Source organism: Desertivibrio insolitus (assembly GCF_017355965.1).
In the GTDB taxonomy this organism is placed as follows: domain Bacteria; phylum Actinomycetota; class Actinomycetes; order Actinomycetales; family Microbacteriaceae; genus JAFIQW01.
Map to the genome: position 1 here is coordinate 279,561 of NZ_JAFIQW010000004.1, position 57,401 is coordinate 336,961.

The 57,401-nt window shown below is 70.3% G+C and carries 50 protein-coding genes and 4 tRNA genes (2 of these 54 cut by a window edge); 40 read left to right on the plus strand and 14 right to left on the minus strand.

Annotated features, from left to right (window positions below; genetic code table 11):
* On the minus strand, positions 1–969 hold the 5' portion of the coding sequence (locus JUB10_RS10890; RefSeq protein WP_207456667.1) for a leucyl aminopeptidase. 498 nt of this gene lie to the left of the window's left edge; the window shows 969 of its 1,467 coding nt (coding positions 1–969); it begins with the start codon at positions 967–969; its stop codon lies beyond the left edge, outside the window.
* Between the two features lie 89 nt (positions 970–1,058).
* Here JUB10_RS10890 and JUB10_RS10895 point away from each other — a divergent pair, with 89 nt between their 5' ends.
* The 5 genes from JUB10_RS10895 to JUB10_RS10915 all read left to right on the plus strand — a co-directional run bounded on the left by JUB10_RS10895 (position 1,059) and on the right by JUB10_RS10915 (position 6,936).
* On the plus strand, positions 1,059–1,982 hold the full coding sequence (locus JUB10_RS10895; RefSeq protein WP_207456669.1) for a proteasome assembly chaperone family protein: 924 nt from the start codon (positions 1,059–1,061) through the stop codon (positions 1,980–1,982).
* Between the two features lie 52 nt (positions 1,983–2,034).
* The gene (locus JUB10_RS10900) at positions 2,035–3,381 is read left to right on the plus strand and encodes an MFS transporter (RefSeq protein WP_207456670.1); all 1,347 of its coding nucleotides are present in this window, start codon (positions 2,035–2,037) and stop codon (positions 3,379–3,381) included.
* A gap of 179 nt (positions 3,382–3,560) precedes the next feature.
* Positions 3,561–4,922: an RNA polymerase sigma factor gene (locus tag JUB10_RS10905; RefSeq protein WP_207456671.1), complete on the plus strand. Its 1,362-nt coding sequence runs from the start codon at positions 3,561–3,563 to the stop codon at positions 4,920–4,922.
* Positions 4,923–5,005: 83 nt separating this feature from the next.
* Positions 5,006–6,214: a MurT ligase domain-containing protein gene (locus JUB10_RS10910; RefSeq protein WP_207456672.1), complete on the plus strand. Its 1,209-nt coding sequence runs from the start codon at positions 5,006–5,008 to the stop codon at positions 6,212–6,214.
* Positions 6,211–6,936, plus strand: coding sequence for a type 1 glutamine amidotransferase (locus JUB10_RS10915; RefSeq protein WP_207456674.1), 726 nt, complete (start codon positions 6,211–6,213; stop codon positions 6,934–6,936). Before JUB10_RS10910 ends, JUB10_RS10915 begins: the two co-directional genes overlap by 4 nt.
* Before the next feature lie 24 nt (positions 6,937–6,960).
* Here the strand turns inward: JUB10_RS10915 and JUB10_RS10920 are convergent, their stop codons facing one another.
* The gene (locus JUB10_RS10920; RefSeq protein WP_207456675.1) at positions 6,961–7,191 is read right to left on the minus strand and encodes a DUF7455 domain-containing protein; all 231 of its coding nucleotides are present in this window, start codon (positions 7,189–7,191) and stop codon (positions 6,961–6,963) included.
* 212 nt (positions 7,192–7,403) lie between these two features.
* Here JUB10_RS10920 and JUB10_RS10925 point away from each other — a divergent pair, with 212 nt between their 5' ends.
* Positions 7,404–9,485: a DNA gyrase/topoisomerase IV subunit B gene (locus JUB10_RS10925; protein ID WP_207456676.1), complete on the plus strand. Its 2,082-nt coding sequence runs from the start codon at positions 7,404–7,406 to the stop codon at positions 9,483–9,485.
* A 92-nt stretch (positions 9,486–9,577) separates the two neighbouring features.
* Positions 9,578–10,195 carry a flavodoxin family protein gene (locus JUB10_RS10930; RefSeq protein ID WP_207456677.1) on the plus strand — a complete coding sequence of 206 codons (618 nt, stop codon included), beginning with the start codon at positions 9,578–9,580 and terminating at the stop codon, positions 10,193–10,195.
* Between the two features lie 75 nt (positions 10,196–10,270).
* Here JUB10_RS10930 and JUB10_RS10935 read toward each other — a convergent pair whose 3' ends face one another.
* Positions 10,271–12,721, minus strand: a complete 2,451-nt coding sequence (locus tag JUB10_RS10935; RefSeq protein ID WP_207456678.1) for a DNA gyrase/topoisomerase IV subunit A — start codon at positions 12,719–12,721, stop codon at positions 10,271–10,273.
* A gap of 12 nt (positions 12,722–12,733) precedes the next feature.
* Here JUB10_RS10935 and JUB10_RS10940 point away from each other — a divergent pair, with 12 nt between their 5' ends.
* On the plus strand, positions 12,734–13,852 hold the full coding sequence (locus tag JUB10_RS10940) for an alkaline phosphatase family protein (RefSeq protein ID WP_207456679.1): 1,119 nt from the start codon (positions 12,734–12,736) through the stop codon (positions 13,850–13,852).
* 18 nt (positions 13,853–13,870) lie between these two features.
* On the opposite strand, the gene sepH is transcribed toward JUB10_RS10940, so the two are convergent.
* Positions 13,871–14,977 carry a septation protein SepH gene (sepH, locus tag JUB10_RS10945; RefSeq protein ID WP_207456680.1) on the minus strand — a complete coding sequence of 369 codons (1,107 nt, stop codon included), beginning with the start codon at positions 14,975–14,977 and terminating at the stop codon, positions 13,871–13,873.
* A 202-nt stretch (positions 14,978–15,179) separates the two neighbouring features.
* Here sepH and JUB10_RS10950 point away from each other — a divergent pair, with 202 nt between their 5' ends.
* On the plus strand, positions 15,180–15,476 hold the full coding sequence (locus JUB10_RS10950) for a DUF4193 domain-containing protein (RefSeq protein WP_207456681.1): 297 nt from the start codon (positions 15,180–15,182) through the stop codon (positions 15,474–15,476).
* 75 nt (positions 15,477–15,551) lie between these two features.
* On the opposite strand, the gene JUB10_RS10955 is transcribed toward JUB10_RS10950, so the two are convergent.
* Positions 15,552–16,001, minus strand: coding sequence for a DUF3093 domain-containing protein (locus JUB10_RS10955; protein WP_207456683.1), 450 nt, complete (start codon positions 15,999–16,001; stop codon positions 15,552–15,554).
* Between the two features lie 59 nt (positions 16,002–16,060).
* Here JUB10_RS10955 and dut point away from each other — a divergent pair, with 59 nt between their 5' ends.
* The 6 genes from dut (at position 16,061) to JUB10_RS10985 (ending at position 24,487) form a co-directional block, all read left to right on the plus strand.
* A complete protein-coding gene (gene dut / locus JUB10_RS10960) occupies positions 16,061–16,519 on the plus strand; it encodes a dUTP diphosphatase (protein WP_242682451.1) in 459 nt (152 codons plus the stop codon).
* A 17-nt stretch (positions 16,520–16,536) separates the two neighbouring features.
* On the plus strand, positions 16,537–17,205 hold the full coding sequence (locus JUB10_RS10965; protein WP_207457067.1) for a DUF3710 domain-containing protein: 669 nt from the start codon (positions 16,537–16,539) through the stop codon (positions 17,203–17,205).
* Positions 17,202–17,933, plus strand: a complete 732-nt coding sequence (locus JUB10_RS10970) for a DUF3159 domain-containing protein (RefSeq protein WP_207456685.1) — start codon at positions 17,202–17,204, stop codon at positions 17,931–17,933. Before JUB10_RS10965 ends, JUB10_RS10970 begins: the two co-directional genes overlap by 4 nt.
* 129 nt (positions 17,934–18,062) lie before the next feature.
* Complete coding sequence (locus tag JUB10_RS10975) at positions 18,063–20,909, plus strand: aconitate hydratase (RefSeq protein ID WP_207456687.1); 2,847 nt, start codon at positions 18,063–18,065, stop codon at positions 20,907–20,909.
* A gap of 220 nt (positions 20,910–21,129) precedes the next feature.
* The gene (dxs, locus tag JUB10_RS10980) at positions 21,130–23,085 is read left to right on the plus strand and encodes a 1-deoxy-D-xylulose-5-phosphate synthase (protein WP_207456688.1); all 1,956 of its coding nucleotides are present in this window, start codon (positions 21,130–21,132) and stop codon (positions 23,083–23,085) included.
* A 109-nt stretch (positions 23,086–23,194) separates the two neighbouring features.
* Positions 23,195–24,487 carry an MFS transporter gene (locus JUB10_RS10985; protein WP_207456689.1) on the plus strand — a complete coding sequence of 431 codons (1,293 nt, stop codon included), beginning with the start codon at positions 23,195–23,197 and terminating at the stop codon, positions 24,485–24,487.
* Positions 24,488–24,541: 54 nt separating this feature from the next.
* Here JUB10_RS10985 and JUB10_RS10990 read toward each other — a convergent pair whose 3' ends face one another.
* From JUB10_RS10990 to JUB10_RS11005, 4 genes are all read right to left on the minus strand, one after another.
* Complete coding sequence (locus tag JUB10_RS10990; protein ID WP_207456691.1) at positions 24,542–26,674, minus strand: 3-hydroxyacyl-CoA dehydrogenase NAD-binding domain-containing protein; 2,133 nt, start codon at positions 26,672–26,674, stop codon at positions 24,542–24,544.
* Entirely contained in the window at positions 26,671–27,879 is a 1,209-nt protein-coding gene (locus JUB10_RS10995; RefSeq protein WP_207456692.1) for a thiolase family protein, read from the minus strand. Before JUB10_RS10995 ends, JUB10_RS10990 begins: the two co-directional genes overlap by 4 nt.
* Positions 27,880–27,958: 79 nt before the next feature.
* Positions 27,959–29,197, minus strand: a complete 1,239-nt coding sequence (locus JUB10_RS11000; protein WP_374191700.1) for an HRDC domain-containing protein — start codon at positions 29,195–29,197, stop codon at positions 27,959–27,961.
* Positions 29,198–29,213: 16 nt separating this feature from the next.
* Positions 29,214–29,810, minus strand: a complete 597-nt coding sequence (locus JUB10_RS11005) for a DUF3000 domain-containing protein (protein ID WP_207456693.1) — start codon at positions 29,808–29,810, stop codon at positions 29,214–29,216.
* A gap of 22 nt (positions 29,811–29,832) precedes the next feature.
* Here JUB10_RS11005 and JUB10_RS15085 point away from each other — a divergent pair, with 22 nt between their 5' ends.
* The gene (locus JUB10_RS15085; protein WP_207456695.1) at positions 29,833–31,053 is read left to right on the plus strand and encodes an alpha/beta hydrolase family protein; all 1,221 of its coding nucleotides are present in this window, start codon (positions 29,833–29,835) and stop codon (positions 31,051–31,053) included.
* Here JUB10_RS15085 and JUB10_RS11015 read toward each other — a convergent pair.
* The 3 genes from JUB10_RS11015 to JUB10_RS11025 are packed head-to-tail and all read right to left on the minus strand — an operon-like array spanning position 31,025 to position 33,083.
* Positions 31,025–31,750, minus strand: a complete 726-nt coding sequence (locus tag JUB10_RS11015; protein ID WP_207456696.1) for a dihydrofolate reductase family protein — start codon at positions 31,748–31,750, stop codon at positions 31,025–31,027. The genes JUB10_RS15085 and JUB10_RS11015 overlap by 29 nt on opposite strands.
* On the minus strand, positions 31,747–32,184 hold the full coding sequence (locus JUB10_RS11020; protein WP_207456697.1) for a SufE family protein: 438 nt from the start codon (positions 32,182–32,184) through the stop codon (positions 31,747–31,749). Before JUB10_RS11020 ends, JUB10_RS11015 begins: the two co-directional genes overlap by 4 nt.
* On the minus strand, positions 32,181–33,083 hold the full coding sequence (locus tag JUB10_RS11025; protein WP_207456698.1) for a sulfurtransferase: 903 nt from the start codon (positions 33,081–33,083) through the stop codon (positions 32,181–32,183). Before JUB10_RS11025 ends, JUB10_RS11020 begins: the two co-directional genes overlap by 4 nt.
* 138 nt (positions 33,084–33,221) lie before the next feature.
* Between JUB10_RS11025 and zapE the strand changes: the two genes are divergently transcribed.
* Both zapE and JUB10_RS11035 read left to right on the plus strand, forming a co-directional pair.
* Positions 33,222–34,262, plus strand: a complete 1,041-nt coding sequence (gene zapE, locus JUB10_RS11030) for a cell division protein ZapE (protein WP_207456700.1) — start codon at positions 33,222–33,224, stop codon at positions 34,260–34,262.
* A 236-nt stretch (positions 34,263–34,498) separates the two neighbouring features.
* Positions 34,499–35,764 (plus strand): ammonium transporter, encoded by a 1,266-nt coding sequence (locus JUB10_RS11035; protein ID WP_207456701.1) that lies wholly within the window; start codon positions 34,499–34,501, stop codon positions 35,762–35,764.
* Positions 35,765–36,047: 283 nt separating this feature from the next.
* Here the strand turns inward: JUB10_RS11035 and JUB10_RS11040 are convergent.
* Positions 36,048–36,123, minus strand: a tRNA-Val gene (locus JUB10_RS11040).
* Between the two features lie 134 nt (positions 36,124–36,257).
* On the opposite strand from JUB10_RS11040, the gene JUB10_RS11045 reads away from it, so the two are divergent.
* From JUB10_RS11045 to JUB10_RS11075, 7 genes are all read left to right on the plus strand, one after another.
* Positions 36,258–36,329 (plus strand) — tRNA-Gly (locus JUB10_RS11045).
* Positions 36,330–36,363: 34 nt separating this feature from the next.
* Positions 36,364–36,434, plus strand: a tRNA-Cys gene (locus JUB10_RS11050).
* Positions 36,435–36,451: 17 nt separating this feature from the next.
* Positions 36,452–36,523: transfer RNA gene (locus tag JUB10_RS11055), tRNA-Val, on the plus strand.
* A gap of 231 nt (positions 36,524–36,754) precedes the next feature.
* The gene (locus JUB10_RS11060) at positions 36,755–37,072 is read left to right on the plus strand and encodes a hypothetical protein (RefSeq protein WP_207456702.1); all 318 of its coding nucleotides are present in this window, start codon (positions 36,755–36,757) and stop codon (positions 37,070–37,072) included.
* 219 nt (positions 37,073–37,291) lie between these two features.
* A complete protein-coding gene (locus tag JUB10_RS11065; protein ID WP_207456703.1) occupies positions 37,292–37,474 on the plus strand; it encodes a hypothetical protein in 183 nt (60 codons plus the stop codon).
* A 57-nt stretch (positions 37,475–37,531) separates the two neighbouring features.
* Positions 37,532–38,356 carry an aldo/keto reductase gene (locus JUB10_RS11070; protein WP_207456704.1) on the plus strand — a complete coding sequence of 275 codons (825 nt, stop codon included), beginning with the start codon at positions 37,532–37,534 and terminating at the stop codon, positions 38,354–38,356.
* Between the two features lie 43 nt (positions 38,357–38,399).
* Positions 38,400–39,920 carry a threonine/serine exporter family protein gene (locus JUB10_RS11075; protein ID WP_207456705.1) on the plus strand — a complete coding sequence of 507 codons (1,521 nt, stop codon included), beginning with the start codon at positions 38,400–38,402 and terminating at the stop codon, positions 39,918–39,920.
* 9 nt (positions 39,921–39,929) lie between these two features.
* On the opposite strand, the gene JUB10_RS14935 is transcribed toward JUB10_RS11075, so the two are convergent.
* Positions 39,930–40,052 carry a hypothetical protein gene (locus tag JUB10_RS14935; protein ID WP_278250357.1) on the minus strand — a complete coding sequence of 41 codons (123 nt, stop codon included), beginning with the start codon at positions 40,050–40,052 and terminating at the stop codon, positions 39,930–39,932.
* A gap of 250 nt (positions 40,053–40,302) precedes the next feature.
* Between JUB10_RS14935 and JUB10_RS11080 the strand changes: the two genes are divergently transcribed.
* From JUB10_RS11080 to JUB10_RS11150, 15 genes are all read left to right on the plus strand, one after another.
* Positions 40,303–42,597 carry a glycosyltransferase family 2 protein gene (locus JUB10_RS11080; RefSeq protein ID WP_207456706.1) on the plus strand — a complete coding sequence of 765 codons (2,295 nt, stop codon included), beginning with the start codon at positions 40,303–40,305 and terminating at the stop codon, positions 42,595–42,597.
* Positions 42,594–44,168 (plus strand): chitinase, encoded by a 1,575-nt coding sequence (locus tag JUB10_RS11085; RefSeq protein ID WP_207456707.1) that lies wholly within the window; start codon positions 42,594–42,596, stop codon positions 44,166–44,168. Before JUB10_RS11080 ends, JUB10_RS11085 begins: the two co-directional genes overlap by 4 nt.
* An 85-nt stretch (positions 44,169–44,253) precedes the next feature.
* On the plus strand, positions 44,254–46,104 hold the full coding sequence (locus JUB10_RS11090; RefSeq protein ID WP_207456708.1) for a glycosyltransferase: 1,851 nt from the start codon (positions 44,254–44,256) through the stop codon (positions 46,102–46,104).
* Positions 46,105–46,224: 120 nt separating this feature from the next.
* The gene (thrS, locus tag JUB10_RS11095) at positions 46,225–48,177 is read left to right on the plus strand and encodes a threonine--tRNA ligase (RefSeq protein ID WP_207456709.1); all 1,953 of its coding nucleotides are present in this window, start codon (positions 46,225–46,227) and stop codon (positions 48,175–48,177) included.
* Positions 48,177–48,740 carry an HIT family protein gene (locus JUB10_RS11100; RefSeq protein ID WP_207456710.1) on the plus strand — a complete coding sequence of 188 codons (564 nt, stop codon included), beginning with the start codon at positions 48,177–48,179 and terminating at the stop codon, positions 48,738–48,740. The genes thrS and JUB10_RS11100 overlap by 1 nt, the downstream gene beginning before the upstream one ends.
* Positions 48,741–48,845: 105 nt before the next feature.
* The gene (pdxS, locus tag JUB10_RS11105; RefSeq protein WP_207456711.1) at positions 48,846–49,748 is read left to right on the plus strand and encodes a pyridoxal 5'-phosphate synthase lyase subunit PdxS; all 903 of its coding nucleotides are present in this window, start codon (positions 48,846–48,848) and stop codon (positions 49,746–49,748) included.
* The gene (gene pdxT, locus JUB10_RS11110) at positions 49,738–50,331 is read left to right on the plus strand and encodes a pyridoxal 5'-phosphate synthase glutaminase subunit PdxT (RefSeq protein ID WP_207456713.1); all 594 of its coding nucleotides are present in this window, start codon (positions 49,738–49,740) and stop codon (positions 50,329–50,331) included. Before pdxS ends, pdxT begins: the two co-directional genes overlap by 11 nt.
* Positions 50,332–50,433: 102 nt before the next feature.
* Positions 50,434–51,195: a YebC/PmpR family DNA-binding transcriptional regulator gene (locus JUB10_RS11115; protein ID WP_207456714.1), complete on the plus strand. Its 762-nt coding sequence runs from the start codon at positions 50,434–50,436 to the stop codon at positions 51,193–51,195.
* A gap of 11 nt (positions 51,196–51,206) precedes the next feature.
* Positions 51,207–51,776, plus strand: a complete 570-nt coding sequence (gene ruvC, locus JUB10_RS11120) for a crossover junction endodeoxyribonuclease RuvC (RefSeq protein WP_207456715.1) — start codon at positions 51,207–51,209, stop codon at positions 51,774–51,776.
* Positions 51,773–52,378: a Holliday junction branch migration protein RuvA gene (gene ruvA / locus JUB10_RS11125; RefSeq protein WP_207456716.1), complete on the plus strand. Its 606-nt coding sequence runs from the start codon at positions 51,773–51,775 to the stop codon at positions 52,376–52,378. Before ruvC ends, ruvA begins: the two co-directional genes overlap by 4 nt.
* Positions 52,375–53,412 (plus strand): Holliday junction branch migration DNA helicase RuvB, encoded by a 1,038-nt coding sequence (ruvB, locus tag JUB10_RS11130; protein ID WP_207456718.1) that lies wholly within the window; start codon positions 52,375–52,377, stop codon positions 53,410–53,412. The genes ruvA and ruvB overlap by 4 nt, the downstream gene beginning before the upstream one ends.
* Positions 53,413–53,499: 87 nt before the next feature.
* Entirely contained in the window at positions 53,500–53,880 is a 381-nt protein-coding gene (locus JUB10_RS11135; RefSeq protein ID WP_207456720.1) for a preprotein translocase subunit YajC, read from the plus strand.
* 77 nt (positions 53,881–53,957) lie between these two features.
* Positions 53,958–55,760, plus strand: coding sequence for a protein translocase subunit SecD (secD, locus tag JUB10_RS11140; protein WP_207456722.1), 1,803 nt, complete (start codon positions 53,958–53,960; stop codon positions 55,758–55,760).
* The gene (secF, locus tag JUB10_RS11145; RefSeq protein ID WP_207456724.1) at positions 55,757–56,743 is read left to right on the plus strand and encodes a protein translocase subunit SecF; all 987 of its coding nucleotides are present in this window, start codon (positions 55,757–55,759) and stop codon (positions 56,741–56,743) included. The genes secD and secF overlap by 4 nt, the downstream gene beginning before the upstream one ends.
* 83 nt (positions 56,744–56,826) lie before the next feature.
* Positions 56,827–57,401 carry the 5' portion of a RelA/SpoT family protein gene (locus JUB10_RS11150; protein WP_207456726.1) on the plus strand. 1,723 nt of this gene lie beyond the right edge of the window, so only the first 575 of its 2,298 coding nucleotides appear in the window; its start codon is at positions 56,827–56,829; its stop codon lies beyond the right edge, outside the window.

Below are 57,401 nucleotides of genomic sequence, written 5' to 3' on the forward strand. Positions count from 1 at the left end.
CTCGACGGTCTTGCCGCCGCGGATGCGGAGCACGTCGTTGGGTCGGATGGCGCTGCCGGAGGGCATGTTCTCCGCGATGCAGAGCCACGCGGTGACCTTGATCGGGAGGCCGAGCCGGGCGACCGCCCGGGTGACGGCGAACACCGTCGCGGCGCCGGTCATGTCGTACTTCATGCCGACCATCGAGGCGGCGGGCTTGAGCGAGAGCCCGCCGGAGTCGAACGTGATGCCCTTGCCGACGAGCGCGAGGTGCTTCTGCGCACCCTCGGGGGAGTACACGACCTTGACCAGGCGCGGCCCGCGGGTGGAGCCCTGGCCAACACCGAGGATGCCGCCGTACCCGCCGGCCACGAGCTCGTCGTGCGCGAGCACCTCGACCTCGAGTCCGTCGGAGTTCGCCTGCACGAAGTCCGCGAGGCTCTCGGGGTACAGGTCGAGCGGCGGGGTGTTCACGAGGTCGCGCACGGTGTGCACGGCCTCGGCCACCGCGGCGGCCTGCTCCAGGGCGGCATCCGGAACGCCCTGGGCGGCGAGGACGATCCGGGACGCGGGCGACTTCGCGGCCGACGGCGCGGCGGAGCGGTAGGCGGTGAAGGCGTAGGCGCCGATCGCGGCGCCCTCGAGGACGGCGACGGCCTCGTGCTCGCCCGAGACGGGCAGTTCGAGCACCACGGTGTCGAGGCCGCGCAGCTGACGCGTCGCGCTGCCCGCGGCGTAGCGCAGCGCGTCGGCGTCGACGCTCTCGCCGACCCCGACGAACGCGACGCTGCGAGCCGCGCCGACGCCCGGCGCGCGGACGACCTCGTCCGCGGCGCCCGTCACGCCGAGAGGCTCGAGCAGGGCGGCGAGCGCCTCGTCGGGAACCAGCAGTTCGGGGGCGTCCTTCGCCTGGCGCACACCGACGACGAGGACGTCGCCGTCGATCTCGGACGCGGGGGAGGACGACAGGGAGAGCGCGGGGACGGTCATGCCGCCATGCTAGGCGCGTTCGCTCACGGCACCACGGCGCGGCGGCGGCCGCACAGGGGCGGGACAGGGGTGCGACCTAGACTTCTCGAGTGCACGATCCCGCCGGTCTCTACGAGTTCCACGACGACGTCGCCGTGCCCTCCGGGCTGCCCCTCGTCGCCGGCCTGACCGGCTTCACCGACGCCGGGGGCGCCGTGTCGCAGTTCAACGACTACCTCCGCGAGCGCCTCGACAGCCGCACCGTCGCGACCTTCGACAACGACGTGCTGCTCGACTACCGCGCCCGCCGCCCGATCATGACGTTCGACCAGGACCACCTGAGCGACTACCGGCCCGCCCGGCTGGCACTCGACCTCGTGACCGACGAGCTCGGCAAGCAGTTCCTGCTGCTGACGGGCTACGAGCCGGACTTCCAGTGGGAGCGGTTCACCGCGGCGGTGCTGCAGCTGATCGACCGCTTCGCCGTGTCGTCCACGACCTGGGTGCACGCGATCCCGATGCCCGTTCCGCACACCCGGCCGATCGGCGTGACGGTGAGCGGCAACCGCCGGGAGCTCGTCGACGCGATGTCGATCTGGAAGCCGCACACGCAGGTGCCGGCGAACGCGCTGCAGCTCATCGAGTACCGCCTGCAGGAGCTCGAGCACCCCGTCACCGGTTTCGCGCTGCTCGTGCCGCACTACCTCGGCGACACCGAGTACCCGGATGCCGCGGTCGCGGCGCTCGAGTCGGTGACCGCCGCCACCGGGCTCATCTTCCCGAGCGACGAGCTGCGCGAGCAGGGCCGCGAGTTCGTGGCCCGGATCGACGAGCAGGTGCAGGGCAACGCCGAGCTGCAGCGCCTCGTGGGGACGCTGGAGGAGCGGCACGACGCCTACACCGAGGACAACCCGGTGCGGTCGCCGCTCACCGACGAGGCCGGGGAGCTGCCCACCGCCGACGACATCGGCGCCGAGCTCGAGAAGTTCCTCGCGATCCGCCGCACGGGCGACGAGGGCGGCCAGCAGAAGTAGGCCCGCCACGGCGGGTCATCCGGACGGGGCTGCAGAACTTAGACTCGTCTGAGTGAACTCTGCGCGCTCCTGGATCGTCTGGGGCGCCGCCGTATTCGCGTATCTCATCGCGGTCACCCAGCGCTCCACGATCGGAGTCGCCGGCGTGGAGGCCGCGCAGCGCTTCCACGTGAGCGCCGCGGAACTGTCCACGCTCACCGTGCTGCAGCTCGCCGTCTACGCGGCTCTGCAGGTGCCGGTCGGAGTGCTCCTCGACCGGGCGGGCCCGAAGAGGCTGATCATGACGGGCGCCGCCCTCATGGCGGTCGGGCAGCTCGTGGTCGCGTTCGCGCCGAATCTCGGCGTCGCGGTGCTCGGCCGGATGCTCGTGGGTGCCGGCGACGCGGGCACGTTCATCAGCGTCATGCGCCTGCTGCCGGCGTGGTTCGGCGGGCGGCTGCTGCCCCAGGTCTCTCAGTGGACCGGCAACGTCGGCGCGCTCGGTCAGCTGTCCTCCGCGATCCCGTTCTCCGCACTCCTGCACGCGGCCGGCTGGACGCCCGCGTTCTCGATCCTCGCCGCCGTCTCGCTCGCGGGGCTGCTCGCCGTGCTGTTCCTCGTCGCCAACGGCGAGACGGCCTCGGCCCCGCCCGCCGTCCGCGCCGAGCGGGGCGAGACCGTCGCGAGGCTCAAGAACGCCCTCTCCAGGCCGGGCACGCAGCTCGGTTTCTGGTCTCACTTCGTCACGCAGTCGTCCGGCACCGTGTTCAGCCTGCTGTGGGGGCTGCCGTTCGTCGTCGCCGGCGCAGGCTATTCGACGACGGTGGGCTCCGGCCTGCTCGCGCTGCTCGTCGTCGCGGGCCTCGTGTCCGGGCCGGTGCTCGGCATCCTCACCGCTCGCTTCCCGACGCGACGCTCGAACCTCGTGCTCGCGATCGTGACCGCGATGGCGCTGGCTTGGGCCCTCGTGCTCGCGTGGCCGGGGCAGCCGCCGCTGTGGGCGCTCGCGATCCTCGTCGTGGTGGTCGGCGTCGGCGGACCCGGCTCGATCATCGGGTTCGACTTCGCCCGCACGTTCAACCCGCTGCGCAACCTCGGCTCGGCGAACGGCATCGTCAACGTGGGCGGCTTCGTCGCCTCTTTCACGATGATGTTCCTCATCGGCGCGATCCTCGACGTGCTCGACCGCATCCGCGTCGCGCAGGGTCTGCCGAGCGACGTCTACGCGCTCGACTCGTTCCGCCTCGCGTTCCTCGTGCAGTACCTCGTCGTCGGCATGGGCGTGCTGTTCCTCATCCGCGCACGCAGGAGGACCCGCATGCGCATGCACGAGGAAGAGGGAATAGAGGTGGCCCCGCTCTGGGTTGCAATAGGCAGGGCGTGGAGAAGGCGCCGCCGCCGGGGACCGGCAGGCGGCTGACCGCGGGCGGCGGCGACCGGGGGACGGGAGCTCGCTGTTCCGCGGGTATAATAGAAGGCACGGACCCGGTCAAGTCCCGAGTTCCGACACCGCGAGGCGGCTGTTCGCAGGGGACTTGACATGGGTCCAAGTACTGCCCGAAAACGCCCGGTACTGAGAACGACCAGGAAAGGTACTCAATGGCTACCCGCACCAAGAGCACGGCGGTCGCAGACCGGGTCGACGACGGCGTCGGCACCGACGACGCCGCTGCGACGGCGACCGCGACCGCGCCGAAGCGCACGCGCGCCAAGTCGGCGGCGACCGAGACCCCCGCGGCCAAGAAGCCGCGCGCGACCACCAAGAAGGCCGCCGGCACCAAGAAGTCGGCCGCGAAGGCATCCGACGACGACGCCGACGAGGAGGAGCCCGTCGACGAGGTCGACCTCGAGGCCGACGCGGAGGTCGCCGAGACCCCCGACGTGGTCGAGGACTCCGACGAGGTCGCCGCGGACTCCGACGAGTCCGAGGACGCCGAGGAGACCGAAGGCGCCAAGCCCGAGGAGCAGGCGCCCGAGGGCGCCCTCGTGCTCTCGCTCGTCGACGACGAGGACGAGGTCCCGGTCTACTCGACCGCGATCACCGGCGCGACCGCCGACCCCGTCAAGGACTACCTCAAGCAGATCGGTAAGGTCGCGCTGCTCAACGCGGCCGAAGAGGTCGAGCTCGCCATGCGCATCGAGGCGGGCCTCTTCGCCGAGGAGAAGCTGTCGCACATGAGCGACACCGAGAAGCGGTCGCAGCTCGGCCGCGAGCTCTCGTGGGTCGCCAAGGACGGGCAGCGGGCGAAGAGCCACCTGCTCGGCGCGAACCTCCGACTCGTCGTCTCGCTCGCGAAGCGCTACACCGGACGCGGCATGCAGTTCCTCGACCTCATTCAGGAGGGGAACCTAGGCCTCATCCGTGCGGTCGAGAAGTTCGACTACACCAAGGGCTTCAAGTTCTCGACCTACGCGACGTGGTGGATCCGCCAGGCGATCACCCGCGCCATGGCCGACCAGGCTCGCACCATCCGCATCCCCGTGCACATGGTCGAGGTCATCAACAAGCTCGCCCGCGTGCAGCGCCAGATGCTCCAGGACCTGGGCCGCGAGCCCACGCCCGAGGAGCTGAGCCGCGAGCTCGACATGACCCCGGAGAAGGTCATCGAGGTGCAGAAGTACGGCCGCGAGCCGATCTCTCTGCACACCCCGCTCGGCGAGGACGGCGACAGCGAGTTCGGTGACCTCATCGAGGACACCGAGGCGGTCGTGCCGGCCGACGCCGTGGGCTTCACGATGCTGCAGAAGCAGCTCGAGAGCCTGCTCGACTCCCTGAGCGAGCGCGAGGCGGGCGTCATCCGCATGCGCTTCGGTCTCGGCGACGGCATGCCCAAGACGCTCGACCAGATCGGTGACACCTTCGGCGTGACGCGCGAGCGCATCCGCCAGATCGAGTCCAAGACCATGGCGAAGCTGCGCCACCCGTCGCGGTCGCAGTCCCTCCGCGACTACCTGGAGTAAGCCGAGTGCCCGTTCTCCCCGCGGTCCTGCTCGGAAGGGCGGTCCGCCTGGCCGCCCGCGTCCGCGGGGGCGGGGCCTCGGCTATGCCGGGGTACCTCGCGCTCCGCGTCGAGCCTCGCTTCCTCGAGAAGACGATCTCGCGCATCCCGCTCGGTGTCGTCGCCGTCTCCGGCTCCAACGGCAAATCGACGACCACCAACATGCTCACGGCGATCTTCCGCGAGCACGGCCTGAAGGTATTCACGAATCCCTCGGGGGCGAACCTCCCGCAGGGCATCGCCTCGGCCGTGCTCTCAGAGGTGTCGCTGAACGGTGCGCTCGACGCCGACATCGCGATCCTCGAGATCGACGAGGCCTACGGCGTCAAGCTCAGCGGGCTGCTGAAGCCGCGCACCGTGCTGCTGCTCAACATCCAGATCGACCAGCTCAACCGGTTCTACGAGCCCGACCGGGTCGCCGGGATGCTGCACACGATCGCGTCGAGCGCGAGCGAGGCCGTCGTGCTGAACCGCGACGACGACTACCTCGCCGCCCTCGGCCGTGAGCTCTACGGCGGCACGGATGCCTCGATCAGCTGGTTCGGCGCCAGGCCCGAGCTGATCGCGGCCGCCCCGCACGGCATCGCGTCGGCCACCCGCTTCTCGGCGGGCGAGCGGAGCGCGCCGCCCGAGGCATCCGTCACCGTCACGGCACTCGACGGACCGCGCGCCGACCTCGCGATCGGCGACGACACCGCGAGCGTCACGCTGCCCTCCCGCGGTCTGCACTACGCGATCGACGCCGCGGCCGCCGCCGAGACGGCTCGCGTCGTGCTCGGCGACCGCTTCCGTCCCGAGCTCGTCACCCGCGCGCTCGCCTCGATGAAGACCGTCTACGGCCGCGGCGAGCTGCTGAAGACCGGCGACGGCGACGACGTCGAGATCATCATGATGAAGAACCCGGCGAGCATGCAGATGAACCTCGATTCGCTCGAGGAGACGCCGGAGCAGGTCTTCCTCGCGATCGACGAGGGCACGCCCGACCCGTCGTGGATCTACGACACCGACTTCTCGGTGCTCGACCACGCCGACGTCGTCAGCGGCTCCAAGGGCTGGCAGCTCGCGGTGCGGCTCGGTTACTCCGACATCCCCGTCGGCACCGTCGAGCCCGACCTGCGGAAGGCCGTGCAGCGCTTCCTCGCGCTGCCGCGGACCAAGTCCGGCCGCAAGACGATGATCGTCAACTACGAGCAGATGATGCTCATCCGCCGACTCCTCGGCTACTCCGACCTCGAGGGAAGGGACGGCGAGTGAGCCTGAAGCTCCTGCAGCTCTACCCGGCAGAACTCGGCATCAACGGCGACGGCGGCAACACGCTCGTGCTCGCCAAGCGGGCCGAGTGGTACGGCCTGCGCGCCGAGCGCCTGGCGCACGAGGTCGGTGCGGAGCTTCCCGCCGACGTCGACGTCGTGCTCGTCGGCACCGGGCCGGTCTCCGCCCAGCGCGCCGTGCACGCCGACCTGCTCCGCATCGCCGGTGCGCTCCGCGACCTCGCGGCCGCCGGCGTGCCGTTCCTCGCGGTCAGCGGGGGCATGCAGCTGCTCGGCGGCAGCGTGCGCCTGCCCGACGGCGAGCAGCTCGAGGGCGCCGGCGTCCTGCCGGTCACGACCGTCCTCGGCGACAAGCGCATCGTCGGCGACATCATCGTCGAGAGCCAGCTCGGAACCCTCGTCGGCTACGAGAACCACTCCGACACCCTCGAGCTCACGGGCGGCGTCCCGCTCGGCACCGTCAAGCACGGGCGCGGCAACGACGACACCGGCACGGCGGAGGGCGTCCGCAGCGGGCACCTCTTCGGCACGCACCTGCAGGGTCCCGTGCTCGCACAGAACCCGGTGCTCGCCGACCGCATCCTCGAGCTCGCGCTCCGGCGGGTCGGCGACGACCTGCCCGAGTCGATCGACGACGCCCTGAGCGTTAACGACGAACGCGCCGCGCGAGCGCGACGCGTCATCCGGGAGAAGCACCGGGTCTGACCCCGGTGCCGTCCGATAGGTGGATCAGTTGGACTCGAAGAGACGGCTGGTCTCGTCGTGCCACTCGAGAGCCGTCGGCGACAGCTTCTCCTTGAACTTCGCGCCGTGGTGAGCGCAGAACAGCAGTTCGCCGCTCTGCATCGTGACGCGGATGTACGCCTGGGCACCGCAGCTGTCACAACGGTCGGCCGCGGTCAACTGGTGCCGCGAGTCGAGCTCGTCTACAGCGTGGTGTCCTGCTGTGAACTGGGACATCCCTGCTCCTACTCTCTCGGTGTCTGACCGCGATTCGTAGCCCTAGTCAAGCACGACGGGTGTTCCCGGGGTGTTCAGAGACAGGACACGTTCGCTCAACGCGAAGCCGCGCGGCTGCGGCGGGTGTGGCGGCGGGGGCATGTCGCACCCCGCACTTAGTCTTAACGACGGCCTTCCGGCCGTTGTTCCCGTTCCCGTGAAGAAGGGCGCCAGTGGCATCCGACTACTCCGCGCGTCACCTGTCGGTGCTCGAGGGCCTCGAGGCCGTGCGCAAGCGCCCCGGCATGTACATCGGCTCGACCGACTCCCGTGGGCTCATGCACTGCCTCTGGGAGATCATCGACAACTCGGTCGATGAGGCGCTCGCGGGGCACGGCGACTCCATCCAGGTGATCCTGCACCCCGACGAGAGCGTCGAGGTGCGCGACCGTGCCCGCGGCATCCCGGTCGACGTCGAGCCCAAGACCGGGCTGACGGGCGTCGAGGTGGTCTTCACCAAGCTGCACGCGGGCGGCAAGTTCGGCTCGGGCAGCTACGCAGCCTCCGGAGGCCTGCACGGCGTCGGCGCCTCGGTCGTCAACGCGCTCTCCGAGCGGCTCGACGTCGAGGTCGACCGCGGCGGCAAGACGTACGCGATGTCCTTCCACCGCGGCGAGCCGGGCATCTTCGACGACGGCGGAAAGGCGCCGAGCCCGGATGCCCCGTTCGCCCCGTTCGTGTCGGGCAGCGAGCTGCGCGTGATCGGCAAGGCCGCGAAGGGCGTCACCGGCACCCGCGTGCGGTACTGGGCCGACCGCCAGATCTTCACCCGCGGCGCCGCCTTCCAGGTGGAGGAGCTGCTCGGGCGCGCGCGCCAGACTGCGTTCCTCGTGCCGGGGCTCGGCATCGACATCGTCGACGAGCGCGGCGAGGAGCCGCAGCGGCACGAGTTCCGTTACGAGGGCGGCATCAGCGAGTTCGTCGAGTTCCTCGCGAAGGACGCGGCTCTCACCGACACCTGGCGCATCACCGGCACCGGCACGTTCTCCGAGACCGTTCCGGTGCTGCAGGAGAACGGCCACATGGTCGCGACCGAGGTGCAGCGCGAGTGCACCGTCGACATCGCGCTGCGGTGGGGCACCGGGTACGACACCGAGGTGCGCAGCTTCGTCAACATCATCTCGACCCCGAAGGGCGGCACGCACCAGGCCGGCTTCGAGGCCGGGCTGCTGCGCTTTCTACGCCAGCAGGTCGAGCAGAACGCCCGCCGGCTGAAGGCCGGCAGCGACAAGCTGGAGAAGGACGACGTGCTCGCCGGCCTGACCGCCGTGCTCACGGTGCGGCTGCCCGAGCCGCAGTTCGAGGGTCAGACCAAGGAGATCCTCGGCACCCCCGCAGCCCGCTCGATCGTCTCCAACGTGCTCGTCAAGGCGCTGGGGGAGCGGTTCTCGTCCCCGAAGCGCGACGACAAGGCGCAGACGTCCCTCGTGCTCGACAAGGTCGTCGCCGAGATGAAGTCGCGCATCTCCGCCCGCGCCCACAAGGAGACCCAGCGCCGCAAGAACGCGCTCGAGAGCTCGTCACTGCCGGCGAAGCTCGTCGACTGCCGTTCGAGCGACGTCGCGAACTCCGAACTGTTCATCGTCGAGGGCGACTCGGCGCTCGGCACCGCCAAGCTCGCCCGCGACAGCGAGTACCAGGCGCTCCTGCCGATCCGCGGCAAGATCCTCAACGTGCAGAAGGCGTCGGTCTCCGACATGCTGTCGAACGCCGAATGCGCCTCGATCATCCAGGTCATCGGCGCGGGCTCCGGCCGAAGCTTCGACATCTCCTCCGCCCGGTACGGCAAGGTCATCATCATGAGCGACGCCGACGTGGACGGCGCGCACATCCGCACCCTGCTGCTCACGCTCTTCTTCCGCTACATGCGGCCGATGATCGAGGAGGGCCGCGTGTTCGCGGCCGTGCCCCCGCTGCACCGCGTCGTCGTGATCAACCCCGGCAGCAAGCCGAACGACACGATCTACACCTACAGCGAGGCGGAGCTGCAGGGGGTGCTCGCGGCCCTCAAGAAGTCGGGACGGAAGTACCAGGACCCGATCCAGCGCTACAAGGGCCTCGGCGAAATGGATGCCGACCAGCTGGCCTCGACCACGATGGACCGCGCGCACCGCACGCTCCGCCGCGTGCGGGTCACCGACGCCGAGGCCGCCGCGAACGTGTTCGAGCTCCTCATGGGCAACGACGTCGCCCCGCGCAAGGACTTCATCATCCAGGGCTCGAACCGCCTCGACCGCGAGCAGATCGACGTCTAGGCCTCTCTGCGCCCCCGTTCAGGGAGCGCCGACCCTCCGCGGGTAGAGAGGAGACGGTGCCGATGTCCCGGCATCCGGATAGGAGACCCTCGATGTCCAACGGACTCACCGCACTCGCGCTCGTCACCACCCTCAAGCCCTCGCCCGAGGAGTCGAGCGCGGAGCTGCTCGGTGGCCAGCTGCTCGACGAGCTCGCGGCGCTCGGCGTGACGACCAGCAAGGTGCGCGTGGTCGACTACGACGTGCGACCTGGCGTGCTCGCCGACATGGGCGACGGCGACCAGTGGCCGACGATCCGGCAGCAGGTGCTCGACGCGGACATCCTCGTGCTCGCGACCCCCACCTGGATGGGCCACATGACGAGCGTCGCGCAGCGCGTGCTCGAGCGCCTGGACGCCGAACTGTCGGAGAAGGACGAGAAGGGTCGGCCGACCATGTTCGACAAGGTCGCGGTCGCGGCCATCGTCGGCAACGAGGACGGCGCGCACCAGATCACGGCCGAGCTCTTCCAGGCGCTCAACGACATCGGCTTCAGCATCCCGACCCAGGGCGTGACGTACTGGAACGGCGAGGCGATGGGCAGCGTCGACTACAAGGACCTCGAGGAGACGCCCGAGAAGGTCGTGTCGACCACGAAGTCCGTCGCGCTCTTCGCGGTGCACCTCGCGACGGCGCTCAAGGCATCGCCGTATCCCGCTCCGGTCGAGTAGGGGGACAGACGAGAGAAGGGCCGGTCCACTGCGGACCGGCCCTTCTCCCGTGCTCGGGTCTCTCCGCTTTGCGGATCAGAGCGGCAGCGGTGAGCCGATCGAACCGAGGGCGTTCTCGAGCGGGGTGCCGGACGCGTCGCGTCGTGCGCCCGCCTCCGGCAGCGTGCGGGCTGCGCCGTCAGTGCCGACCGCGAGGGCGGGCCCGCGCCCCACCCAGGCGAGTGAGAGCTGGTCCTCGCCCTTCAGGAACGAGTGGGCACGCACGCCGCCGGTCGCCCGGCCCTTGCCCGGGAACTCCGAGAACTCCGACACCTTCGCGCGCCCCGCGTCGGTGCCCGGCAGGGCGATGCTCGAGGTGGAGACCGTCGCGACGAGGGCCTCCTCGGGCGCGACCGACGCGAACGCGATGACTGTCGCCTTCGCCCCGAGGTTGATGCCGGCCATGCCCCCGGCGGTGATCCCCTGCGGGCGCACCGCCGTCGCGGGGAAGTGCAGCAACTGGGCGTCGCTGGAGACGAAGACGAGTTCGTCGGTCTCCGCGCCCTGCGCCGCGCCCACGACCTCGTCGCCGGGCTTCAGCGCGATCACCTCGAACTCGTTCTTGTTCGGCAGCACCGCGAGCGAGACGCGCTTGACGACACCCTGGCGGGTGCCCAGCGCGATCGGCTTCTCGGCGTCGAGCGTCACGAGCGCGAGCACGCGCTCCTTCTTGTCGGTGATGCCGAGGTAGTCCGCGATCCGCACGCCCGCGCCGAGCTGAGCCGAGTTCTCGGGCACGACGGGCAGGTCGACGGGGGAGAAGCGCACCAGGCGCCCCTTGTTCGTGACCGCGCCGATCTGGCTGCGGCTCGTCGTGGAGACGACGGATGCCACGGCGTCGTGCTTCGACCGGCGCGCCTTGCGCGCCGGCGCCTCCGCGGCATCCCGCTGGCGGTCGATCCGCACGGCGCGTCCGGTCGTCGACAGTGCGACGAGGCAGGGGGTGTCGGCGATCTCGAGCACCGGCGCCTTCTTGCCGCGGCCGGTCGCGATCGACGGCTTGGCCTCGGTCAGCAGGGTGCGACGCGGGGTGCCGAAGCGGTCGGCGACCTCTTCGAGCTCGTCGCCGACGAGCGCCCGCACCCGGGCCGGGTCGGCGAGGATCGCCTCGAGCTCGGCGATCTCGGCCTGGAGCTTGTCGCGCTCGGCCTCGAGCTCGATGCGGCTGAAGCGGGTGAGGCGGCGCAGCCGCAGCTCGAGGATGTACTCCGCCTGCAGCTCGCTGAGGTCGAAGACCTGCATGAGCCGGCTGCGGGCCGCCTCGCTGTCGTCGCTCGACCGGATGACCTGGATGACCTCGTCGATGTCGAGGATCGCGACGAGGAGGCCCTCGACCAGGTGCAGCCGCTCGCGGCGCCGGTCGAGCCGGTAGCGGGAGCGCCGCGTGACCACGGCGATGCGGTGGTCGAGGTAGACGCGGAGCAGCTCGCGCAGCCCGAGCGTCTGCGGGTTGCCGTCGACGAGCGCGACGTTGTTGATCGCGAAGCCGTCCTCGAGCGGGGTGTAGCGGTAGAGCTGCTCGAGCACCGCGAGTGGGTCGAAGCCGGTCTTGATCTCGATTACGAGCCGCAGGCCGTGGTTGCGGTCGGTCAGGTCGGTGACGTCGCTGATGCCCGAGAGCTTCTTCGACTGCACCCCGTCCTTGATCTTCTCGATGACCTTCTCGGGGCCGACGAGGTAGGGGAGCTCGGTGACGACGAGACCGCTCTTGCGGGCGGTGATCGGCTCGACCGAGACCTTCGCACGGGTCTTGAAGCTGCCGCGTCCGGTCGCGTACGCGTCGCGCACGCCCTCGAGCCCCATGATTGTCCCGCCGGTCGGCAGGTCGGGGCCGGGCACGAACGCCATGAGGTCGTCGAGCGTGGCATCCGGGTTCTCGAGCAGGTGACGCGCGGCGCCTACGACCTCGATGAGGTTGTGCGGCGCCATGTTGGTGGCCATGCCGACGGCGATGCCGCTCGCACCGTTGACCAGCAGGTTGGGGAACGCCGCGGGCAGCACGGCCGGCTGCATGAGCTGGCTGTCGTAGTTGGGCACGAAGTCGACGACGTCCTCGTCGAGGCCCTCGACCATCGCGAGCGACGCCGGCGCGAGGCGCGCCTCGGTGTAGCGCGGAGCCGCGGGGCCGTCGTCGAGCGAGCCGAAGTTGCCGTGGCCGTCGATGAGCGGCAGTCGCATCGTGAAGTCCTGCGCGAGGCGTACGAGGGCGTCGTAGATGGGCGCATCGCCGTGCGGGTGCAGCTTGCCCATCACCTCGCCGGTCACGCGGGCGCTCTTCACATGCCCGCGCTCGGGCCGGAGCCCCATCTCGGACATCTGGTAGAGGATGCGGCGCTGGACCGGCTTCAGTCCGTCGCGGGCGTCGGGAAGTGCCCGCGAGTAGATGACGGAGTACGCGTACTCGAGGAAGGAGCCCTGCATCTCGACCGAGACATCGACGTCCTCGATGCGCTCGCCGGCAGGGACGGTGGTGTCTCTGGGAGTCATAGGATGGCGAGGATGCTACCGGAGCCGAGCCCGACCAGACGGAGCCTCGCCGACGTGCTGCCCTCGGCGGTCGCGGCACTCGGCGGCCGGCAGAATCCGCTGCGTCTCCCGGCGGCCCGTCACGTCGTCGTCGCCCTGATCGACGGGCTCGGCGCGAACCCGCTCCGCTCGAGCGCTGGACACGCCCGCACGCTCGCCACCGGCATGGTCGGCAAGTGGACGATCGCGTCCCCCTTCCCGACGACGACGGCCGCGGCGCTCGCGACCCTCACGACCGGCGCCCCCTCCGGCACGCACGGCCTCGTCGGCTACTCGGTGCTCGACCCCGAGGGCGACCGCGTGATCAACCAGCTGAGCGACTGGGACGGCGCCGTCGAGCCTGCGACCTGGCAGCGGATGCCGACGGTCTTCGAGACCGCCGAGGTCCCGTCGTTCATCGTCGGGCCCGCCCGGTACGCCGACTCCGGCTTCACCCGCGCCGTGCTGCGCGGCGCCGACTACCGGGCGGCTAAGACGATCGCCGACCGGGTCGACGCGACGCTGTCGATCCTCGCGACCGAGCGCACGTCGCTCACCTACTTCTACGTGCCCGAGCTCGACACCGTCGCCCACCGCCACGGCTGGTCGTCGCCCGAGTGGGCGGAGGCGCTCGAGGATCTCGACGCGGAGCTCCGCAGGCTCCTCGCCGGCGTTCCCGGTGGCACGGGGGTGCTGGTGACCGCGGACCACGGCATGATCGACCTCGGCGACGCCGACCGCGTGCTCGTGGAGGAGTCGACGGGGCTCTGGGACGGCGTGCGACACACCGCGGGCGAACCCCGTGCCCTGCAGCTGCACCTCGAGCCGGGGCTGCCGGCTCCCGACCGAGCGGCACTGCTCGACCGGTGGAAGAGCGCCGAGGAGGGGCGAGGCTGGGTCGCAAGCCGCGACGAGGCGATCGCGGCCGGATGGTTCGGGGCCGTCGCGCCCGAGGTCGCGCCGCGCATCGGCGACATCGTGATCGCCGCCCGGGCGCGCGTCGGCTACTACGACGCCCGCGACCCCTACGGCATCCGCATGATCGGCAACCACGGCTCGTGGTCGCCCGACGAGGTCGACATCCCGCTGCTCAGGCTCGCCGCCTTCTCCTGAGCGGAGGCGCGGCCGGCCTCAGGAGTGGTCGTCGTCGTTCTTCGACCCGAAGACGATCTCGTCCCAGCTCGGCATCGGCTGGCGTCCGCGACGCTGACGGCGGCTGCCGCCCTGCGCGCCGACGGGCACCGGCCCGGAGGGGTGCTCGGTCGAGGCCGTCGGCTGGTCCTTGTGCTCGGCCGGCGACTCGGGCGTGTGCGCCTTGGGCTGGGGCGGCGTGGCCTGCGCCGTCGGCATCTCGATGACGCGGATGGCGCCGCTCGCCGGGTGCGCGGCGGAGGGGGTGCCTCCGTCGAGGTCGTACTGCGCCGACTCGCGCTCCCCGCGGCGGCGGCGCAGCGCCTCCAGCAGGTCGGCGGTCTGGCTCGGCGCCTGCTGCACGGGCACCTCGCGGGTGATCGCGGCCTCGGCGACGGGCTGGCGCACGGGGCGGATCGGCACCGTCTCCCGCTGCGGGATCTGCTCGAAGTCGTCCCTCTCCTCGACGACGAACGCGCCGCTGTCGAAGCGCGAAGCGTCGACGGGCTTCTCGTCGACGCCGACGGCGCGGAGGCGGGGGATCATCGCCGCGGCGAGGTCACCCTGCTGCGACAGCGTCGTCGCCTCCTGGTTGAGGGGCGCGAGCGCCTGGCTGCGCGGTTCGAAGCTCCAGCGCGCGTCACGCTCGATCGTGTCGGCGGTGAAGGAGAGCTTGACGATCCATCCGCCGCCCTGCTCCTTCCAGCTCGCCCAGCGTTCCTCGGTCGCGCCGATCGACTGCAGCCGGTCGCGGATCACGGCACCGAAGGTCGCGCTCTCGGCGGGGTCGCTGTCGATCGCGAGGTGCACGGGCACGTTGAGCGCGGACTCGACCATGAACTCGCGCTCGGCGAGCACCGGCCCCTCGAAGCGCTGGATGTAGTCGAGCGGCACGCCCGTGATCTTCGCGACGTCGGCTGCCGACATGCCGGCGCGGATGTGCGTCTGGATCTCGCGCGGCGAGAGTTTGCGAACGGCGGACTCGCTCGAGGGCTGCTTCAGCCCGAGCGGGAGGACCTCGTCGATCGGCACGCCGTACCGCTCGCCCGAGGGCGTCGACACCACGATGTATCCGTTCTCGACCCCGAGGACTTTCAGCTCCTGCATGACCTTGCCTTCCGCTGTCGGAGAATCAGCCTCAGGATGACACGGGGGCGCCGGATCGCCGGGAATACCGGGGGCGTGGCGCGAGTTCAACCCCTCGCTCTGGGTGGTTTCCGAAGAATTGCCTCCCACTGCGCTTCATGCCAAACTGTCGCCGCCAATCGGCAGCACCCCACTTTTCTTCGAGGAAGAGGCAACACCACCAATGGCTACGGATTACGACGCTCCGCGCAAGACCGACGACGATTCGTCCGAGTCGATCGAAGCGTTCAAGGAGCGGGTGCCCGACAAGGCCGCCTCGAGTGTCGACGTCGACGACGCCGACAACCCCGGTAGCTTCGAGCTGGCCGGCCAGGACCTCAGCGACATCGACCTCGACGTCGTCGTTCTCCCGCCCCAGGCCGACGAATTCACCTGCATGAGCTGCTTCCTCGTGAAGCACCGCTCGCAGCTCGACCACGAGGAGAAGCTCGGGCCCGTGTGCCGCGAGTGCGCAGCCTGACCCTCTCCTCGGCAAGACCAACCGACGCCCCGCTCTCCGGCGGGGCGTCGTCCTTTTAAGCGGAAGCGGCGTGCTTCAGCGGCGGGCGTCGCGCCCCGCCGCGATCGCCGCCGCGAGCTCGTCCGGCCGGCGCGACGAGACGAGCCAGTACGGCACGGGGTCGCGCTCGTCCGTCACCTCGACCCGCACCACGGGATCGATCCCGCCGCGGATGACGAGCCAGGCGCGCGCGTCGAGGTGCTGTCCGCGCTGGAGCGCCGCCTCCCCGCCGCGGTGCACCGTCACCTGGCCCGTGTACTCGAGGGGCAGGTGGGCACGACCGGCGACGAGCTCTCCGGCGGTGACCGAAACCGTCGGCGCGATGAGCGTGATCACGACGACGGCGACCACGAACGCCAGCGGAGCCACGACGAATCCGATCCGCGGATCGATCGGCAGGAAGATGACGAGCATCGCCGGGATCAGCAGCACGAGGGCCAGGTAGAGCGAGTAGGGCGGCCGGAGACGTTCGCGGAAGGCAGGCACGCCCCTATCCCACCAGAGTCTCGGGGCACCTCCTTCTTCCTGCACTAGCCTCGTCGGTGATGAGAACGGTCGAGGTCCTGCTGTCGGGCTCCCACATCCCCGCCTACGCGCATCCCGGCGACGCCGGCGCCGATTTGACCGCCGCCGAGGCCGTCGTGCTCGCCCCCGGCGAGCGGGCGATGGTCGGCACCGGGGTCTCCATCGCGCTGCCCGACGGCCACGTCGGCTTCGTCGTGCCCCGCAGCGGTCTCGCCGCGAAGCACGGCATCACGATCGTCAACGCCCCCGGAGCGGTCGACGCCGGCTACCGGGGCGAGATCAAGGTCATCCTGCTCAACACGGATGCCACGCAGACCCACTCCATCGAGCCCGGCGACCGCATCGCCCAGCTCATCGTCGTCCCCATCGTCCAGGCGAAGTTCGTGCCCGTCGAGACCCTGCCCGGCAGCGCCCGCGGCGCGGGCGGTTTCGGCTCGACCGGCTACGGCGCCCCCGTCGCGGAAGGAACCCCCCAGTGAGCGACCCCCAGAACCCCATGGCCGAGGACCCGGACGTCGACGGCCGCCCCGCCGACGAGATCGATTTCGCCACCGGCGGTGTCGACGACGCCAAGTCCGCGCCCGACAACCGCGACGTCGACGGGCCGCTCGACGAGCACGAGGCCAACGCCGTGCGCCCCTACGTCGACCTCGGCGGCGTCAAGATCGTGCCGCGCGAGGGCCTCCACCTCCGCCTCGAGGTCGAGGAGGGCACGAAGCGCGTCGTCGCGGTCGGGCTCGACTACGCCGGCTCGACGCTGCAGGTGCAGCCCTTCGCCGCGCCGCGCTCGACGGGCCTCTGGCACGAGATCCGCGCGCAGATCGTGCAGCAGATCCAGCGCCAGGGTGGCACGACCCGCGAGCAGGACGGCGTCTTCGGGCCCGAGGTCCTGGCCGAGCTCCCCGTCGTCGCCGGCGGGGGAGAGGGTGGCGGCAAGCGCCTCGCCCGCTTCATCGGTGTCGACGGGCCCCGCTGGTTCCTCCGCGGCGTGATCTCCGGCGCGGCCACCGTCGAGGGTGAGGCCGCCGAGCAGATCGAGGACCTCTTCCGTTCGATCGTCGTCGTGCGCGGCTCCATGCCCATGCCGCCGCGGGACCTGATCCCGCTGCACATGCCGGCCAACGCGACGGCCGGGCAGCAGAAGCGACAGGTCGCGCCCGAGTGACCGACGCGCACGACTCCGACCGCGACGCGTCGCTGCGGGAGAACCTCGCGGCGGCGGCTGCCCGCGGCGGCCTCGGTCAGGTGCGTCCGGGCGAGGTCCCGACGACCGCGTCGCTCGTGCGCGCGGTCGGCGGCATCCGCGGGCTCGTCGAGTCGATCCTGCCGAGCCTCATCTTCCTCGTGCTCTACACCGCGACGGGCGAACTGCTCCCCGCCGTGCTCGTACCGGTCGGCGTGGCGGCGCTCTTCGTGATCGTCCGCCTGGTCACCCGGTCGCAGCCCGTGCAGGCGATCGCGGGACTGGTCGGGACCCTGCTGAGCGCGCTGCTCGCCCTCTGGACCGGGCGCGCCGAGGACAACTTCCTGCTCGGCATCTGGACCAACGCCGCCTACGGCGCCGCGATCCTCGTGAGCCTCATCATGCGCTGGCCGCTCATCGGCGGCATCGTCGGACTGCTGACCCAGGAGGGATCGGCCTGGCGAGCGGATGCCGCCAAGCGCCGCGTGCTCACGGTCGCGACCTGGCTCTGGCTCGGACTCTTCGCCCTGCGGCTCGCGGTGCAGGTGCCGCTCTATCTCGCGGGCGACGCGGCCGCCCTCGCCGCGACGAAGCTCGTGCTCGGCGTGCCGGTCTACGCCGTGCTGCTCTGGGTCACATGGCTGCTCGTCCGCTCCGTCTACGCGCCGAAGTCGCCCGACGCGCGCGCCGCGGCCGACGCGGGGGAGTAGCGGGTATATTTATCTCGACGTCGAGATAGTTTCCCCTCTCGCCGGTCGGACCACGGTCTTAGGCTTGCCTTGCTGGCACGGCGCGTCGCGCCGCCGCGAGGATGGGGACAGTCAGCAAGGGAGTCGGCAGTGTCCACAGTCAACAGCTTCGGATCCAAGGACAAGCTCTCGGTCGGATCGACCGAGTACGAGGTCTTCCGCATCGACAAGGTGCCGGGATACGAGAAGCTTCCGTTCAGCCTCAAGGTGCTCCTCGAGAACCTCCTCCGCACGGAGGACGGTGCGAACGTCACCAAGGAGCAGATCGAGGCGCTCGGCTCGTGGGTTCCCGAGGCGGAGCCCGACACCGAGATCCAGTTCACGCCGGCCCGCGTGGTCATGCAGGACTTCACCGGCGTGCCCTGCATCGTCGACCTCGCGACCATGCGCGAGGCCGTCACGACCCTGGGCGGCGACCCGACCCGCATCAACCCGCTCGCGCCCGCCGAGCTCGTGATCGACCACTCGGTCATCGCCGACCTCTTCGGCACCGAGAACGCGCTCGAGCGCAACGTCGAGATCGAGTACGAGCGCAACGGCGAGCGCTACCAGTTCCTCCGCTGGGGCCAGACCGCCTTCGACGACTTCAAGGTCGTGCCGCCCGGCACCGGCATCGTGCACCAGGTCAACATCGAGTACCTGGCCCGCGTGGTCTACAGCCGCGAGGTCGGCGGAGCGCTTCGCGCCTACCCCGACACCTGCGTCGGCACCGACTCGCACACCACGATGGTCAACGGTCTCGGCGTGCTCGGCTGGGGCGTCGGCGGCATCGAGGCCGAGGCCGCGATGCTCGGCCAGCCCGTCTCCATGCTCATCCCCAAGGTCGTCGGCTTCAAGCTCTCGGGCTCGATCCCTACGGGCGTCACCGCGACCGACGTCGTGCTCACGATCACCCAGATGCTGCGCAAGCACGGCGTCGTCGGCAAGTTCGTCGAGTTCTACGGCGAGGGCGTCGCCCAGGTGCCGCTGGCCAACCGCGCGACCATCGGCAACATGAGCCCCGAGTTCGGCTCGACCGCCGCGATCTTCCCGATCGACGACGTCACGCTCGAGTACCTCCGCCTCACTGGGCGCGACGAGGAGCAGGTCAAGCTCGTCGAGGAGTACTCCAAGCTCCAGACGCTGTGGCACGACCCCTCGGTCGAGCCCGTCTACAGCGAGTACATGGAACTCGACCTCTCGACGGTCGTCCCCTCGATCGCCGGGCCGAAGCGTCCGCAGGACCGCATCGAGCTGAGCGAGGCCAAGCAGCAGTTCGAGCAAGACCTCACGCACTACACGAGCCCCGACCACCACACGCAGGTGGACACGGCCGTGGAGGGCACGTTCCCAGCATCCGACCCCGTCGCCCTCACCTCGCAGGACGAGGAGGACGACCTGGAGCCGGCCGCGTCGGACGCGAGCTTCCACCACGAGCACGACTTCACCTCGGCCGCGCCCCAGGGCGTGTCGAAGCCGACCAAGGTGGCGCTGGGCTCTGGCCAGGAGATCACGATCGACCACGGCGCCGTCGCGATCGCCGCGATCACCTCGTGCACCAACACGTCGAACCCGAGCGTCATGCTCGCCGCCGGCCTCCTCGCCCGTAACGCGGCGCAGAAGGGCCTCAAGGCGAAGCCGTGGGTCAAGACCACCCTCGCGCCCGGCTCGAAGGTCGTCACCGACTACTACGAGAAGGCCGGCCTCACCAAGCACCTCGAGGACCTCGGTTTCTACACCGTCGGCTACGGCTGCACGACCTGCATCGGCAACTCCGGCCCGCTGCCCGAGGAGATCTCGGCCGCGGTCAACGACAACGACCTCGCCGTCACCGCGGTGCTCTCGGGCAACCGCAACTTCGAGGGCCGCATCAACCCCGACGTCAAGATGAACTACCTCGCGAGCCCGCCGCTCGTGATCGCCTACGCCCTCGCCGGGTCGATGAACTTCGACTTCGAGCAGGACGCGCTGGGCAAGGACAGCGAGGGTCAGCCGGTCTACCTCAAGGACATCTGGCCGGACGCCGCCGAGGTGCAGAAGACGATCGACGAGTCGATCGACACGGGCATGTTCACCACGCAGTACGCCTCGGTGTTCGAGGGCGACGAGCGCTGGCGGTCGCTGCCGACCCCGACCGGTGCCACCTTCGAGTGGGACGAGGAGTCGACCTACGTGCGGAAGCCCCCGTACTTCGAAGGCATGACGCTGCAGCCGGAGCCCGTCACCGACATCGCGGGCGCCCGGGTGCTCGCGAAGCTCGGCGACTCGGTCACGACCGACCACATCAGCCCCGCGGGGTCGATCAAGGCAGACAGCCCGGCCGGTCGCTACCTCGACGAGCACGGTGTGGCCCGGAAGGACTACAACTCCTACGGCTCGCGCCGCGGCAACCACGAGGTCATGATCCGCGGCACATTCGCGAACATCCGCCTCAAGAACCTGCTGCTCGACGGCGTCGAGGGCGGCTACACCCGCGACTTCACGCAGCCGGATGCCCCGCAGTCGTTCATCTACGACGCGGCCGAGCACTACCGCGAGCAGGGCACCCCGCTCGTCGTGCTCGGCGGCAAGGAGTACGGCTCGGGCTCGAGCCGCGACTGGGCCGCGAAGGGCACGAGCCTGCTCGGTGTCCGCGCCGTGATCACCGAGAGCTTCGAGCGCATCCACCGCTCGAACCTCATCGGCATGGGCGTCGTGCCGCTGCAGTTCCCCGCCGGGGAGACCTGGGAGTCGCTGGGTCTCGACGGCACCGAGGTGATCTCGATCTCGGGTCTCACCGAGCTCAACGAGGGCCGCACCCCCAAGACGGTGCGCGTCGTCGCCGAGCCCAGCGAGCACTCGCCCGAGGGAAAGCAGACGGTCGAGTTCGACGCCGTCGTGCGCATCGACACCCCTGGTGAGGCGGACTATTACCGCAACGGCGGCATCCTGCAGTACGTGCTGCGGAGCCTCGTCTAGTACAAGTCACCACGAGCGTCAGCGGCCCGTCGATCGAGACGATCGACGGCGCTGGCGTCGCGGCGAGGGCCGGAAACGGCCCTCGCTCCGGGCTCCAGCGCGCTGCTGCGGAGCCTCGTCTAACACCCCGTTCCGCGCCCTCGAGAGGGGCGCCTGAGCATGACCTGAGCGGTGCGCGGCGTCGCCGCGGGCCGCTCACGTCGTGAGTTAGCGTGTGTCAATGGCTTTGCTAAAGAGCATCCGGAGCCCCAGGGATCTGGACCGTCTGAGCGACGCTCAGATGGTCGAGCTGGCGGAGGAGATCCGCCGCTTCCTGGTCGCCGAGGTCTCCAAGACCGGTGGGCACCTCGGGCCGAACCTCGGCGTCGTCGAGATGACCCTCGCCATCCACCGCGTGTTCGACTCGCCGCGTGACGCGATCGTCTTCGACACCGGCCACCAGTCGTACGTGCACAAGCTCCTCACGGGCCGTCAGGACTTCTCGAAGCTCCGCTCGCAGGGCGGCCTCGCCGGCTACCCGCAGCGCAGCGAGTCGCCGCACGACATCGTCGAGAGCTCGCACGCGTCGAGTTCGCTCTCGTGGGCCGACGGCATCTCCCGCGCCTTCTCGATGACCGGGCAGGACGACCGGCACGTCGTCGCCGTCGTCGGCGACGGTGCGCTGACCGGCGGCATGACCTGGGAGGCGCTGAACAACATCAGCGACGACAACGCGCGCAAGCTCGTCATCGTCGTCAACGACAACGGCCGCTCCTACGCCCCGACGATCGGCGGCATGGCGCGCTACCTCAACACCATCCGCACCCGGCACGCCTACCGCGACCTCTACGGCAAGAGCCGCAAGCTCTTCGACCGCCTGGGCTGGCCCGGGCAGGCCGTCTTCCGCTCGACCCGCGGTGCGATGCGCGGCTTTCTCGGCCGCTTCGGCCAGGGCCGCGAGCTCTACTCGAACCTCGAGATCAAGTACATCGGCCCGATCCACGGTCACGACCAGCAGGCGATGGAAGAGGCGCTGCGCCAGGCGAAGGACTACGGCGCCCCCGTGATCGTGCACGCGATCACGCAGAAGGGCCGCGGCTACGAGCCCGCCGTGCAGGACGTCGCCGACCAGTTCCACGCCGTCGGGCAGATCGACCCCGAGACGGGGGAGCCCACCGAGGTCGCGAGCCGCCCGTCGTGGACGAGCATCTTCGCGGACGAGCTCGTCGAACTCGCCGACCGGGACCCGCGCATCGTCGGCATCACCGCGGCGATGCTGCGCCCCACCGGGCTGCACAAGCTGCAGGCGAAGTACCCGGAGCGCGTGCTCGACGTGGGCATCGCCGAGCAGCACGCGGTGACCTCCGCCGCCGGGCTCGCGTTCGGCGGGTTGCACCCGGTCGTCGCGATCTACGCCACGTTCATGAACCGCGCGTTCGACCAGGTGCTGATGGATGTCGCGCTGCACCGCGCCGGCGTGACGTTCGTGCTCGACCGGGCCGGCGTCACCGGCCCCGACGGGCCGAGCCACCACGGCATGTGGGACCTCGCGATCCTGCAGGTCGTCCCGCACATCCGCCTCGCCGCGCCCCGCGACGCCGAGCGCCTGCGGGAGGAGCTCCGCGAGGCCGTCGCGGTCGACGACGGCCCCACGGTCGTGCGGTTCTCGAAGGGCAGCGTCGGCACCTCGTTCGAGGCGGTCGAGCGTCGCCCCGACGGCGTCGACGTGCTCCGCGCGGCGGCGCACAAGGACGTCCTCATCGTCACCGTCGGGCCGATGGCGAAGCTCGGCCTCGAGGTCGCCGACCGGCTCGAGGCGCAGGGCATCGGCGCGACCGTGCTCGATCCGCGCTGGGTCGTGCCCGTGCCGGCGACCGTGATCGAGGAGGCGGCGAAGCACCGCATCGTGATCACGATCGAGGACGGCATCCGCGTGGGCGGCATCGGCACGCGCATCCGTCAGGAGCTGCGCGCCGCCGGCGTGGACACCGCCGTCGACGAGCTGGGCCTGCCCGACGAGTTCCTCGACCACGCTTCGCGCGACGAGATCCTCGCGAAGGCGGGCCTGACCGCGCAGGTGATCGCACGCGACGTGGTCGCCCAGGTGCTGGGCTCCCGCATCCCCGTCGCGCGTCCGCTGCCCGAGGAACTCGCGGAGCGGCGCCGCATCGCGGCGGGGACCGACGGCAACGGCTGACGCATCCCGGCGAGGAGGGTCGGCGTGTCGGCCTTTCGCGATGTCGGTGGCCACCCCTAGCATGTGGACGGTATCCACTTAGTCTGCCGTCCCCGCTAGGAGTCCGCCCGTGACCGACGTCGTCGCGACGCGCTGGAAGCGCAACGTCGCCCTGTTCCTCACCGGTCAGACGGTCTCGCTGTTCGGCAGCATGATCGTGCAGTACGCGGTGATGTGGTACGTCACCCTCGAGACCCGGTCGGGTCTCGCGGTCGCTCTGTACGCGATCGCCGCGTTCGCTCCGCAGGGCGTCATCTCGCTGTTCGGTGGCGTCGTCGCCGACCGGATGAACCGCAAGGTGCTCGTCATGGTGTCGGATGCCTCGATCGCCGCGGCCACGCTCGTGCTCGCGTTCCTGATGCTCGGCGGGCTGACCGACCTGTGGATCATCCTCCTCGCCGTCGCGGTGCGTTCGGTGGGCGCGGGCTTCCAGCAGCCGGCTGTGCAGGCGATGATCCCGCAGCTCGCCCCCGAGGACCAGCTCATGCGGATCAACGGGGTGTTCCAGACGATCTCGTCGGCCATGGCGCTGCTCGCGCCCGCGACGGCCGGCGTCGTCTTCGGCATTTGGGGGATCGTGCCGGTGTTCTTCATCGACGTCGTGACGGCGGTGATCGGCATCGCGCTGCTCGCGCTCGTGCCCGTGCCGACGCTCGCGGCGATCGCCGAGAAGAAGACGGGGTACTTCGAGGACCTCGTCGAGGGCATGCGGTACATCTCCTCGCACGCGATCGTGCGCTGGGTGCTCGTGCTCTTCGGCATCATCTTCCTGCTCACCGTCGCGCCGTCGTTCATCACGCCGCTGATGATCGCGCGCCGCTTCGGCGCCGAGGTGTGGATGCTGACGGTGCTCGAGCTGGCCTTCAGCGTGGGCATGCTCCTCGGCGGCGTGCTCGTCGCCACCGTGCTGGCGAAGCGCAGCCGGGTCGGCCTGATCGTCGTGTCGTCGTTCGGCTTCGGCGTGTTCACCGCCGGGCTCGGCGTCAGCCCGAACCTCTGGGTGTTCTACGCCTTCATGTTCCTCGTCGGCCTGTTCGTGCCGCTGTTCTCGGCCTCGTCGATGACGCTGCTGCAGGAGACGGTGCCGCTCGACAAGCAGGGCCGCGTGTTCAGCTATTTCGGCATCATCATGGCCGTGGCGACGCCGATCGGCACCGCGGTCTTCGGGCCGCTCGCCGACGTGGTGGGGGTCGAGCTCCTGCTCGTCATCGCCGGCGTCGTCACCGTCGGCGTCATCGTCGTCGCGGTGCTCGTCCCGTCGGGGCGTGAGGCCATGCGCGCGGTCGCGAACCACCGCCCGTTAGGGCCCGACGGCGAGGAGACCGCGCCGGCGGCGGAGACCGACGCCGACGTCCGCGCGTGACCGGCTGAACGACGAAGGCCCCGCCCGGCGACCGGACGGGGCCTTCGTCGTCGCTCAGGCGACCCCGCGGATCGGGGGCGTGTGGAACGTCGAACCGAACACGCGCTCGGAGGCTCCCACCCGGTCGAGGTACGGGGTGACGCCGCCCATGTGGAACGGCCAGCCGGCGCCGAGGATGAGGCAGAGGTCGATGTCCTCCGGCTCGCTCACGACGCCGTCCTCGAGCATGCGGTGCACCTCGTCGGCGAGACCGTCCTGCACCCGGCGCAGCAGCTGCTCCTCGGTCATCGGGGTGGTGCCGCCGGCCACGATCTTGCGCGCCTGCGGGTCGATGCCCTTGATCTTGCCCTTGGCGTCCCGCTCGAAGATGCGCCCGAACTCGGCGAGCCTGTGCAGGTTCTCGCTCTCGAAGAAGCGCTCGGGGAAGGCCGCGTGGTGCGTGTCGAGCACGTGCGCGCCGACCTTGAGGCCGACGAGCTCGAGCAGCTCGAACGGGGTCATCGGCAGACCGAACGGCTGCACCGACCGCTCGACGACCTCGAACGGCGTGCCGGTGTCGACGGCGTGCATCGCCTCGCCGAGCAGCTTCGCCAGGATGCGGTTCACGACGAAGCCCGGTGCGTCGGCGGTGATCACGGCGTTCTTCTTCAGCTTGCCCGCCGTCACCATCGCGGTGCTCAGGGTCGCGTCATCCGTCAGCTCGGTCTTGACGACCTCGATGAGCGGCATGACCGCGACGGGGTTGAAGAAGTGGAAGCCGACGACGCGCTCCGGGTGAGCGAGCTTCGAGCCGATCGCCTCGACCGACAGCGAGGATGTGTTCGTCGCCAGCACCGCGGTCTCCGAGACGTACTGCTCGACCTCGGCGAACACCTGCTGCTTGACGCCGAGCTCCTCGAACACGGCCTCGATCACCCAGTCGCAGTCCGCGAAGTCGCGCTTGTCGGTCGTGCCGCTCACCAGGTGCTTGAGCTTGTTCGCCTCGTCCGAGGAGATGCGCCCCTTCGACAGCAGGGTGTCGACCTCGCCCCGGATGTACTCGAGTCCCTTGTCGACCCGTGCCTGGTCGAGATCCGTGATCACGACGGGCACCTGCAGGCGCCGGAGGAAGAGCAGGGCGAACTGGCTGGCCATGAGACCCGCACCGAGCACGCCGACCTTCGTGACGGGCTTCGCGAGGGCCTTGTCCGGCGCGCCCGCCGGCTGCTTGGCGCGCTTCTGCACGAGGTTGAACGCGTAGATGCTCGCGCGGAACTGGTCGCCGGAGATCAGGTCGGCGAGGGCGTCGTCCTCGGCCCGGAACGCGTCGGCGCGCTTGGCGTTCTTCGCGCCCTTGATCAGCTCGAGCGCACGGTAGGGCGCCTGGGGCACCCTGCCGATGCGGCTCTCGAGCGTCTTCCGGGCGATTCCGACGGCGACGTCCCACTTCACCGCCCGCTCCAGCTTGCCGGGCGCGTTCTTCCGCTTGACCTCGACGCGGCCGGTGATGACGCCGTCCGCCCAGCGGATGGAGTCCTCGAGGAAGTTGACCGAGTCGAAGATCGCGTCGGCGATGCCGAGCTCGAAGGCGTCCTGCGCCTTCAGCGTGCGGTTCTGCTTGAGCGGGTTCTCGATGATCACCTTGAGGGCGTTCTCGACGCCGATGAGGTTCGGCAGCAGGTACGCGCCGCCCCAGCCGGGGATGATCCCGAGGAAGACCTCCGGCAGCGCGATCGCGGGCGCCGAGCGGTCGACGGTGCGGTAGTCGGCGTTGAGGCCGATCTCGAGCCCGCCGCCGAGCGCCAGCCCGTTGATGAAGACGAACGTGGGCACGCCCGCGTCGTGCAGCTTGCCGAGAGTCGCGTGGCCGAGCTGCGCCATCTGCTTCCCGGTCTCGCGGTCGGGGATCTCCGAGACCTTCGACAGGTCCGCCCCGGCGGCGAGGAAGAACGGCTTGCCCGTGATCGCGATGCCCTTGATCTCGCCGCGGGCGGCGCGTTCGCGCTGCTCGTCGAGCACCCGGCCGAGCTCCAGCATCGTGGTGGGGCCGAGCGTCGAGGGGCGGGTGTGGTCCCGTCCGTTGTCGAGCGTGATGAGCGCGAGCACCCCGCCGCTCGGCAGGGGGACGTCACGCAGGTACGAGTGCGTGACGACCTCGTCCTCGGAGAGCTGCGCGAGCCGCTCGAAGCCCGTCGTGGTCGTCGTCATGCCTTCTTCGCCGCCTTCCGCGAGTAGTTGGGGTTCTCCCAGATGACCGCGCCGCCCTGGCCCAGACCGATGCACATCGCGGTGAGGCCGTAGCGCACCTCGGGATGCTCCTCGAACTGCCGGGCGAGCTGCGACATCAGCCGCACGCCGGAGGAGGCGAGCGGATGCCCGAACGCGATGGCCCCGCCGTAGGGGTTCACCCGCGGGTCGTCGTCGTCGATGCCGAAGTGGTCGAGCAGCGAGAGCACCTGCACCGCGAAGGCTTCGTTGAGCTCGAAGAGCCCGATGTCGTCGATCGTGAGCCCGGCCTTGCGCAACGCCTTCTCGGTCGCGGGCACGGGGCCGATGCCCATGATCTCCGGCTCGACGCCGGCGAAGGCGTAGCTGACCATCGTCATGCGCACGGGGAGCCCGAACTCCTTGGCGGCGTCGCGGCTCGCGAGCAGCGAGGCGGTCGCGCCGTCGTTGAGGCCCGCCGCGTTGCCGGCCGTGATTCGCCCGTGCGGGCGGAACGGCGTCTTCAGGGCGGCGAGCGCCTCCATCGTCGTCTCCGGGCGCATGACCTCGTCGCGCACGGCGAGGCCCCAGCCGGCGTCGCTGCGCGTCGCGATCGGGACGAGGTCGGGCTGGATCTTGTCGTCCTCGTACGCCTTGCCCGCCTTCTGCTGACTGCGCATGGCGAAGCGGTCGGAGCGCTCCTTGGTGAGGTGGGGATAGCGGTCGTGGATGCGCTCGGCCGTCTTGCCCATGGTCAGGGCGTCCTCGCTCACGAGGCGTTCGGCGAGGAACCGCGGGTTGGGATCGGCGCCGAAGCCCATCGGGTGGCGGCCCATGTGCTCGACGCCGCCGGCGATGGCGACGTCGTACGCGCCCATCGCGATGCCGCCCGCGATGTTGGTCACGGCGGTCATCGCGCCCGCGCACATCCGGTCGATGGCGTAGCCCGGCACCGTCTTCGGCAGCCCGGCGAGGATCGCCGCGGTGCGCCCGAGCGTCAGTCCCTGGTCGCCCTGCTGCGTGGTCGCGGCGATCGCGACCTCGTCTATGCGCTCCTTCGGCAGCTGCGGGTGCCGTTCGAGCAGTGCGACCATCGCCTTGACGACGAGGTCGTCCGCGCGGGTGTTCCAGTACATGCCCTTCTCGCCCGCGCGCCCGAAGGGGGTCCTCACGCCGTCGACGAAGACGACATCCGTTGATGCGGCCACTCTGCCTGCCTTCCTTGGTCGAAAAACCGCGTCGATCCTAGAAAGGCGGCTTCGGCGCCGCTGAATCCTTTGCTTGTTCCTACGAACCGGCCTCGGACGCCGTCTCGGCGTTTTGGTCCGCCTCCACAAAGGCTCGTGCGATCACTTGTGCGGTTGCCTCGATCTGCCAGGGGCGCGCACCGAGCTCGGCGAGGGCGGCGGCGACGGATGCCTGGTCGACCTGCGCCGGGGGAGCCCAGGCGAGCCGTCGCAGCACCTCCGGCGTCAGCAGGTTCTCGAGCGGCAGGGACAGCAGTTCCGCGACCTCGGTGACGCTCGCGCGCGCGTTTTTCAGCCGGACGTCCGCGGCGGGGTTGCGCTCGGCCCAGGCGCGGGGCGGCGGAAGGGCGTCGCCGGGCACGCGAACGGCCGGGAGCTCCTCGGACTCGCGCCCGCGCTCGATGGCGGCCCACCAGCGGTCGAGCTGACTGCGGCTCGCGCGTCCGGTGAACTCGCGCATCGACGCGAGCGCCTTCTTCGACGCCGGGATGTTCCGTGCCGCGGCCACGAGCGCCGAGTCGGGTACCAGGCGGCCCGGTGCGGTGTCGGTCTCGCGGGCGAACTCGTCCCGCGCCTGCCAGAGCTCGCGGGCGACGGCGAGGTTGCGGGCGCCGCGCACGGAGTGGAGGCCGGAGAGCCGGCGCCACGGCTCGGCGGGCTGCGCCTTCGCCTCACGGGCGAGCACGGCGGCGAACTCCTCGGTGGCGATGCGCAGCTTGCGCTGCTTCGTCAGCAGCTCCGCCATCGCGTCGCGCAGGTCGACGAGCACCTCGACGTCGAGGGCGGCGTAGACGAGCCACGACTCGGGCAGGGGCCTCGTCGACCAGTCGGCCGCGGAGTGCTCCTTCGCGAGGTGGAGGTTCAGCAGTTCCTCGACGACGGCGCCTAGCCCGACGCGGGGGAGCCCCGCGAGTCGGGCGCCGAGCTCGGTGTCGAAGATGCGCTCGGGGTCGAGTCCGACTTCGCGCAGGCAGGGCAGGTCCTGGCTCGCGGCGTGCAGCACCCACTCCTCGGAGCCGATAGCGTGCTGCAGCTCGTCGAAGCGCCCGATGGGCGGGGGATCGAAGAGGAAGGTGCCGGCACCACGGCGGAAGACCTGGATGAGGTACGCGCGCTGGGAGTAGCGGAAGCCGCTCGCCCGCTCCGCGTCGACCGCGATCGGGCCGGTGCCGGCGGCGATCCGGGCGACGGCGTCGAGGTAGTCCTCGCGGGTGTCGATCACACGCACCGGTCCGTGCGGAACGGCGACGGGCAGCGCGTGCGGTTCGGCGGACGGCACCGGCGCGGACGCCGGGTTACTCACGTTCCGCTCGACGGGCAGACAACAGGCTCACTCCTTCTGTGACCGGCGGAAGCCCCGCCAGCATGCACAACAGCTCCCCCCAGCCTTCCACATGGGCTCCGAGCGCGTCGTCGAGCGGCGTCCACGACGCCCGCAGCTCGATCTGGGCGCCGCTGCCCTCGCCGGCGAGTTCGCCGTAGCCGGTGGAGATGATCTTGGTCGCTGTGCCCGCCTCCGCCGCGTACCGCGCGCCACGGTTGTCGAGCGCGTCGACGAGCCACGACCAGGCGACGTCCGCGAGGAACGGGTCGAGCCCGATCTCCGTCTCGAGCGGTGCCTGGGCGAAGCAGATGACGCGGAAGGCGCCGCCCCACTCGTCGGGCTCGTCCGGGTCGTGGAGCAGGATGAAGCGGCCCGTGCCGTAGTCGGAGTCCGAGCCGTGCCGCGGTGGCGTGACATCCGCCGCCAGCGCGACGGAATGCGGCGCGAGCTTGGCGGGAGCGGGGATCTCGGTGACCGTGAGCTCGGGTCGCGTCGCGGCGCGCAGCACCGCGTCCCGTGCGGCGGCGAAGGCCGGAGGCACGGGGGGAGGAGGAACGCTTCCCGTCACGCTCGAAGACTAAGGTTCGGGTGTGACACACCGGAACCGCCACGCCGCCGGGCCCGGTCGGGGAGGAGACGGCCTCCGGCGGGCGGTCGCCCTCGGGGCCGCGGGGGTCGCGGGGGTCGCGGGTGCCGCCGTCGCGGCCACCCTCGGCGCCGGCGTCGTCGCCGCGCGCACCGTCATCACCCCGCCCACGAGCCGCCGCGACGACACCGCGATCCTCGCCGTGGACCAGGAGCACGGTCTCGTCACGCTCGAGGCGAGCGAGGCCGCAGCGATCGACGGGCGCTACAGCCTCTGGTTCGAGCGGGACACCGGCCACGCGAAGATCGGCGAGATCGTCGCGCGCGAGCCCGCGCGGCGCGGGCGTCCGGCATCCGTCACCCGGCGACTCCTCTCGGTCGACGTCGGCGAGCTGCAGGCGGCGCGACGCGGACGGATCGGCGCCTGGTACCACCTGAGCCCCGCCGATCTCGGCGTGCCGCACGAGGACGTCGGCGTGCCGACGACGCTCGGTCCGGCGCCGGCGTGGCTCGTGCCGGCGGAGCGGCCGGGCGGGCGCTGGGTCATCCAGGTGCACGGCTGGGGGGTTCAGCGCGCCGAGGGCCTGCGCGCGGTGCCCGTCTTCCGTCGCGCCGGGTACACGTGCCTGCTCATCTCCTACCGCAACGACGGCATCGCCCCGTCGACGCCCGACGGACGCTACGGACTCGGCGACACCGAGTGGCTCGACGTCGAGGCCGCGATCCGCTTTGCGCGCGACCGCGGCGCGACGGAGATCGTGCTCATGGGCTGGTCGATGGGCGGCGCGATCGTGCTGCAGACCGTCACGCGGTCACGCCTCGCCCACGACGTGCGCGGCATCGTGCTGGAGAGCCCCGTCGTCGACTGGGTGACCGCGCTGCACTTCCAGGGCTCCGCGATGCATCTGCCGCGCTCGGTGCGGCACGTCGTCTTCGCTCTGCTCGGTTCGCGGTGGGGACGCATCGCGACCGGGCTCGCCGACCCCGTCGACCTCCGCCGGCTCAACTTCATGCAGCGGGCCGACGAGCTCGCCGTCCCCACCCTCGTGCTGCACAGCGACGACGACGCGTTCGTGCCCTCGACGGCGTCGCACGCGCTCGCGACGGCGCGACCCGACCTGGTCGAGCTGCCGGAGTGGCACACGGCGGGGCACACCCGCCTGTGGAACCTCCACCCGGAGCGCTGGGAGGGGCAGATCAACGCTTGGCTCGACCGGTTGCCGTGACCCAGCGGGCGTAGGTGCCGCCCGCGTCGTCGAGCAGCAGCTGCTCGAGGCTCAGCCGATCGAAGGCGACCTCGGCGCCGCCGAACGGCGGCACGATCCTGTCGCTCAGCACGGGACCCGTCGCGACGCAGAGCTCGTCCACGAGTCGCGCGGCGAGCAGCTGCCCGGCGAGGTCGGGACCGCCCTCGGAGACGATGCGGGTGTAGCCCGCCTCCCGCAGCAGCCCGATCGCGCCCTCGACGCCACGGGCCGTGTCGAGCTCGACGATCTCCGGATCGGCGCCCTCGAGCGAGCGCAGTGCGGTCCCGGCCGCGGCCGCCGGGCAGAGCACGAGCAGCCGCCCGTCGCGTCGCCGGTCGGCCAGCTTGTGGCCGGTGAGGTCGCCGGTGCGGGTCAGCACGGCGAGGTCGGCGGTGCGCGGGAAGACGTAGCCCTCCACCCGCACGCTCGACGCTCCCACGAGAACGAGTTCCGCCGTGCGTCGGATGGCGCCGAGGATCGCCCGGTCCGCCCTGCTCGAGATCGGGTTCGAGGTCCCGTCCGCGCCCACGACGCTGCCGTTGACGCTCGTGATGAGGTTGGTCCGCAGCCAGGTCGTCGCGGGCACGGCGTAGAGCTCGTCGAGACGCTCGTGCGCGTCCGGGGCATCCGTGTCGACGACGACATCCGCCTCCGGATGCACCCGGCGCACGATCACGAGCGGTGCGCCTTCTCGGCCACCTGCCGCTTCGCCCGCGCGAGCAGCGCCGTCATGCCGCGGATGCGCAGCGGGCTGACCGCCTCGACGAGCCCGATCGTCTGCGGGTAGTCGTCGGGCACGCCGAGCACCTCGTCGACCGTGAGCCCCTCGAGACCCTGAGCGACGATCGACGCGAAGCCGCGGGTCGTAGGGGCCTCCGGCGGCGCCGTCGCGTGCAGGTGCACGCGCTCGTCGTCGGACACCTCCGCGAAGATGAACACCGGCGACTGGCACTCGATGACGCGCTCGAGCAGGTCCGGATGATCCGCGTACCGCTCGGGGAGCGGCGGCAGCTCGTTCGCGAACTCGAGCAGCAGCTGCAGCCGCTCCTGCACGCCGAGAGCGAGGAAGTCCTCGCGGATCTCCTCGAGTGCGGGCGGGACCGCGCTCATCGCTGCGGCGCCTCGCCCGGCTCGTCGCCCGTCACGATCGGCACGCGCACGGCGCTGCCCCACTCGGTCCACGACCCGTCGTAGTTCTTGACGTTCTCGTAGCCGAGCAGGTGCGTGAGCACGAACCACGTGTGGCTCGAGCGCTCACCGATGCGGCAGTAGGCGATGACCTCGTCGCCCTGGCCGAGCTTCGCTCCGTCGCGGTACACCGCGGTCAGCTCGTCCTTCGACTTGAAGGTGCCGTCCTCGGCCGCGGCCTTCGCCCACGGCACGTTCTGCGCGGTGGGGATGTGACCGGCGCGCAGCGCGCCCTCCTCGGGGTAGGCCGGGGCGGTCGTGCGCTGGCCGCTGAACTCCTCGGGGGAGCGCACGTCGACGAGCGGGACCCGACCGATGGCGGCGAGCACGTCGTCCTTGAAGGCGCGGAGGGTGGTGTCGTCGCGCCCGACGACGGGGTAGTCGGTCGGCGTGACATCCGTCTTGTCGGTCGTCACGGCACGTCCCTCGGCGATCCACTTGTCACGCCCGCCGTCGAGCAGGCGCACGTCCTCGTGGCCGAAGAGGCTGAACACCCAGAGCGCGTACGCGGCCCACCAGTTGCTCTTGTCGCCGTAGATCACGACGGTGTCGTCGCGGGAGATGCCCTTCGAGCTCAGCAGGGCGGCGAAGCCCTCGCCGTCGACGTAGTCGCGGGTGACCGGGTCGTTCAGCTCCGTGTGCCAGTCGATCTTCACGGCGCCGGGGATGTGGCCGGTCTCGTAGAGGAGGACGTCCTCGTCGGATTCGACGACGACGAGGCCGGGCGTGCCGAGGTGGGCCTCGAGCCACTCGCCGCTCACCAGCCGTTCCGGGTGCGCGTAGTCGGCGAAACGGGCGGACTGGTCGACCTCGACGGTCATGCGGTACCTCCTAGCAGGGAGCGGGGCGCTCCGGCGAACGTGCGGGTTAGTCTTGACACGACCCCCAAATCTACCGCCGTACGGCTGCAGAGCACCGGCCGGTGACCGACTGTGACAACCCCGCGAGGTGCTCGAACGATGGCCGACGTGACCGCTCTCCCGCAGCTCGTCGACCGGGCGCCGACTCTTTCGGGCGAGGAGATCGCCGCGCACCTCGTGCCGCCGCGCCAGTTCCGCGAGGCGTCGCTCGAGTCGTACCGCCCGGATCCCGACTATCCCTCGCAGGCGGAGACCGTCGAGCGGGTGCGGGTGTTCGCGGATGCCGTCAGCGGGCGCTCGTCCGGCGGCGGCGGGGGAGGGTTCTTCCGGCGCAAGCCGAAGGCGCCGGAGACGAAGCCGGGCATCTACCTCGACGGCGGCTTCGGCGTGGGCAAGACGCACCTGCTCGCGGCGCTGTTCCACCTGGCGCCGGGCCGCAAGTACTTCGGAACGTTCATCGAATACACGGCGCTCATCGGCGCGCTCGGCTACCCCAGCGCGCTCTCGCTGCTCTCCGGCGCCACGCTCGTCGCGATCGACGAGTTCGAGCTCGACGACCCGGGCGACACCATGCTCATGTCGCGCTTCCTCGGCGAACTCGTCGCGTCGGGCACGCGCATCGCCGCGACGTCGAACACCCCGCCGAATGCGCTGGGCGAGGGCCGTTTCGCCGCCGCCGACTTCCTGCGCGAGATCCACGCGCTCGCGGGCCGCTTCGACACGCTGCGCATCGACGGACTCGACTACCGCCGCCGCGACAGCGAGGGGCACGCGACCGTGACGGATGACGCGGAGCTCGCCTCCCGCGTCGCGGAGGCCGGCAGCGCCGTCACCCTCGACGACTTCTCCTCGCTCGTGGCGCACCTCGGCAGCGTCCACCCGTCCCGCTACGTGAAGCTCGTCGAGGACCTCGACGCGATCGGGCTGCGCGACGTCGTCACGCTGCACAACCAGGCCGACGCGCTGCGGCTGGTCGCGTTCGTCGACCGGCTCTACGACGCCCGGGTGCGCATCTTCGCGAGCGGCACGCCCCTCGACCACGTGTTCGCCGACGACATGATGTCGGGCGGCTACCGCAAGAAGTACCTCCGCGCGATCTCGCGTCTCGTCGCGCTGACGTCGCCCGGCTTCCAGGACTGACCGCCGAAGGGTAATCGCGCGCACGGCCCGTCATCCGTCCCCCTGCTGCCTCTCGGAGGGGACCGGAAGGGCGTCGTAACGCACTGTTTACACAGCGGGCATCGGTGTAACCGAGCCGAAACAGCCAGGGGCGTCTGCCGAAACCTCTCGTCGGAAGACTGGCTCCGCAGTCACCGGACCCGACGCACGTCGTGCGAAGCCGGGATGCGAATTCCTGGAACTAAGAGAGGTAAGACATGGATCAGGGCAACACCGCCTTCCTCCTCATTGCCGCGGCTTTCGTCCTGCTGATGACCCCGGGTCTGGCGTTCTTCTACGGAGGACTCGTCAAGGCCAAGAGCGTGATCAGCATGATGATGATGAGCTTCGGTGCCATCGGACTGATCGGCGTGCTGTGGGTGCTCTACGGCTACGCGATCGCGTTCCCCGGCGCCGAGGGGCTCGTCGCTCCGTGGAACATCGACTTCAGCGCGCTCGGGCTGAGCAGCCTGCTCGAGGCGCCTGAGGGTGCCGCCTACCCGCCGCTGGCCTTCGCCGCCTTCCAGGCGACGTTCGCGATCCTCACCGTCGCGCTCGTCTCCGGCGCGATCGCCGACCGCGCCAAGTTCGGCGCGTGGATGGTCTTCGCCGGCGTCTGGGCGACCCTCGTCTACTTCCCGGTCGCGAGCTGGGTCTTCAACTTCGGTCTCGCCGAGGACGGCAGCTTCGCCTACGGCGGCTGGATCACCTACGGCCTCCAGGAAGCGTTCGGCTCCGGCGCGATCGACTTCGCCGGTGGTACCGCGGTGCACATCAACGCCGGTGCGGCCGCCCTCGCCCTGGCGCTCGTGCTCGGCCGTCGCGTCGGCTTCGCCAAGGGTGCCCACGTGCCGCACAACCCGCCGTTCGTGCTGCTCGGCGCGGGTCTGCTCTGGTTCGGCTGGTTCGGCTTCAACGCCGGCAGCGAGCTCGCCGCCGACAACACGGCCGCCCTCGCGTTCGTCAACACGATCGCCGCTCCCGCCGCCGCTCTGCTCGCGTGGCTCGTCGTCGAGAAGATCCGTAACGGCAAGGCCACCTCGGTCGGCGCCGCGTCGGGTGCCGTCGCCGGTCTCGTCGCGATCACCCCGGCCTGCGCCTCGCTGACGCCGTTCTGGGCCATCGTGCTCGGCGTCATCGCCGGTGCCGTCTGCGCCGTCGCGGTCGACCTGAAGTTCAAGCTCGGCTTCGACGACTCGCTCGACGTCGTGGGCATCCACCTCGTCGGCGGTCTCATCGGAACGCTGTACCTGGGCTTCTTCGCCAACGGCTCGGGCCTCATCTACAGCGGCTCGCTCACGCAGCTGCTGGTGCAGGCCATCGCCGCCGCCGCGGTGCTCGTGTACTCCTTCGTCCTGGCCTACGTCATCGGTCTCATCATCGAGAAGACGATGGGCTTCCGGGTCAAGAACGAGGACGAGCTCGCCGGCATCGACAAGCTGGTCCACGGCGAGGAGGGCTACGTCCTCACCGAGGTCCGCTGAGTCCGATTTCACGACAGGGGCGCCGTCCTTCGGGACGGCGCCCTTCGTCGTTCCCGGATGCCGCAGGGCCGACGCGCCGCTAGATGCTGCAGGGTCGTCAGGAACGCTCTCAAGGGCGCTCCTGGCCCGTCCAGACGCGAGGAGATGAGCCGGATGTGGGGGAGAGGGGCGCAGCCGCCGGAGGGGCGCGATCGAGCGGCTCGCGCCCGCGGCATCCGTCGTCGCAAACCGGTTCCGCCGATGCCCGCAGAAACGACAAAAGCCCCGGTCTCCCGGGGCTTCGTGGTGGGCGATACCAGACTCGAACTGATGACCTCTTCCGTGTGAAGGAAGCGCGCTACCAACTGCGCCAATCGCCCGCGGAGTACATCTTGCCACACCCGGAAGGCCTCTCCGGACCGCTGCGCAACCCCTTTGCGACACCCCGTCGGGCTCGATTTGGAATCGTGTGCCGACGTGGGTTACAGTCTTCCAGCACGCGAAAGCGGGCAACGCGGATGTGGCGCAGTGGTAGCGCATCACCTTGCCAAGGTGAGGGTCGCGAGTTCGAATCTCGTCATCCGCTCGAGTGGGAGTCACTCCAAGTGCGAGCTCACCATGGTGGAGTGGCCGAGAGGCGAGGCAGCGGCCTGCAAAGCCGTATACGCGGGTTCAAATCCCGTCTCCACCTCTCACAACTCAACACCTGGGCGATTGGCGCAGCGGTAGCGCGCTTCCCTGACACGGAAGAGGTCACTGGTTCGAACCCAGTATCGCCCACTCAGAACCCCGGCCTAGACCGGGGTTTCTCTTTGCCCTCGGCAGCGCGTGCGACACGTGCCGACGTCCCGAGGCCAGCGGGTACAGCAGGCGAGAATCAGGATCGTCAAGCGTTCGATCGTTCGGGGGCTCTGACGGCCCGAACCGGTACCTCCGCACCGGCGACATCCCCCGCGTCAACCCCTGACTCGGCTTCCGCCTCTGCAGAGAGTCGCGCGTTACGGTGCGGTCATGAGACACGTCACGATCGCGCAGAAGTCGCTGCTGCTGGGTAATGAGGCGGCGGACACCTTGATGCGCTTCGCGGCGCTCACGGCCCGAACGAACGGCGGCGACGCGATCACCCTCCGTGCCATAGACGTTTCCGGAGAGGAAGTGCGTGCCACGTTTCTACTGAACTCCGGCACGGTGATGGTGTCGGAGAGTTCACGGTCGACGCTCCCTGAACCCGACAACGACGAGGTCGTCGCTTATATGACCGAGCGACTCGAGTCGGTCGAGTACTTCCCTGTTCTGCACGATCTCGGTGTGCTCGAGCTCGACAAGTAGTGCGACTGCCGCGGCAAGGGCACGCGGCGGGCGAACGAGGGGCTCGGAGGGAGTTCTGCGGATCACGCCGCCGCTCAACCTCCGAGCCCTTCTCCTTCCGTTCTACGGGAGCACGCCGAGCTGAAGCAACTCCACTGCTCGGAACCCGCCGTCCTCGATCTCGCGCGCTCGGGCCCTTGGTCCCGGGTTCTGACGCGCCGTTCTCGGTACCGTCAGGGCATGAGGTGGAACAGCCGGCGGTCGCTCATCACCACCGTCGTCGTGTTGTTCGCCGCGTCTGCTGCATTCGCCATCGGGGCGGGACGGGAGACGAGCGCGGAACTCGCTGCGATCGCGCTCTGGCTCTGCCTCGGGGCATCCGGTCTGCTCATCGCCTGGCAGCTGATGCACCCGCGCGTCTGATCGCACGCGGGACGGTTCTCGGTCGTCTTCGAGCCCTTGCCCCGTAACGTCGGGTGCATGCGAGCTCTCAACGACGGCACCTCCATCCCCGAGATCGGCTTCGGCACCTATCCGCTCCGCGGCGAGGAGGGGACGCAGGCCGTGCTGAGCGCGATCGGCGTCGGCTACCGCCTCCTGGACAGCGCCGTGAACTACGGCAACGAGGACGCCGTCGGCCGGGCCGTCGCGCTCAGCGACGTGCCCCGTGAGGAGCTGATCGTGACGACGAAGATCCCCGGCCGGGATCACGGCTACGACGAGACGCTCGCCTCCTTCGACCGCTCGAGCGCCGCCCTCGGGCTCGACGTGATCGACCTGTATCTCATCCACTGGCCGAACCCGAGCGTCGGCAAGTACGTCGACACGTGGCGGGCCATGGTGCGACTCAAGGAGGAGGGACGCGTGCGCAGCATCGGCGTCTCGAACTTCACCGCCGAGTTCCTCACGCAGGTCGCGGATGCCACGGGCGTGATGCCCGCGGTCAACCAGGTCGAGCTGCACCCGTTCTTCCCCCAGGAGGAGCTCCGGGCCTTCCACGCCGAGCACGGCGTCGTCACGGAGTCGTGGAGCCCGCTGGGCAAGGCGGCGCCCGTGCGAGAGGCGCGACCCGTCGCCGCGGCGGCCGAGGCGCATGGAGTATCCCCGGCGCAGGTCGTCCTGCGCTGGCACCACCAGATCGGCGCCGTGCCCATTCCGAAGTCGGGCGACCCGGAGCGGCAGCGTGAGAACTTCGACATCGGCTCCTTCTCGCTCAGCGACGACGAGGTCGCTGCTATCACGGCGTTGGGTCGCCCGGACGGACGACTTTTCGGCGGCGACCCGATGACGCACGAGGAGATGTAGCCCGGCCGGGCGGCGAGCTCGGCCGCCCGTTTAGGCTCTCCTGATGACCTCTCGGAGTCTGCTGCAGCGTTTCACAGCGACCGTCGCAGGTCGTACCCCCGCGGCCCCCGCCGGCCGGCGCAGCCCCCGAGCCCTGGTCGCCGAACGCACCCTGCGCGGCGTGCTCGAACTGGCCGTCAGGATCGGCGAGGTCATGCTCTCGCTCGGCGCCGCGGCATCCGACGTCACCGACGTCATCCGGCGCGTGGGCCGCGCCTACGGCGTCGAGTGCCAGGTCGATCTCACCTTCACCTCGATCCTCGTCGCCTACGAAGGCGGAGCGGACGCGCCGGGGATGAGCGTGCTGCGCGTGGTCGAGAACCGCGCCGGCGACTACGGCCGCCTGACCAGGGTCGTCGACCTCGCCCGCGAACTCGTCGAGAACCCGCACGAGCTCAGCCTGGCCGCCGCCGTCGACGACCCCGCCGCGGGCGACGCCGTGCAGGAGCAGCTCGAGAGGGCGCACGCGCGCCTCGACGCGATCGTGCTGGCACCCCAGCGGTACCGTCGCGCCTTCGTGACCCTGCTGCTCGCCGCGATGTCCGCCGGCGTCGCCGTGCTGCTCGGTGGGGGTCCGCTCGTCATCGTGCTGGCGGCCGCCACGACCGCCGTGATCGACGTCGTCGTGCACCTGCTCGGCCGCTGGGGTCTTCCTGCCTTTTTCCAGCAGGTTGCCGGGGCCGCTACCGCGACCACGGTGGCGGTGCTGCTGCTCGCCGTGATCCCCGGGCTGCCGCTCGAACTCACGACTCTGCCGCCGTCGCTCGTGGTCGCCTCGGGCATCGTGGTGCTGCTTGCAGGCCTTTCGCTCGTCGGTGCCGCCGACGACGCGATCAACGGGTTCCCGGTCACCGCGAGCGGTCGGCTGCTCGAGGTGCTGCTGTTGACGCTCGGGATCGTCGTCGGCATCGGCGGGGTGCTCGACATCGCGCGGCGGCTCGGCGTCGATCTCGTGCTCGTGGACACCGCGGCGAATCCCTGGCCTCTCCCCGTGCAGACGCTCGGAGCGGCCGTCGTCTCCGGAGCCTGGGCGATGGCGTCCCAGGCCGGTCACCGGGCGACCCTGGCCGCGGCACTCACGGGCGCCGGCGGCTACGTGGCCTTCTCGCTCCTGAGTGGAGCCGGCATCGGCGCCGCTCCCGCGAGTACCGCGGCGGCCCTGCTGATCGGCTTCGCGGGGGAGGCGGGTGCCTCGCGCATCCGGGTTCCGTCGCTCGTGACGACCGTCTGCGCGGTGATCCCCCCCCCCCCCCTGCCGGGCCTCGCGATCTATCGGGGGATGCTCGACATCGTCGCCGAGGACGGAGCCGGGGTCGGGTCCGAGATGCTGGTGGAGGCCGGGCTGATCGGGCTGGGTCTTGCCGCGGGCGTCACGCTGGGGGAGTTCCTGGCGCGGCGCGTCGGCGCGTCGCATCGGGTGCTGCTGCCTGCGGCGGCGCGTCTGCGGCGCCGGCGCCCCTCGCTCGCCGGCGTCGCTGCCGAGGAGAAGGAGGAGGTGACGACCGCTTCCGACGGCCGTTCGTAGAGTCGTGGTTCAGATCGCCAGGTTGGGCACCTTGCAGGTCACGCACCAGTAGTACGGATACTCCTCGTCACCAGTGACCTCGAGGGGTTTGTGGCAGGTGGAGCAGCTCGCCAGATCGAGTTGTTCTTCCATGAGGCGACGCTAGGAGCGCACGCTTCGGATCAGCCGACAGTAGACCCGCAGACGGCACTGAAACGGTGACCGCTCCTCGCCGGCCGGCGCGCGATCCGCAGCCGGGGGACAGGGCTGTCCGCTGACCGGAGGACAGTTCCCCCCGAACGGGGGGTGCTCGTTCGGGGGGCGTCCCTGCCAGTGTTGAGGTGCGGGACTACCCGAAACCAGCCGTACCCGAAGCGGCCTGGTCCCGTAACAGAAGGACCCCATGCCCGAAAACCCTTCTGTCGCGCGTACCCGACGCCGACAGTGGGGCGCTGAGAAGCGCCTCAAACCGCTGCCCTCTGTCCACCCCGTCCCGAGTGATCGCAAGATCACTCTGAGCCGACTCGCGATCGTCGCGACAGTGCTCTTCTGGCTGATCTACGTCGTCTACACGATCGTTCGACAGTTCCTCAACAACGGAACCGAGAGCTTCAGATTCACGACCGAGGCGATCTCGTATCTCGTCGTCGTCACTTTCCTGACGTTCTCGGCACTGATGTACCTCATCGCGCGACAAGGAGCGCTTCAACGCTTCCGGGACCACGTGCGGGTCCCTCGCGCCGAGCTCGATCGGCATTTCTCCGACAACCAGCGTTCGATGACGGTGCTCGTCCCGAGCTACGCCGAGGAGCCGGACGTCATCCGAGCGACGCTGTGGTCGGCCGCGCTGCAGGAGTACCCCAAGCTCCGCATCGTCCTGCTGCTCGACGACCCGCCTTTCCCGACCGATCCCGCAGTGGCAGCACGCCTCGAGCAGACACGCGCGCTGGGGGAGACGATCGCCTGCGAGCTCGACGAACCGGCCACGCGCTTCGCCGACGCCCTCGTGCACTTCGAACTCGACAGCGGCGAAGGCGTCAGCGAGCGTCACGTCTCCCAGCTCGCGGCGCACTACGTCTGGGCCGCGTCCTGGCTGCAGCGCAAGGCCGGAGCCGAGAAGCTCGACGACCACGTCGACCACTTCTTCGTGCACGAGGTACTGAATGCCCTCGCCGAGGAACTCAAGCTGACGGCGGACGCACTGCGAGCGGCGAATGCGGAGCAGGCCTTCCCGTCGCGCGAGCGCATGTTGGAACTCCACCGCCGTCTCGCTTGGACCTTCACCGCCGAGCTCTCGACCTTCGAGCGCAAGCGCTACGCGTCGGTGTCGCACGAGGCGAACAAGGCGATGAACCTCAACGCCTACATCGGACTCATGGGTGGCTCGTACCGGATCGAGGAGAGCCCGGCGGGCGTCATCCTGCGCACGGTGCCCGGCAGCGAAAGAGCGGACCTCGTCGTGCCCGACAGCGACTATCTGCTGACGCTCGACGCCGACTCGCTGCTGCTGCGGGACTACTGCCTGAGGCTCGTCTACTTCCTCGAGCAGCCGGAGAACTCGCGGGTGGCGGTGACGCAGACGCCGTACTCGTCGTTCCGAGGGGCGAGCACCCGCATCGAACGGCTCGCGGGGGCGACCACGGATCTGCAGCACATCCTGCACCAGGGCAAGTCGTACTACAACGCGACGTTCTGGGTCGGCGCCAACGCCGTCATCCGCAAGCGTGCCCTCGACGACATCGTCGAGACCGAGGTAGTCGGAGGCTTCCCGGTGCACCGTTACGTGCAGGACCGCACCGTCATCGAGGACACCGAGTCGAGTGTCGACCTCGGCACCCACGACTGGTCGCTCGTGAACTACCCGGAGAGGCTCAGCTACAGCGCCACGCCGCCCGACTTCGGCTCGCTGGTCGTCCAGCGCCGGCGCTGGGCCAACGGCGGGCTGCTCATCATGCCCAAGCTCTGGCGCCAGGTGCGCGAGCGACGGGCACGAGGGGAGCGCGTCACCTGGACGGAGCTCTTCCTCCGGGTCAACTACATGTCCTCGATCGCGTGGGCGAGCTTCGGGCTGGTCTTCCTGCTCGCCTACCCCTACGACAGCCGGCTGCTCAGCCCGGTGGTGCTCCTTGCGGCGATGCCCTACTTCCTCGCGATGGCGAGCGACCTGCACTATGCGGGCTACAAGCGCAGCGATGTCCTCCGGATCTACGGGTTCAACCTGATCCTTCTGCCGGTCAACCTGGCGGGAGTGGTGAAGTCGATCCAACAGGCGATCACAGGGAAGAAGATCCCCTTTGCGCGCACCCCGAAGGTGCGCGATCGCACGGCTGCGCCCCTGCTCTACGTCGTCGCGCCCTACGCGATCGTCGCCTTCTCCGCCTTCACGTTCTGGCGGGACTTCCAGGCCGAGAACTGGGGCAACGCCGCCTTCGCAGCATTCAACGCGCTGCTCGCGCTGAGCGCGATCGTCGCGTACATCGGTGTCGGCGCCTCTCTCGTCGACATCTGGCTGGGTCTCACCCGCTGGCTCTACGTGGAAGCGAAGCCCCGCCGGAGCCGGGCTCCCCGGCCGGCGACCCCGGCCGTCGAGCCAGCTCTCGACTGGCGGACGGTGCTCTATCACGGCACGGCCGAGCCTCCCGCCCGAACCGACGCGATCGCCCTGCCCCTCGCCGCAACCCCGGAGCTGACCCGATGAGCCGCCTTCATCCCGGACGGCGACTGTCGCCGATCCGCGTCCTTGTCGCCCTCGTCCTCCTCAGCGGCCTGGCCGGTGCCGGAGTGATGGGAGCGCAACGCTGGGCCAGCGCCCAGGTGACCACGTCGGAGGACCCGTGGTTCGCGGGCTACGTCGACGCGACCGCCACCCCGACCTTCGCCTTCGAGAACCCCGCCGGCGACGCCGCGCAGGACGTCGTGCTCTCGTTCATCGTCGCTTCCTCCGACGACGAGTGCGAGCCCACCTGGGGCGACGCGTACTCGCTCGACGAGGCATCCGAGGCGCTCGACCTCGACCGCCGGATCGCCAGGCTGCAGCAGCGGGGCGGCGGGATAGCGGTCTCGTTCGGCGGACTCACCAACGACGAACTCGCGTCCGTGTGCACGGATGACGCGGACCTCCTTAACGCCTACCGTGACGTCGTCGACCGCTACGAGGTGACCACGATCGACCTCGACATCGAGGGCGACGACCTCGAGGACGAGCGCGGCGGCGAGCGCCGAGCCGATGCCATCGCCGCTCTGCAGGAGGAACGCCGAGGGTCGGGCAAGGACCTCGCCGTGTGGCTGACCCTTCCGGTCGGCACGTTCGGGCTCACCGAAGAGGGCACGACATTCGTCCGGCAGATGCTCGAGGCGGGGGTCGACGTGGCCGGCATCAACGCGATGACGATGAACTTCGGTCAGAGTCGCGACGCCGACGAGTCGATGGCGGACGCTTCCATACGCGCGCTGACTCAGACTCACCGGCAGCTCGGGGTGCTGTACGAGCTGACCGGCACCGAGCTCAGCGACGCGACGCTCTGGCGCAAGATCGGGGCGACTCCGATGCTCGGCCAGAACGATCTGGAGGACGAGGTCTTCGAGCTCGACGATGCACGGCGCCTGAATGAGTGGGCCACGCAGACCGGCCTCGGCCGGATGTCGGTCTGGTCCCTCAATCGCGATGTGAGCTGCGGGCCGAACTACGTCGACCTGACGCGTGTCTCGGATGCCTGCAGCGGGATCGACCAGGGTGACGAGCGCTTCGCGGAGTTGCTCGGCGAGGACTTCGACGGTCGGGCCATGTTCTCCGCGGGCCGCGTGACCACTCCGGAACCCAAGGACCCGAGCGAGTTCGTCGACGACCCCGAGACGAGCCCGTACCCGATTTGGGCCGAGGAGAGTTCCTACCTCAAGGGCACGAAGGTCGTCTGGCACCGCAACGTGTACGAGGCGAAGTGGTGGACGAAGGGCGAGTTGCCGGACGACCCCGTGCTCAACGAGTGGGAGACACCCTGGACCCTGATCGGACCGGTCCTGCCCGGCGAGAAGCCGATCGAGACCCCCACGCTCCCTGAGGGCACCTATCCGGAGTGGGATGGCCTCGCGCCCTACGAGAAGGCCGACCGTGTGCTGTTCGAGGGTGTTCCGTACGAGGCGAAGTGGTGGAACGAGGGCGAGAGTCCCGAGGCGTACTCGTCCGACCCGGACAGCTCTCCCTGGATCCCGCTCACGGCCGACCAGATCGAGGAACTCGTCGAGGAGGCTGAAGCCGGCGAGGACGGCTGAGGCGGCCGCGGGGTACCCGGGGGACACCTGGGTACCCCGTTCTGGGGACTGGGGACAACTGTGTACCCCGAAGGATGATGAGCGCGTGCTCCACACCGTTCCGCCGCGCCCGCCCGGGCTGTCGCAGGGGCGCGTGGAGGAACTGAGCGCTGAGTCGGCCTCGTACGCCGAGCTGCTGCTCGCCTCGAACCTCATCAGCATCGAGCAGCTCGCCCTCGCGCGCGCCGCGAAGGAGCGCACCGGCTCGCACATCGACGAGATCCTCGTCGGACTCGGCATCGTCGAGCCGTCCGCCCTGCTGCGGGTGATGGGGCTCGCCTGGGATCTTCAGCGGATCGACCTGCACGAGGCATCCGTCGACCCGGAGCTCGTGCGGCTCTTCGGCGCGCGGCGCTATCTCGAGGAGAACTGGATGCCCGTGAGCTACACGCCCTCGGGCGCGGTGCTCGTGGCGACGGCCCGCGAACCGCTTCCCGAGCGCGAGGCGATGATCAGCGGCGCACTCAAGGCGCCGGTCGAGTTCGCCGTGGCGACGTCGTGGGAGATCAAGGCCGCGGTGCTCGCCGCGCTTGGTCACGAGATCGCCGAGACCGCGGCGCACGAGTTGTACCGGCAGAACCCCGTCGTCTCGGCGCGGACGCTGCTCGGCCGACCGCAGAAGATCGCCGCGGCCCTCGGCCTCTTCCTGCTGGCGACGCTGGTCGCGCTGTGGTCGGCAACCGTCGTCGGCGCCCTCCTGTCGGTCGCCGCTGCGGTCTTCGCCGTCGCCACGCTGACGCGACTGGCACCGCTCGTCATCCGTCGGGACGTCGTCGAGCGGATCGACGCCGAGGAACTCCCCGCGCTGGATGACCGTGACCTCCCCGTCTACACGGTGCTCGTGCCGTCGGTCGGCGGAACGGGACTGACGCCACGATTCATCCGATCGCTCCGTCGTCTCGACTGGCCCGTCGAGAAGCTCGAGGTGCTCGTGCTCGCCGACGGCGCGGACGCCGCCCGGGCCGCGTCCGCGCTCGACCTGCCGCCGAACGTCCATGTCGTGACGCTGCCCGCGGGAGGCCCGCGCACCCGCGCCCGTGCCTGCAACATCGGGCTGTTCCTCGCCGCGGGGGAGTTCGTCGCCGTGTTCGACTCCCGCGACGACCCCGACCCCGACCAGCTGAAGAAGGTCTTCCTCGCCTTCGCGCGCCTCGGCGACTCGGCGGCCGCCGTGCAGACGCGCAGGTCGATCGGCAACCCGGCCACGAATCTGCTCACGCGGCTCGCCGAGCTCGAGTGCCGGCACTGGTACCGGCAGGTCGTCGCCGCGTTCGGCGCGTTCGGGCTCGCGGTGCCCGTCGGCGGCGGCACCGCGCACTTCCGCACGCGCGCCCTCGCCGACCTCGGCGGGTGGGATGCCTACAACGCGACGGCCGAGGCCGACCTGCGCGTCCGCGCTAGCGCGTTCGGCTACCGCGTCGGGTTCGTCGACTCGACCTCCTCCGTGACCGCCCCGACCACATTGCGACCGCTGCTCGCGGAGGCCGCCCGCTGGGCGCGCGGCTACCTGCAGACGACGCTCGTGCACTCGCGGCGCGCGGCGCACCTGGTGCGCGCCGTCGGCCGGCGGCGCGCCCTCGGCTTCGGGATGTTCATCGCTGCGACGCCCGCGCTGCAACTCGGCGTGCTGCCGGCCGGCCTGCTCGCGCTCGTGTCGGCCGCGGTGCTCACCGGCACGCTGCATCCGGTGCTGCCCGTGCCGTTGCTCGCCGGGGGACTCGCCCTGTACCTCGCCGGGATGGGCACGCTCGTGCTCGTCGCGGTGCTCGACGAACCCTCCCGCCGCCCCGTCGCTCTCGCGCGGGCGGCCCTCCTCGCCCCCGTCTACTGGACCCTGGTCTCCCTCGCGGCACACGCCGGGGTGTGGCAGCTGGTCCTGACGAGGCGGCCGCGGTGAGGCGCGGGGGAGCGGGTACGTCCGCCGTCGGCCGGAGCGCGATCCGCGCGAGCTGACGGCGGCCACAGGCCTGTACCGGCGCGGCGGGAACCACCTCGACGCGCCGGTACAGTTGGGGGAATGGCCCCGCGTACCGGCTTCGACCTCTACGACGACAAGTCCGTCATCGCCCTCCGAGTCAACGGAGAGCTCAAAGACCTCGCCACCGAGGTGACCGAGGCCGACACGGTCGAGCCGGTCACGATCGACTCGCCCGACGGGCTCGCGATCCTCCGGCACTCGACGGCGCACGTGCTGGCGCAGGCCGTGCAGTCGGTCAACCCCGAGGCGAAGCTCGGCATCGGCCCGCCCGTCACCGACGGCTTCTACTACGACTTCGACGTCGCCGCGCCCTTCACACCCGAGGACCTCAAGGCCCTGCAGAAGGAGATGGAGCGCATCGTCCGCTCGGGTCAGCGCTTCGTGCGCCGCGCCGTGAGCGACGACGAGGCCCGCGCCGAGCTCGCCGACGAGCCGTACAAGCTCGAGCTCATCGGGCTCAAGGGCGGCGCGGCGGAGGGCGGCGAGGAGTCGGTCGAGGTCGGCGCCGGCGAGCTGACGATTTACGACAACGTCGACCCGAAGTCGGGCGAGACGGTCTGGAAGGACCTCTGCCGCGGCCCGCACCTGCCCTCGACCCGCCTCATCGGCAACGGCTTCGCCCTGCTCCGCAACGCCGCCGCGTACTGGCGGGGGAGCGAGAAGAACCCGCAGCTGCAGCGCATCTACGGCACCGCCTGGCCCACGAAGGACGAGCTGCGCGCCTACCAGGCCCGGCTGGAGGAGGCCGCGCGCCGCGACCACCGCAAGCTCGGCGCCGAGCTCGACCTCTTCAGCTTCCCCGACGAGATCGGGTCGGGTATGGCGGTGTTCCACCCCCGCGGCGGGATCATCCGCAAGGAGATCGAGGACTACATGCGCGAGCGCCTCGTCGCCTACGACTACGAGTTCGTCAACACCCCGCACATCACCAAGAGCACACTGTTCGAGGTGAGCGGCCACCTCGACTGGTACCGCGAGGGCATGTTCCCCGCGATGCACCTCGACGAGGAGACGGATGCCGAGGGGCACGTCACCCGCCAGGGCCAGGACTACTACCTGAAGCCCATGAACTGCCCGATGCACAACCTGATCTACCGGGCGCGCGGCCGCAGCTACCGGGAGCTCCCGCTGCGCCTGGCCGAGTTCGGCGCGGTCTACCGCTACGAGAAGAGCGGCACCCTCTCCGGCCTCACCCGCGTGCGGGCCCTCACCCAGGACGACGCGCACATCTACGTGACGCCCGACCAGGTCAAGGACGAGCTCCGGCGCCAGCTCGAGTTCGTGCTCGAGACCCTGCGCGGCTACGGCCTGGAGGACTTCTACCTCGAGCTCTCGACCAAGAACCCCGACAAGTACGTCGGCAGCGACGAGGTCTGGGAGGAGGCGACGACGACCCTGCGCGACGTGGCCCTCGAGTCCGGGCTCGAGCTCGTGCCCGATCCGGGCGGCGCCGCGTTCTACGGTCCGAAGATCTCCGTGCAGGCGCGCGACGCGATCGGCCGCACCTGGCAGCTCTCGACCGTGCAGCTCGACTTCAACCTGCCCGAGCGCTTCGAGCTGGAGTACACCGCTCCCGACGGCACCCGCCAGCGCCCCGTGATGATCCACCGTGCCCTGCTGGGCTCGATCGAGCGCTTCTTCGCCATCCTGCTCGAGCACTACGCCGGCGCGTTCCCGGTCTGGCTCTCGCCCGTCCAGGTCGTCGGCATCCCCGTCGCCGAGGAGTACGGCCCCTACCTCGACGAGGTCATCGCCCGGCTCAAGGCCGTCGGCGTCCGCGCCGAGGTCGACCACTCCGACGACCGGATGCCGAAGAAGATCCGCAACCACACGAAGGCGAAGGTGCCCTTCCAGCTCATCGCCGGCGAGGAGGACCGCGCCAACGGTGCGGTGAGCTTCCGCTACCGCGACGGCTCGCAGGAGAACGGCGTGCCCGTCGACGACGCGATCGAGAAGATCGTGGAGGCGATCCGCAGCAAGGTGCAGGTCTAGTGGCCCGCGACTACGACGGCACCGACTACCCGGAGGCGGAGTCCTCGCAGGATTTCGCCGCCGTGCCGGATGCGTTCCAGCGGCTCTGGACGCCGCACCGGATCGTCTACATCGAGCAGGGCGGGATCGGCGGCGAGGACACGTGCCCGTTCTGCGTCGCCCCGACGCTCGACGACGAGAAGGCGCTGATCGTCGCCCGCGGCGAGCACGCCTACGTGCTGCTCAACCTGTTCCCGTACAACAGCGGCCACCTGCTCGTCTGCCCGTACCGCCACGTCTCCACCTACGACCTCGCGACCGAGGAGGAGACGCGGGAGATCGCCGACCTCACGCAGACCGCGATGCGGGTGACCCGGCAGGTGTCGACGGCGCAGGGGTTCAACATCGGCATGAACCAGGGCCGGATCGCCGGCGCCGGCGTCGCGGAGCACCTGCACCAGCACGTCGTGCCGCGCTGGGCGACCGACTCCAACTTCTTCCCGATCATCGCCGGCACGAAGGCCGTGCCGCGGCTGCTCGGCGAGGTGCGGACGGAGCTCGCGGCCGCCTGGCCCACCCGCTGACCGCGCCGCACCGACGCTTGCCGTTCCAGAACGTGCCACCCGCCGTCATCCGTCGCCCCCGCGTCGTAGACTTGGGTGTTCGATTCGAAAGGCTTCTCACAGCAGATGACTGACACCACCGGTACTTCGCAGGTCGGAACGAGCCGCGTCAAGCGCGGCCTCGCCGAGATGCTCAAGGGCGGCGTGATCATGGACGTGGTCACCGCCGAGCAGGCACGCATCGCGGAGGACGCCGGCGCCGTCGCCGTCATGGCCCTCGAGCGCGTGCCCGCCGACATCCGTTCGCAGGGCGGCGTCGCGCGCATGAGCGACCCCGACCTCATCGACGGCATCATTTCCGCCGTCTCCATCCCCGTCATGGCGAAGGCCCGCATCGGTCACTTCGTCGAGGCGCAGGTGCTGCAGTCGCTCGGCGTGGACTACATCGACGAGTCCGAGGTGCTGAGCCCCGCCGACTATGTCAACCACATCGACAAGTGGGACTTCACGACCCCCTTCGTCTGCGGTGCGACCAACCTGGGCGAGGCGCTCCGCCGCATCACCGAGGGCGCGGCCATGATCCGCTCGAAGGGCGAGGCCGGCACGGGCGACGTCTCCGAGGCGACCAAGCACATCCGCACGATCAAGCGCGAGATCGCCGCGCTCGCCTCGAAGTCGAAGGACGAGCTCTACGTCGCCGCCAAGGAGCTGCAGGCCCCGTACGACCTCGTCGTCGAGGTCGCCGAGACCGGCAAGCTGCCCGTCGTGCTCTTCACCGCCGGTGGCGTCGCCACCCCCGCGGATGCCGCGATGATGATCCAGCTCGGCGCCGACGGCGTCTTCGTCGGCTCGGGCATCTTCAAGTCCGGCAACCCCGCGCAGCGCGCCGCCGCCATCGTCAAGGCGACGACCTTCTACGACGACCCCAAGGTGATCGCCGAGGTCTCCCGCGGTCTCGGCGAGGCCATGGTCGGCATCAACGTCGCCGACCTCCCCGCGCCGCACCGCCTCGCCGAGCGTGGCTGGTAAGCCCCGCGTCGGCGTCCTCGCCCTCCAGGGCGACTTCCGCGAGCACCTCGCGGTGCTGACTGCCCTCGGGGCCGACGCCCGCCCGGTGCGTCGCCCCGAGGAGCTCGCGGAGGTCGACGGGCTCGTCATCCCCGGCGGCGAGTCGACCGTCATGGACAAGCTCAGCCGCTCCTTCGGTCTCGCCGAGCCGCTGCGCGCCGCGATCGACGACGGGCTGCCCGTCTACGGCACGTGCGCCGGGCTCATCATGCTCTCCGACACCGTGCTCGACGCGATCGAGGGCCAGCGCTCCATCGGCGGACTCGCGGTCAAGGTGCGCCGCAACGCGTTCGGCAACCAGAACGACTCGTTCGAGGCCGACCTCGACGTGCCGCAGCTCGGCGACGAGCCCGTGCACGCCGTCTTCATCCGCGCCCCTGCGATCGAGGAGGTCTCGGCGGATGTCACCGCGCTCGCGACCCTCGACGACGGCCGCATCGTTGCCGCGGAGCAGGGCAACCTGCTGGGCACCTCGTTCCATCCCGAGGTGACGAACGACTACCGCTTCCACCGGTACTTCCTCGACAAGGTCCGGTCGGCCTAGGCCTCCTCAGGCGGCCTACGACTGGGCTCCCGAGGCATCCGACGGCCGGTGCCGCCGCGCCGCTAGACTGTCGCAGTTCATTCCACTACTTGAAGGAGCACCGTGAGCGGGCATTCCAAGTGGGCGACGACCAAGCACAAGAAGGCCGTCATCGACGCGCGTCGTGCCAAGTCGTTCGCGAAGCTCATCAAGAACATCGAGGTCGCCGCGAAGATCGGCGGCGCGGACCTCTCCGGCAACCCGACGCTCGTCGACGCCGTGCAGAAGGCCAAGAAGACCTCGGTGCCCAACGACAACATCGACCGCGCCATCAAGCGCGGCGCGGGTCTCACGGGCGAGACCATCGACTACCAGACGATCATGTACGAGGGCTACGGTCCCAACGGCGTCGCGCTGCTGATCGAGTGCCTCACCGACAACAAGAACCGCGCCGCGGCCGACGTGCGCACCGCGATGACGCGCAACGGCGGCACGATGGCCGACCCCGGCAGCGTCGCCTACAACTTCTCGCGTAAGGGCGTCATCTCGGTCGCCAAGCAGGGTGACCTCAGCGAGGACGACGTGCTCGCCGCGGTGCTCGACGCCGGCGCCGAGGAGGTCGTCGACCAGGGCGAGGGCTTCGAGATCATCACCGAGGCGAGCGACCTCGTCGCCGCCCGCACCGCCCTGCAGGACGCCGGCATCGACTACGAGTCGGCCGATGCGGAGTTCGTGCCGGGCGTGAAGATCGAGGTCGACCTCGAGACCGCGCGCAAGGTGTTCAAGCTCATCGACGCGCTCGAGGACTCGGACGACGTGCAGAACGTCTACGCGAATTACGACATCCCCGCCGAGGTGCAGGCACAGCTCGACGAAGAGGACTGATACTTGGCCCCATGCGCGTTCTCGGGATCGACCCTGGTCTCACGCGCTGTGGAGTCGGGATCGTCGACGTCGACCGGTCGCGCCGGGCGACGCTCGTCGCGGTGACCGTGCTGCGCACGCCGCCCACGATGCCCCTCGAGCACCGGCTGCTCGAGATCGGCCGCGGGATCGCCGCCCTCATGGACGAGCATCAGCCCGTGTCGATCGCGCTCGAGCGGGTCTTCGCCCAGCACAACCTGCCGACCGTGATGGGCATCGCCCAGATCAGCGGTGTCGCCCTCTCCGCCGCGGCGGAGCGGGGCCTCGCCGTCGGCCTGCACACCCCGAGCGAGGTCAAAGCCGCCGTCACCGGCTACGGGTCCGCCGACAAGAAGCAGGTCGCCACGATGGTGCAGCGCGTGCTCGGGCTGACCGAACTGCCCAAACCCGCGGATGCTTCCGACGCGCTCGCCCTCGCGCTGTGCCACGCCTGGCGCGGCGCGCCGAGTGCGGCAGGCGCTGCGGCATCCGCCCTCACCCCCGCCCAGGAGAAGTGGCGCGCCGCCGAACGGCGGGCGCGCGAACGGAGGCCCATCCCATGATCGCGTCGGTCCGCGGCACGGTGCTGCACGCCGCAGGATCGAGCGTCGTCCTCGAAGTCGGGGGAGTGGGTCTCGCCGTCACGGTCACGCCGCCGGTTGCCCTCTCGCTGCGCGTCGGGGCTGAAGCCCGCCTGCACACGGCCCTCGTCGTGCGCGAGGACGACCTCTCCCTTTTCGGATTCCTCGAGGCCGAGGAACTCGGGGTGTTCGACCTGCTTCGCAGCGTCGGCGGCGTCGGCCCGAAGTCCGCGATGGGCGTGCTCGCCGTCATGACGCCTGCGGATGTGGCTCAGGCCGTGGCGGACGAGAACGACGCCGCGTTCCGCCGCGTCTCCGGCATCGGTCCCAAGACGGCCAAGCTCATCGTCGTCTCGCTCACCGGCAAGATCCATGCCACGGCGGCGACCGGATCCAGTCCGGCGGCGGCCGCCGGCGGCGCCGACGACGTGCTGACCGCCCTCGTCGGCCTCGGCTGGAGTGAGAAGGTCGCGCGCGACGCTCTCGAGAAGGTGCGCAAGGAGCAGGGCACGGATGTCTCGAGCGCCCTGCAGCTGCGGGCGGCGCTCGCGCAGCTCGGACCTCAGCCGGCGGCCGGCCGATGAGCGACGACCTGCTGAGTCCCGTTCCCGAGTCCGAGGCGGAGGTCGCGTTCGAGGGCGCACTCCGCCCGTCGACCCTCGCCGAGTTCGTCGGCCAGTCGAAGGTGCGCGGTCAGCTCGAACTGCTGCTGACCGCCGCACGGATGCAGGGGCGAACGCCCGACCACATCCTGCTCGCCGGCCCGCCCGGACTCGGCAAGACCACCCTCGCGATGATCGTCGCGCAGGAGACGGAGCGACCGCTCCGGCAGTCGAGCGGCCCCGCGATCCAGCACGCCGGAGACCTCGCGGCGCTGCTGTCGAGCCTCGTGCCCGGCGAGATCCTCTTCATCGACGAGATCCACCGCATGGCGCGGTCGGCGGAGGAGATGCTCTACCTCGCGATGGAGGACTTCCAGGTCGACATCATGGTCGGCAAGGGCGCCGGAGCCACGTCCATCCCGCTCGAGCTCGCGCCGTTCACGCTGGTCGGCGCCACGACCCGCGCGGGCCTCCTGCCGAACCCGCTGCGCGACCGCTTCGGCTTCACCGCGCACCTCGAGTTCTACGACGGCGGCGAGCTCGAGCTCGTGCTCGCCCGCGCCGCGCGGCTGCTCGGGCTCGACATCGACCGTGCCGCCCTCGCCGAGATCGCCGGTCGCTCACGGGGCACGCCGCGAATCGCCAACCGCCTGCTTCGGCGGGTGCGGGACTACCAGCTCGTGCATCCGCAGGTCGACTCCCTCGACGCGGTGCGGCAGGCCCTCGAGCTGTACGACGTCGACCCGCTCGGCCTCGACCGGCTCGACCGCGCCGTGCTCGAGATCGTCGTGCGGCGCTTCGGCGGCGGACCGGTCGGCCTCTCGACGCTCGCGGTCTCGGTGGGGGAGGAGGCCGAGACGATCGAGAGCGTCGTCGAGCCGTTCCTCGTGCGGATCGGCCTGCTCACCCGCACCCCGCGGGGTCGGGTGGCCACCCCGCAGGCCTGGCGTCACCTGGGTCTCGAGCCCCCTGTCGCCCTGGGGCAGGCGCCGTCGCTCTTCGACGGTGACCTATAATTCATCCCGGTCGATAATTCATCCCGGTCGATCGACCTGCGCGCGACGGAATCGCCTCCGCGCTGATCCGGAAGGTTCGTTCCAGCCATGGACTTCTACACCCTCAGCCTCGTCGTCGTCTTCGGCGCTCTGCTCGCGTTCATGTTCTACAACAACCGCAAGCGTCAGAAGCAGCAGCAGGAGCTGCAGGCCAAGATGCAGCCCGGTTCCGAGGTCATGACGAGCTTCGGCCTCTTCGGCACGCTCCTCTCGGTCGACGAGGAGACCAACGTCGCCGAGGTCGAGACCACCCCCGGCACCGTCGTGCGCGTGCACCGCCAGACCCTCACCCGCGTCGTCGAGGACACGACGGCCGTGGCGCCCGCGACCGCGGACGCGGACGACCGCCCGATCGCCGTCGAGGACGCCGATGTCGAGACCTCGACCCGCCCCGACGCCCGTCCCGGCGACACGAAGGCGAACGACTAAGACCCACCCCGCCCGCCACGCGTCGTCGCGTGGCGGATGGCCGCCGAGCGCAGGCCGACGAGAAAGCTGAGTTCACCGTGGCACGACGCCCGAGTCCGGTCAGGAAAGCCTGGCGCTCCTTCATCTGGCTGGGGGTGATCCTCGCCGCCCTCGCCGGGCTGAACGCCGGCAGCGTCGTCACCGGCTCCGGCTCGTGGACCCCGAGGCTCGCGCTCGACCTCGAGGGCGGCACCCAGATCATCCTCGCCCCGCAGCTCGCCGACGGCCAGGCCGTCTCCAACGAGCAGCTGGAGCAGGCCGTCTCGATCATCCGTCAGCGCGTCGACGCCACCGGCGTCAGCGAGTCGGAGATCAACACGCAGGGCCAGAACGTCGTCGTCTCGATCCCCGGTGTGCCGGACGACGAGACGCTCGCGCGCATCCAGTCCTCGGCGAAGCTCGAGTTCCGCCCCGTGCTGCAGGCCGACGTTCCCACCGCGGCCCCGAGCGCGTCGCCCTCCGCGGCGCCGACGGAGGAGCTCTCCGACGAGCCGGCCACCGAGCCGGCGAACCCGGGCGACCTCGCCTGGGTGACCCCTGCGGTGCAGGACACCTTCACCGACTTCGACTGCACGACGGTCGACGAGAGCGGCGCCAACGTCGCGCCCGCCGACGAGCCGCTCGTCACCTGCCAGGACGACGGCAGCGTCAAGTACATCCTCGGTCCCACCTGGGTCGCGGGCGAGCGCATCGTCACCGCCAGCGCCGGCACGATCACGACCGCGCAGGGTGCGTCGACGGGTCAGTGGGCCGTGAACCTGGAGTTCGACGGCCAGGGCACGCAGGAGGTCGACGAGATGACGTCGTACCTCTTCGGGCAGACCGGCGTGCAGAACCAGTTCGCGATCGTGCTCGACGGCGAGGTCATCTCCGCACCCACGACCAACGCGGTCATCACGAACGGCCAGCCGCAGATCAGCGGCTCCTTCACGCAGGAGACGGCGCAGACCCTCGCCGACCAGCTGCGCTTCGGCGCGCTGCCGATCGGCTTCGAGGTGCAGTCCTCCGACACGATCTCCGCGACGCTCGGTGAGAGCCAGCTCGCGAGCGGCCTGCTCGCCGGCCTCATCGGTCTGATCCTCGTCGTCGTCTACTCGCTGTTCCAGTACCGCCTGCTCGGGCTCGTGACCGTCGCGTCGCTGCTCATGAGCGCGGCCGTCACCTACCTCTTCGTCACCTACCTCTCGTCGACCGAGGGCTACCGCCTCTCGCTCGCGGGCGTGGCAGGCCTCATCGTGGCGATCGGTATCACCGCCGACTCGTTCATCGTTTACTTCGAGCGCATCCGCGACGAGCTGCGCGACGGACGAGGGCTCGAGTCCGCCGTCGAGGCCGGGTGGAAGCGCGCCTTCCGCACGATCCTCGTCTCCGACGCGGTCAACTTCCTCGCGGCCGCGGTGCTGTTCGTGCTCGCCGTCGGCAACGTCCGCGGCTTCGCGCTCACGCTCGGCATCACGACGATCATGGACCTCATCGTCGTCACGCTGTTCACGCACCCGGTCATGCGCCTGCTCGCGAGGACCAAGTTCTTCGGCGAGGGACACAAGCTCTCGGGTCTCGACCCGAAGGCGCTCGGCGCCGTCTACCGCGGCCGTGCCCAGTTCCGCACCGCCGAGACGATCTCCGCCACCAAGCGCGCCCAGGCGGGCCGCGAGGCGCAGCGCCGCCAGACGATCGCCGAGCGCAAGGCCGCCGAGGCCGCCGCGGCGGCCAAGGGCACCACCGCGACGGCCGTGCTCGACGACACCTCGGCACCGGACGCCGACAAGGGCGCCGAGACCCCGCCCGCCGCGACCTCGGTGCCGCGCCCCGACAAGAACCGGAAGAAGGGCAACCGATGAGCGGTTTCGCCGAGTTCGGCAACGACCTCTACACCGGCAAGCGCTCGATCGACTTCGTCGGCCGGCGCAAGCTCTGGTATCTGATTGCGGCCGTCATGATCCTGGCGTCGATCGTCGGGCCGCTGCTGCGCGGCGGCTTCCACTTCGGTATCGAGTTCACCGGCGGTGCCGAGTTCACGGTCTCCGGCGTGCAGAGCCCGGACACGGCGGTCGGTGCTGACGCCGTCGAGAGCGTCGTCGCCGACGGCAACCCCCGTATCTCGACCGTGGGCAACGACGCGGTGCGCGTGCAGACCGACACGATCACCGAGGCCCAGTCGCAGGACGTGCGCGACGCGCTCGCGAGCGCCTACGCCGTCCCCGCGTCGGAGGTCACGACCTCGCTCATCGGACCGACCTGGGGCGCGGATGTCACGTCGCAGGCGCTCCGCGGCCTCGTGATCTTCATCCTGCTCGCCGCCGTCGTCATGGCGCTGTACTTCCGCACCTGGAAGATGTCGCTCGCCGCGATCGTCGCGCTGCTCCACGACCTCGTCATCACTGCCGGCATCTACGGCATCGTCGGCTTCGAGGTGACTCCGGCAGCCGTCATCGGCTTCCTCACGATCCTCGGCTACTCGCTGTACGACACGGTCGTCGTGTTCGACAAGATCCGCGAGAACACGGGGGAGGACGGCGCCGAGTCGCGCCGCACCTTCGCGGAGTCGGTGAACCTCGCCGTGAACCAGACGCTCGTGCGCTCGATCAACACCTCCGTCGTCGCCGCGCTGCCCGTCGCCTCGATCCTGTTCATCGGGGCCCTCGTGCTCGGCGCCGGCACGCTGCGCGACATCTCGCTCGCCCTGTTCATCGGCATCCTCGTCGGCACCTACTCGACGATCTTCATCGCCGCGCCGCTGTACTCGCAGCTGCGCGAGCGGGAGCCGGAGATCCGCAAGCAGGGCCAGCGCGCCCGCGAGGAGCGCGAGGCGCTGGAGGCCTGACGCGGCGGCATCCGCTCACGGCGTACCCTGCCGGAACACCTGCGCGGAGCCACGCGCCTACACTTGTCAACCGGAGGTAGCCCATGACGGAGACGCGAACCGATCGAGTTCCGCCTCCGCCTGCGCCCACGACGCCAGCGAGCCCCCCGACCACGAGCTCGCTGCGCAAGGTGCTCCCGCGCCTCTTCTCCCGCGCCCAGCCCGCGAACGCGGTCGACAAGGTCGTCAAGAGCGTCCGGCTGCACCATCCGAAGAGCGACGTCTCGATCATCGAGCGCGCCTACGTCGCCGCGGAGAAGGCCCACCGCGGCCAGCAGCGCAAGAGCGGCGAGCCCTACATCACGCACCCGGTCGCCGTCGCGCAGATCCTCGCCGATCTCGGCATCGGCCCGAAGACGATCGCCGCGGCGCTGCTGCACGACACCGTCGAGGACACCGAGTACACGCTCGACCTGCTGCGCGCCGACTTCGGCGACGAGATCGCGATGCTCGTCGACGGCGTCACCAAGCTCGACAAGCTGAAGTACGGCGACAGCGCCCAGGCCGAGACCGTGCGCAAGATGGTCGTCGCGATGTCGAAGGACATCCGAGTGCTGATCATCAAGCTCGCCGACCGCCTGCACAACGCGCGCACCTGGGGCTTCGTGCCGCCGGAGAA

Excerpts from the sequence above, each read along its gene's own strand:
- JUB10_RS10905 (WP_207456671.1), top strand. The coding sequence starts at position 3,561 with ATGGCTACCCGCACCAAGAGCACGGCGGTCGCAGACCGGGTCGACGAC.
- JUB10_RS10910 (WP_207456672.1), top strand. The coding sequence starts at position 5,006 with ATGCCGGGGTACCTCGCGCTCCGCGTCGAGCCTCGCTTCCTCGAGAAG.
- JUB10_RS10920 (WP_207456675.1), bottom strand. The coding sequence starts at position 7,191 with ATGTCCCAGTTCACAGCAGGACACCACGCTGTAGACGAGCTCGACTCG.
- JUB10_RS10930 (WP_207456677.1), top strand. The coding sequence starts at position 9,578 with ATGTCCAACGGACTCACCGCACTCGCGCTCGTCACCACCCTCAAGCCC.
- JUB10_RS10935 (WP_207456678.1), bottom strand. The coding sequence starts at position 12,721 with ATGACTCCCAGAGACACCACCGTCCCTGCCGGCGAGCGCATCGAGGAC.
- JUB10_RS10940 (WP_207456679.1), top strand. The coding sequence starts at position 12,734 with ATGCTACCGGAGCCGAGCCCGACCAGACGGAGCCTCGCCGACGTGCTG.
- sepH (WP_207456680.1), bottom strand. The coding sequence starts at position 14,977 with ATGCAGGAGCTGAAAGTCCTCGGGGTCGAGAACGGATACATCGTGGTG.
- JUB10_RS10950 (WP_207456681.1), top strand. The coding sequence starts at position 15,180 with ATGGCTACGGATTACGACGCTCCGCGCAAGACCGACGACGATTCGTCC.
- dut (WP_242682451.1), top strand. The coding sequence starts at position 16,061 with ATGAGAACGGTCGAGGTCCTGCTGTCGGGCTCCCACATCCCCGCCTAC.
- JUB10_RS10965 (WP_207457067.1), top strand. The coding sequence starts at position 16,537 with ATGGCCGAGGACCCGGACGTCGACGGCCGCCCCGCCGACGAGATCGAT.
- dxs (WP_207456688.1), top strand. The coding sequence starts at position 21,130 with ATGGCTTTGCTAAAGAGCATCCGGAGCCCCAGGGATCTGGACCGTCTG.
- JUB10_RS10990 (WP_207456691.1), bottom strand. The coding sequence starts at position 26,674 with ATGACGACGACCACGACGGGCTTCGAGCGGCTCGCGCAGCTCTCCGAG.
- JUB10_RS11020 (WP_207456697.1), bottom strand. The coding sequence starts at position 32,184 with ATGAGCGCGGTCCCGCCCGCACTCGAGGAGATCCGCGAGGACTTCCTC.
- JUB10_RS11025 (WP_207456698.1), bottom strand. The coding sequence starts at position 33,083 with ATGACCGTCGAGGTCGACCAGTCCGCCCGTTTCGCCGACTACGCGCAC.
- zapE (WP_207456700.1), top strand. The coding sequence starts at position 33,222 with ATGGCCGACGTGACCGCTCTCCCGCAGCTCGTCGACCGGGCGCCGACT.
- JUB10_RS11035 (WP_207456701.1), top strand. The coding sequence starts at position 34,499 with ATGGATCAGGGCAACACCGCCTTCCTCCTCATTGCCGCGGCTTTCGTC.
- JUB10_RS11060 (WP_207456702.1), top strand. The coding sequence starts at position 36,755 with ATGAGACACGTCACGATCGCGCAGAAGTCGCTGCTGCTGGGTAATGAG.
- JUB10_RS11065 (WP_207456703.1), top strand. The coding sequence starts at position 37,292 with ATGAGGTGGAACAGCCGGCGGTCGCTCATCACCACCGTCGTCGTGTTG.
- JUB10_RS11070 (WP_207456704.1), top strand. The coding sequence starts at position 37,532 with ATGCGAGCTCTCAACGACGGCACCTCCATCCCCGAGATCGGCTTCGGC.
- JUB10_RS11075 (WP_207456705.1), top strand. The coding sequence starts at position 38,400 with ATGACCTCTCGGAGTCTGCTGCAGCGTTTCACAGCGACCGTCGCAGGT.
- JUB10_RS14935 (WP_278250357.1), bottom strand. The coding sequence starts at position 40,052 with ATGGAAGAACAACTCGATCTGGCGAGCTGCTCCACCTGCCACAAACCC.
- JUB10_RS11080 (WP_207456706.1), top strand. The coding sequence starts at position 40,303 with ATGCCCGAAAACCCTTCTGTCGCGCGTACCCGACGCCGACAGTGGGGC.
- JUB10_RS11085 (WP_207456707.1), top strand. The coding sequence starts at position 42,594 with ATGAGCCGCCTTCATCCCGGACGGCGACTGTCGCCGATCCGCGTCCTT.
- thrS (WP_207456709.1), top strand. The coding sequence starts at position 46,225 with ATGGCCCCGCGTACCGGCTTCGACCTCTACGACGACAAGTCCGTCATC.
- pdxS (WP_207456711.1), top strand. The coding sequence starts at position 48,846 with ATGACTGACACCACCGGTACTTCGCAGGTCGGAACGAGCCGCGTCAAG.
- ruvC (WP_207456715.1), top strand. The coding sequence starts at position 51,207 with ATGCGCGTTCTCGGGATCGACCCTGGTCTCACGCGCTGTGGAGTCGGG.
- ruvA (WP_207456716.1), top strand. The coding sequence starts at position 51,773 with ATGATCGCGTCGGTCCGCGGCACGGTGCTGCACGCCGCAGGATCGAGC.
- ruvB (WP_207456718.1), top strand. The coding sequence starts at position 52,375 with ATGAGCGACGACCTGCTGAGTCCCGTTCCCGAGTCCGAGGCGGAGGTC.
- JUB10_RS11135 (WP_207456720.1), top strand. The coding sequence starts at position 53,500 with ATGGACTTCTACACCCTCAGCCTCGTCGTCGTCTTCGGCGCTCTGCTC.
- secF (WP_207456724.1), top strand. The coding sequence starts at position 55,757 with ATGAGCGGTTTCGCCGAGTTCGGCAACGACCTCTACACCGGCAAGCGC.